A 55,621-nucleotide genomic window follows, 5' to 3' on the forward strand; every position below is an offset into this window, starting at 1 on the left:
CAGGCGCGCGGCTGCGGATAAAACGCCTTCCAGTGCTCGCGCGTGCCGACCATCTCGGCGGCCGTAAAGCCCAGCAACTGTTCGCAGGCGCTGTTCCAGTGCGTCACCACGTGGTTCGTATCGATGGCGAAGGTGGCCACGGGATGGCCGTCGAAAAATGCCGATAGCGCGATGGTGTCGCCCTGGCGGCGTTCCGGCGTGGCGGGCAGCGCTTGCCCTGCGTCTGTTTCCATGGCCTCTGTCCTGTTCATGCCAGCATGATCCGCGACATTTCATCGAAGGTGTGTTCCGTTTGCGCCAGCAGCGCCAGCCAGGCTTGCTCGTCGAGGGCAATGCTGCGCCAGCCCGCAGGCGACAGGGGCGGCACCAGCGCATCGTCGACGCCGGCCAGATCGAGCGCCAGGGCGACGGCATTGGCCATGTGCACGGCCAGCGGCAAGCCGCCCGCTTCCAGCCGCTCGATGGCGTGGTGGTCGGCCACCGCCTGCTGTATCGCCTCGGGAAACTTCCAGTAAGCGGCCAGGGCGCTGCCCACTTGCGCATGGTCAATACCGATGACGGCCAGTTCAGCCTCGGCCATCTGGCAGTCATGCGCCTGGCGGTGGCTGCGCACGAGCGCGTGCTCGGCCGGGAAGCGCGTCACCAGCACCAGGGTGCCCAAGTCGTGCAGCAGGCCGGCCGTGAACGCCGTCTCGGGGTTGACGCGCAAGTGCGGCGCCAGCAGGCGCGCGGCGACTGCCGTGGCCAGCGAATGGCGCCAGAACGCCTGGAAATCGAAGCCGCCGCTCACGGGCGCGAAGCTGCCCGTCAGGGCGCAGGCCGTGACGACGGTGCGGATGCTGTGAAAGCCCAGCACGGAAACGGCTTGCGGAATGCTGGTGACCTTCGATTGCATGCCGTAGAACGAGGAATTGGCGATGCGCAGGGTCTTCGCCGCCAAAGCCTGGTCCAGCTCGATCTTTTGCGCCAGCACATGCACGTCCGTGTCATCCTGGTCCATACTCGACAGCAACTCCAGCACGACCACCGGCAGCGACGGCAGTTCCTGTATCTGGCGGATGATGTGTTCAAAACTGAGCCGTGTCATGCCGCGCCCCCTTGCCGGTAGCGCTGCAGCAGCCCCAGCAGTTGCGCCCCCGCGGAATCGGGCGGCGTGGCGCGGAACAGCACGGCCAGCCGCTCCAGGCGGTGCGCCCGCTCCTGCTCGGCCTGCGCCTGCGCGGCGGGGTCAGGCGCCTCGTCCATGACGACATGGCAGCGCTCCACATTGCGCCGGCGCAAGGCCGTCAGGTTCGCCGCCGTCAGGGTGGCGCCCTGGGCCAGCAGCACGGCGCCGCTGGCGTCGTTCAAGGCCTGCGCCAGCACCATGCCTTCCTGCGCCTGCTCCATGGAAATCTCGCGTCCGCTTTCACTCACGCTTTCATTCATGTATCCGCTCCATGACGACTCAGGGTGACCAGGCTGCCGCGCGAACGCGAATGCAGGCCCATGGGATGGATGGCCACGGCATACGGCTGGCCATCGATGGCGGCCAGGCGCGGCGCGCCCTGCCCGTCGAACAGTTGCGGCAAGACGATCGCCGCCTCGTTGCCCAGCAAGGCCGCGCCCCGCTCGAACAGGTTGGCCGCCGCCGCGTTGATGAAGGCGATCATGCCGTCCTCGTCGAGCCCGATCACGGGCAAAGGCAGAAATTGCAGCAATTCGCGCGCGATGCCCAGGCTGACCTCGTCGCGGCTGATCTGGTGCTGCTGCTGGCGCACCAGCGCCTGCATGGCGGCATTGGCGGCCGCCAGGGCCTGGTTGGCGTCGCGCAGCTGCGCATTCAGGCGCACATTGTCGTCGTCGATGCCCTTCAGGCGGAACGCTTCGGCAATATGCTCGCGCAATTGATGGTCTTCCCAGGGCTTGGTGAGGAACTTGAAGATGGCGCCCTCGTTGACGGCGTCCGTGACGGCCTGCAGTTCGGTATAGCCCGACAGCATGATGCGTATGGTTTGCGGACACAGCAGCTTGGCCTTGCGCAGGAAGTCGGCGCCCAGCATGCCCGGCATGCGCTGGTCCGACACGATCACGTCGACCGCATGGCTGGCCAGCACGTCCAGTCCTTCCTGGCCGCTGCCAGCCGTGAGGATATGGTAGGCATCGCGCCGCAGCAGGCGCTTGAGGGAAGCGAGGATATTCGGCTCGTCATCGACCAGCAGCAAGGTGCGCCGCTGCGCCGCAGGCTGCTGCACGGCGTCCGCCGCCGGCACCGCAGTCCCGGGCATACCATGCTCGTCGTGCAAATCCATCGGACCATCCTCTCATCGCCACGGCGATATCGGAGCTTGCCTGGAGGGGAAATCCGCCACGCAAGTGCGTCTTGCGAGTCTTGCGCGGCAGCCAGCTTGCGTTGAAATTATACGACTAAATATTCCGTTATGACACTTGTCCGGCACTTATCCGCGCCGGGGCGGACAAGGCGTGTCGCGGTAAAACACAAAGCCGCCCAGGCCGATGGCCCTGGTGTCGGCTTTCACGCCATAGACCAGCGTATTCTTGTCCGCCTCGATGCGCAGCAGATTCTGGTGCTGCACGATTTGCGCGTGGGACAGCTCCAGCGAGGGCGTCGGCGCCAATGCCAGGCGCAATTCGGACGTGGCCGCGTCATACGTCCAGCGGCCCGGGTTATAGAAGGCGAAGCCGCCGTCGAAACGCAGGCTGCCATCCTTGAACTGGGTCAGGCAAATGCCGGGAAATTCGCTGGGCGGGTTGTACCAGGTGGCGGCCACGGCCGTATCGGCCGGGATCTTGCCCGGCATCTGCATGCCGGCCTTGCCACCGTTGCCGCCCGTGCCGGCGCAGCCGGCCAGCGCCAGCGCGCCAGCCACAGCGACCGCGCGTTTGATGCATGTCATGTGCATTCCCGTCCCCTTGCTTTATAGAAACACAATCTTAGTCCGGGAAACGTGGCCGTTCAAGCGGCCAGCGCACATAAGGCGAATTTAATTGCCTGCGGCCGCCTTGGCAGCCGCCTCGCGCAATTTGTCCTTCTTGCTCTTGCGCGCGCCCTTCACGCCGCCGTTCACCGTATCCGTGACGGGGTTGACGGGCGTGGGCAATTCCGTCGGTTCGAACCCGGCCACCACTTCGCGCACGATGCGCAAGTCGTTGCGGTTTTCGATCAGGCGGAAATGCGCCTCCGTGTCGGCCGTGACGAAACTGATGGCCGTGCCGCTCTCGCCGGCGCGGCCCGTGCGGCCGATGCGGTGCGTGTAGTCGACGGCCGAGCGGGGCAAGTCGTAGTTGACGACGGCGGGCAAGCCGGCGATGTCGATGCCGCGCGCAGCCACGTCGGTGGCCACCAGCACCTGCAAACGGCAAGCCTTGAAGTCGGCCAGCAGCTGGCTGCGCGTGCCCTGGCTGAATTCGCCATGAAAGGCGCCCACGTGCAGGCCCGCGCGCTGCAGCTTGTCGGCCACGTGTTCGGCCGCGTACTTGGTGGCAACGAACACCAGCACGCGCTCCCACTGCTGCTGCAGGATCAGATAGCGCAGCAGCTGCGTGCGGCGCGGCACGTCGACCGTGATGGCGCGCTGCACGATGTCGGGCTTGTCCTGCGGTTCGGACGCCACCTCGATGCGCACGGGATCCGTGAGCAGGCTGTCGGCCAGCGCCTGCACGCTGTCGGGGAAGGTGGCGGAAAAGAACAGGTTTTGCCGTTGTTTGGGCAGCAGCGCCAGGATGGCGTTGATTTCTTCGCTAAAACCCATGTCGAGCAAACGGTCCGCTTCATCGAGGACAAACAGCGACACGCCGCCCAGCTTCACGGCATTTTGCCGCACCAGGTCCAGCAAACGGCCCGGCGTGGCGACGACGATATCGGCGCCGCCGCGCAAGTCCATCATCTGCGGATTGATCGACACGCCGCCGAACAGCACGGAAATTTTCAGTTTGACGGGCAGCGGTTTGGCCAGCGCGTGCACCGTCTGCCCCACCTGCGCCGCCAGCTCGCGCGTGGGCACGAGGATCAGCGCGCGCACCTGGCGCGGGCCGGAAGCGGGCGCCATCAGCGCCTGCAGCAGCGGCAGCGCGTAGGCGGCCGTCTTGCCGGAGCCCGTCTGCGCCGCGCCCAGCACGTCGCTGCCGCGCAGGATGGCGGGAATGGCGGCCGCCTGGATGGCCGTCGGCGCGGCATAGCCGGCCTTGTCGACGGCGCGGACCAGGGCGGGAATCAGACCCAGGGAGGAAAATGGCATAGCGGGCCTTCTTTATTCGTCAAAGTGGGACCGGCCGCGAAAGGCGGCCGGTCGGAATAGCGACAGTATAAAGCAGGCGCTTACTGCCTGGGCATTTGCAGCGTCGGATGGCCCGTTTCATCATAGCCCGGCATGCCGCGCCGGATCGCATGCGAAAAGTCCGCATCGTCGTTGGCGGCCCGCGCGCGCGCCGTGACGTGGCCGCCATCGCGCAGCTGCTGGAAGCTCAGGCCGGGCACCAGGCCCTTGACATCGAACAGATAGCGGTCCAGGTAGCCCGAGGCCAGCAGCCGGTAGTCGAGCGGCAGGCCCGGCACGATGCGGCGCACCATTTCGAAGACGATGGTGGTGCAATTGGCCGTCAGGGTATTGTAGAACTGCGGCTGGGCCTTCAGCGCCTGCGCCTCGTCCAGGTAGGCGAGGAACAGCGAGCGCATGGCCGCTTTCGGCATCATCACGCGGTACAGATGCATGTCCTCGCCGCGCGCATTCGTGCGCACGCGCAGGATGTCGCGCTCGTCGGCGGCGATCAGGCTCATCTCGAAATGCTTGAAGAAGCCGCCGATGGCGGAAAAGCTCTCGCCCTTCTCCTTGCGGATTTCGATGGAAAACGTCAAAAAGCGCCCGTCTGCGAAGCCGAACGAAATGAGGGTGTGCGCGATGTAGGGCCCCGTCCAGTACGACAGCGCCGTGTCCACCGTGCGCAGTTCGTCGAGGTCGTAGCTGCGCTGCTCCCACTTGACCGTGTAATCGTCATCGCTGCGCCAGTCGAAATTGCGCACATTGTCCAAGGTGACGAGATTGCCCTTCACGGTGCCCGTGACATTGCGCGCCACGTCGTCGGCCCACACGCGCTGCTGTTTCGGCGCGATCAGGCTCCACCACACGAGCAGCAGGATGAAACCGGCCACATACGGCAGCAGCACGCGCGCATCGCCGCGCGTCCACCACAGCGCGATGCTGGCCACGCCCAGCGCGCCCCACAGCAGCGCGCCGATGGCTTGCGCCGCCGTGCCGCCGGACAGCTGATACCACAGCGCCAGCGCGCCCCACACGGCAGTCAACAGGAGAATCAGGGAAACGGCCATTTTGCCGAGGGTGGCCAGCACGGAGCGGGCACGCAGTGATAAGAAAGTCATGCACCGATTATAAGGGCAAGCGCAGGAAGAGGTGCGTCCGGGCAAGTAGTGCTGCAACAGGCCCGGCCGCAAAATCATTGCTTGCCTGCCAATTTATTTCATGAGAGCATGTTGTGAAAATAAAATGTATAGACAAGGCGGACTGTCACGGCAGCGATGCTTTGGCCATTCCAGGAGATAGCTTGCAGCCCCCTTCCCTCTACGCCATCGCCGGCAGCCTCAACTCCCTCTTCATCGTCGTCAGCCTGCTTGGTTTATGGTCGCAACTGCAAAAGATCTGGCGGCGCAAGCGCGATGCCGGCATCGGCGCGGGCCAGACGACGGACATTTTGTCGATCAACCAGTTCACCGTCAGCTTCCTCGCGTATTGCGCGTTCTTCGTCTACGGCTATTCGATCACGCCGTTCAACCACTACATCGTCTGGCCCCGCCTGATCGCGTCCCTGATCGCGCTGGCCATCCTGTTTGAAATCGACCGCGACCGCCGCAGCCTGGCCTCGCGCAATGCGCTGCTGGCCTGCGCGCTGCTGCTGGGCGCAGGCGTGGCGGGGCTGGCCTTCGGCCCCACGTTCACCGATGAAAAGCGCGTGATCTCGCAAAGCCTGATCGTCGCCGTCACCGTGCTGCTGGCACAGGGCTATGCGCACCAGATCCGTCTTATCTGGCGCTCGGGCAGGACGGGCGCCGTGTCGTTAAAGATGAGCCAGTTCATCCTGGCGATGGATGTCAGCACCATCTTCTTCGCCTGCGTCATGGGTCTGAAAACAGGCTGGCCATTGCTGCTGCTCGCCAGCGTCAGCGCCACCACCAAGCTCATTATCATGTGGCTGTTCCGCTGGGAGAAAACCAGCGCCGCCGCACGCATGAAGCGGCTGGCGCCGGCCTGAGGCTAGAATGGGGGCATCGCCACCTGTCGAAAGCACCGCCATGCATGCCGCCATCCCCATCCTGCGCATCTTTTCCGAAGAAAAGGCGCGCGAGTTCTACCTCGGTTTCCTCGGCTTTACCCTGGACTGGGAACATCGCTTCGAGCCTGCGGCGCCGCTGTACCTGCAGGTGACGCGGGGCGAGCTCGTGCTGCACCTGTCCGAGCACTACGGCGACGCCACACCGGGGTCGGCGCTGTTGATCCCCGTCAATGACGTGGCCGCCCTGCACGCGGAACTGCAAGCCAGGGATTATCCGTATGCGCGGCCCGGCATCCGCGACGAGGACTGGGGCCGCATCCTGGAAGTGGCGGACCCGTTCGGCAACCGGCTGCGCTTCTGGCAGCGCAGCGAATAAGGCTCACTGGCCGCTCAGCGCCCGCATTTCCGCATACAGGTTCGCCTTGCCCTCGAAGCCGATGCCGACCAGGTCCGGCATGGTGATGTGGCCGTTTTCCACCCTGACGCCATCGGGAAAGCCGCCGAACGGCTGAAATAAATCCGGATACGATTCATTGCCGCCCAGGCCCAGGCCCGCCGCGATATTCAGGGACATCTGGTGGCCGCCGTGCGGGATGCAGCGGCTGCGCGACCAGCCGTGCTGGCGCAGCATGTCCAGGGTACGCAGGTATTCCACCAGGCCGTAGCTGAGGGCGCAGTCGAACTGCAGCCAGTCGCGGTCGGCGCGCATGCCGCCGTAGCGGATCAGGTTGCGCGCATCCTGCATGGAAAACAGGTTCTCGCCCGTCGCCATGGGCTTGTCGTAATAGCTGCGCAGGGTCGATTGCAGCTCGAAGTCGAGCGGATCGCCCGCCTCCTCGTACCAGAACAGGTCATATTCACGCAGCGCCTTGGCGTAGGCGATCGAGGTGTCGAGGTCGAAGCGGCCATTCGCGTCCACGCACAGCTTCTGCCCATCCTGCAGCACTTCCATGATGGCGTCGATGCGGCGCAAGTCCTCGTCCAGCGAGGCGCCGCCGATCTTCTTCTTGACCACCGTGTAGCCGCGGTCGACATAGCTGCGCATCTCGTCCTGCAGGGCGGACAGGCTCTGGCCCGGGTAGTAATAGCCGCCGGCCGCGTACACGAAGACTTTTTTGTCGGGCACGCCCGTGCCGTGCCGTTCGGCCAGCAGCTGGAACAAAGGCTTGTTGTCGATCTTCGCCACGGCATCCCAGATGGCCATGTCGATGGTGCCGATGGCCACCGAGCGCTCGCCATGGCCGCCCGGCTTTTCATTGGTGTACATGCAATCCCACACCTTGTGCGGATCGAGGTTGCCGCCGTCGTCCGTCACGAGGCTGGCGGGGTCGGCATCGAGGATGCGGGGGATGAAGCGCTCGCGCATCAGCATGCCCTGGCCGTAGCGGCCATTCGAATTGAAACCGTAGCCGACGACGGGCTTGCCGTCGCGCATCACGTCCGTGACGACGGCCACCAGGCTCAAGGTCATCTTCGTGAAATCGATGTAGGCGTTGCGGATGGGGGAAGAGATGGGGATGGTCTTTTCGCGGATTTCGACGATTTTCATGCGGCTCTCCTGTGGGTGAAACGATGACGCCAGCTTACCCGCGATACGCAGTCGTATAATTGACTGTAATTTAAACCATTCTTCACTTGAAGTTAATAATGAAAAGCGACGCCACCACGGAAATGGCCTTCTTTGTGCTGCTGGCCAAGCTGGGCAGCCTGTCGGCCACGGCGCGCGAGCTGGGCATCACGCCGCCCGCCGTCAGCAAGCGCTTGATGCTGATGGAGCAGCGCCTGGGCGTGCGCCTGCTGAACCGCAGCACGCGGCGCATCAGCCTGACGGGCGACGGCGAAAGTTACTTGCAGCAGGCGCGGCAAATCCTCGACGACATCCGCGCCATGGAAGAGTCGCTGGCCAGCGGCAGCGCCGAACCGAAGGGATTGTTGCGCGTCAACGCCACGCTGGGATTCGGGCGCACGGTGATCGCGCCCCTGCTGTCGCAATTCGCCCTGCGCCACCCGCAGCTGGAAGTGCAGCTGCAGCTGACGGACAGCCCCATCAACCTGGTCGAGCAGGCGTACGACCTGGGCATCCGCTTCGGCGACCTGCCCGACACGCGCCTGTCGGCGCGGCGCATCATGTCGAACCGGCGCTTCCTGTGCGCCTCGCCCGCCTATCTGCAGGCGCACGGCACGCCGCAAACGCCCGACGAGCTGGCGCAGCACCGCTGCATCGTGCACCGGCAAAATGACGACGCCTACGGCATCTGGCGCATGAGTAAGGGCCGCGCCACGCATACGGTGAAGGTGCGCGGCACGGTAGCCAGCAACGATGGCGACGTGGTGCTGGGCTGGGCGCTGGACGGCCACGGCATCCTGCTGCGCTCGGAATGGGACCTGGCCCGCTACCTAGACAGCGGCCGCCTGCGCGTGGTGCTGGAAGATTACGCGCTGGCGCCGGCCGACCTGTACGCCTACTATCCGAGCCGCCACCAGCTGCCCGCCAAAGTGCGCGCTTTTATCAATTTTCTCGGCCAGCAGCTGCAGCCGAAAGCGGCCACGGCGGCGGAATCGGGTTACACTACAATATTGCGATATGGCAATATTATGAAGGAGTAAGTTTTGCTAGTCATACTCGGATTTCTCGTCGTGCTGTTTTCCGTCTTCGGCGGCTTCGCCATGCAGGGGGGGCATCTGGGCGCCCTGTTCCAGCCACTGGAACTGCTGATGATCGGCGGCGCCGCGCTGGGCACCTTCTTTGTCGGCAATGACGCCAAGGCCATCCGTGCCACGTTCGCCGCCATTCCCACCCTGTTCCACGGTTCGCAATACACGAAGGCGCGCTACATGGAGCTGATGGGGCTGATGTATGAAATCCTCAGCAAGATCCGCAAGGAAGGCTTGATGTCGGTCGAGGACGATATCGACGACCCGTACCGCAGTCCCATCTTCGTGAAATACCCGTACACGCTCGGTGACGAGCACATCCTGGAATTCATCACCGATTATCTGCGCCTGATGGTGTCGGGCAATATGGATGCCTACCAGATCGAAAACCTGATGGATAACGAGATCGAGACGCACCATGAGGATGCGGAAATGCCGATCCAGACGATTTCGCAGCTGGCCGACGCCATGCCCGCCTTCGGCATCGTGGCCGCCGTGATGGGCGTGGTGCACACGATGGCGTCCGTCGGCTTGCCGCCGGCCGAGCTGGGCGTGCTGATCGCGCAGGCGCTGGTGGGCACCTTCATCGGCATTTTGCTGGCGTATGGCTTCATCGCGCCGCTGGCCAGCTTGCTGCGCCGCAAGCACCATGAAACGGCAAAGATGTACCAGTGCGTGAAAGTGACCTTATTGGCCAGCCTGAACGGCTACGCGCCGGCGCTGGCCGTGGAATTCGGCCGCAAGGTCATTTCCGCCACGGAACGCCCGTCGTTCAGCGAACTGGAAAACCACGTGCGCCAGGTGCGCACGAAGAACTGATACGGCCAGTTGCCCTTGCCCGGCGCCTCAGGCTTCCGGCGCCGTCCAGACCAGGTTCCACAGGTGGCCATCGATATCCTCGAAGCCCTGGTCATACATGAAGCCATGGTCCTCGGGCGGATGCGGGATGCGGCCGCCCGCGGCCCTGGCGATCAGGCTGTCGACCTCTTCCCGGCTTTCGCAGCTGAGGCAAATGACCACTTCGTTGGCTTCCTTCGCATTTGCCACCGGCTTGCCGATCAGGGACTGGAAGAAGGCTTCGGTCGTCAGCATGGCCTGGATGCTGCCGTCGACGATGTTCATGAACGCCGCGTTCTCACCGCTGAAGCGGGTATCGAAGCTAAAGCCGAGAGCGGAAAAGAAGGCCCTGGATGTCTCCAGGTCCTTCACGGGCAGGTTGAGGATGATCTGTTTATTCATGGCGCTTCCTTGCTTCCTGGGTGAAGGTGGAATGGGCAACCGGTGCGCCCGCCCCCTGCAGCGGGGACGGCATACCAAATTGACACGCTGACGAAAAAATCGTTCCTCTAGAATATCAACAAATTGTGCAAACGTCGCCAAAAGCGCGCTGGATGGCGTGACGCCGTGGCATGGCTGAAGAGCTGGTGCCTGTTTGTGCACGCCGCACAAATAATTTCTAGCAACGCCATCTTTCAGATACAGTTGTCATTCTGATCAATATGACAAGGATGACGGTATGCACAGCAATACACAGCGGGATCCCGATGCCGCGGCAGCGATGCCGGGCGCGCCGAGTTTGCAACTGAACTCCTTGTCCTGGGCAGCGGCGGGCAGTTTGACCAAGTGGGTCGGCAAGAATGCCGCCAGCGGAATCGTCGGGGCGGCCGCTGGCATGCTGTTCCAGGAATTCCTGGGAGCGGTCGGCATGGGCGGCCCGGACCTGGCTGGCAAGCTGGACGTAATCAGTGACAAGCTGACGGAAGTCCAACGCTCGCTGGACCGGGTCACGTCCATGACCTCGGAAATTCTGTTGAAACTGGACGAGTTGCACAATTTCATGGAAAAAAGCCTGAAGGTGGAAACCTTGCTGGCGGCCATGGGACGCATCGATGTCGCCTATGGCTACGCCGACGCCAGCCTGCTGAAGGCCGATGCCACCGGCGGCGCCATCTCTTTGCGGCTACTGACGGAAAACATGCCGCACTTTCCAGGCATGACGCCGGAATATCTGACGAAAGCGGCCCATGAGTTCGCGTCGTACGTAGCCGATATGCCGGATTGCATCGATACCATCCGCCGGGTCTTGGCGAAAGCGGCATTTGGGCAGGATTCATTGCTCGATCATTGGGCCAAGGAGCTGGCGCAGCAGGTGCGCAACAAGAAGATCAGCCGCGAAGCGGCGTATCTGGTGCTCGAGGGATATTTCCTCCAGGCCGTCTCTGTCCAGTTGAAGGGCCTGTGCGTGCATTGCCTGGCACTCAGTACCGACCCATTCGCTGCCAAGCGCATCGAGCAATATCTGCAGCAAAACTTCGGATTGTTGATGCGCGAGCAAACTGAGGCTTATACCGCCGCGGTTGAGGATTTGATTTTCCTGTCGCTCGATCCCATCATGCGCGCCGGCATGAGGGACATGGGCATGAGCGCACGCGAGTTTCCTGTGCATGTGGACGAGATACTGCTGCGTACCGACTTGCTGTGCGCCGCATTGAATCTGGTGGGCAGAAAGTCGACAGGGCCGCTGGCGGCGTCTCCGCAAGCGGCGATCCAGGGCATTTATGCCCGTTCCCTGTTCCGTCCTTCTGATTTGCGCGATGGCAAAGTCCCGCCCATGGAGGTGCATGGCTACGCACCGGCCCAGGCCGGGCAGCAGCGTCAGGCGCCGTTCGGTTGCCTGGATCTGATCGCCTCCGATGACAGGGCCGTGCTGAGCGATGTAGCGGCGACGCGCGTGACGGTCGCGCGCTACAGATGGCACTTCCCGGCGACCGCGCCCGCAGTTGACGTATCGATCGATAGCAGGTTCCGTAGCGCCACGCCAGCGCTGTACCCGGTGTTTGGTGCCGACGAGCCGGTGCTGGCTGTGGGCATCTTTAACGGCAGCCCGCTGTGTCGCGGCGTGCCTGCCAGTGTCCCGCAAAGCCGCAAGTACACGCCATTCCCTACAGGCAATCCGCATGTCACGTATTTCAACGAAGCGCACACGCCCGGCAGACACCCGCTGACCAATGGCGAGGGCGAGGTTACTGAGACGTATTTTCAGGTCCAGAATGCCTACAAGGCAGACGCACAGGAGCACAGCCTGGTAATGCAGCATCTGTTCAGCTACACAGGCCAGGAAATCGACGTCAGGATGCATGCGCAAGTGCTCACCCGATTGCAGGTCGGCCCCCGGGCGGATATGCATCTGGGCGCGGACAGGCATCATTACTCGGTCTTTCACCGCTTGCTGGTGCGGTTTCCCGACGGCACAGACAGGGCCATTTACAATTCGGAAATTGATTTTGATCACGCTGTCGATATACAGCGGGTCCATCATTCCTTCAATAACTTCGTCGATGTGGCGCGCTCGGGCTTGTTCGCCATGGACTTCAAGCTGATTCCTGGCCACTATCACCTGATACTCGATAACGAAACTTACTTTCCACGCGCGGCCAACAAATACAACGGCTGGAATTTAGCCAACCTGGTTTTCAAGCTTGGCGGCGTGGCGCTGGAAATGCGCTACCCGAGCAGTTAGTTGCCACGGGACAACGAACTGCAATGGGAGGCCATGGCGATGGCTGGCGTGGACGGCCGGAACAGCTCGGCGCACGGAGTCATTGCCGCCACCGAAGGCACGCGTTTGCTCCGGCGCGCCAAGTCCCTCCCCCGCCATTTACGGGCCCGGCGCCGTGTCATCGGGGCAGCTGACCTCGTCCTCTGGCGTATACAAAGTCATCGGCACGCGCTGGCCGTCGACTTCCAGCTCGCGCACCTTCGGCGGCACCAGCTGGAACTCGCCTGCCTGCAGCTTCTCGCGCAGGGGCTTGCAGCGCAGGGCGTCTGTGGGGATTTGCCCGCGCGCGGTCCAGCTGCCGTCGTCCTTCTCCGCCAGCAAGACGGATGAGGCGCGCGGGTCATTGCTGATCAGCAACACGTCCTGCTTGCCGTCGCCATCGAAATCGAGCAGGTAGGCGTCGCACTGCGGCCCTGCCCGCTTCAAACAGGCGGGCAGGCGCCAGGCCGGGCTCACCTGCGTCCAGTCCTGCCGCAGGAAACTGTCCGGCAGCTTCGCCGTGGCCGGGCGCAGGGTCAGGTTGATCGACACGTCGCTCAGCGCGCCCGTCTCGTCGAGGCGGTTCTGGCGCTTGAGCATGGCCTCGGCGCGGGCCCGCACGACAGCCGCGTCGGCGCCCGTCGTGCGTTTGCTCAATTCCTGCAAGGCCGCCTGGCCATAGCGGGCGCCCTGGAAGCGCAGGTATTCGAAATCAAACTTGTCCACGCCCACTTTACCGCTGTCCAGGCGCGCCATCTGGCTGGCCACGGAAATGCGCGCCGGGTCGGCCAGCGGCGAGAACAGGGCGAACAGCACCAGCAGGGTGACAAAGGCGGTGGCCACGTTGACGTTGGCGATCAGGTGCAGCCAGTCGCCATACTTGCTGGCCGCCCAGGCATAGCCGGCGGCGTAGCAGGTGGCGATCAGCAGGCAGGCGGCGGCGATCAGGCGGTCGGCCGTCCAGCCATGCGACATCACGCGCAGGGTCAGCGCATAGATGGCGATGCCCACCACCCACGGCAGCAGCAGACAGGCCAGGCGCGTGCCCAGGCGGATGCCGCGCGCCACGCCATGGCCCACTTCGCCATTCTGGAAAGCAGCATTGATCAGCACCACCAGCACGCCGGCCATGCCCAGCAGCACGGACGCCGCATGGCGCGTGGCCCACAGGCGCTCGAAGCCGATGAAGGGCAAGGTCAGCAGGAAACCGGAGACGAGCACGGCGGCGATCGGCATCAGCCACGACAGCAGCACCAGCAGCAGGGTGCGGATGCCGCGCACGATGGACGGGCGCACGTCCGTGATGTGGATGGCAAAGGAAAACGCGAAGCAGATGACGGGAATCACGAACCAGGCCTGGCCCAGCAGTTTTTTCAGGAAACTCAGTTTAATGAGCAGGAACAATTGCCCGCCCAGCCACAGCACCAGCCACAGGCCCAGCACGAACAGCAGGGAGAACAGCAGCTGGATGCCCAGCTTCCAGGCGATTTCAAAATAAGTCGGGTAGCGGGCGATACGCTTGCCATCCTGGGCGCTGGCCAGCACCAGCGCATGGGCGATATAGAATCCCACCACGCAAAAGCCGAACAGCTGGGCGGAAATGACGCGCAGCGGCGCGCCCGGCTTGTAGTTGCCCCAGATGACGTGTTCCGCGCCGCGCGCCACGTCGTGCCAGGCCAGCACGGCCAGCACGACGGCCGCGCCCGCCATCCACAGCCCGATGCGCTTCGCCGACATATGGCCCAGGCTGGATACCAGCAGGATGGGCAACAGCAGGCTGATCAGCATCAACGGCCCCAGCAGATAGGCTTCCGTGGCGGGCCACACCTTGTCCTGGGCCGTGCTGTACAGCCAGTACAGCAGCAAGCCTTGCAGCAGGCCCGTCACCAGGCGCGTCACCGCGATGCGCGGCGCCACCACCGGATCGAGCAAAGCCATGTTTTTTCCTGCGGCATCCTGCTGCATAATCATTCCCTTAGAGTCGTTCATTGCAGTCATTGTTGCACTGCGAGCACGGCCATTATTGCATTTCGTTATCGTCATCTCAACAGCGATTCGCGCGCAAGCCCTTCCCGTGCGCCCTCGCTGCGGCGCACGGGCAGGCTTTGCGCGAGGCCCCAGGCCAGTTCCGGCACGAGGAACAGCCACAGCAAAGGCTGGCCCGTGACCAGCAAGGCCCACGCCATCCAGGTGGAAAACAGGTAGCGGGCCGCCGCGTCGTAGCGGCCGAAGCGCGGCTGCGGGTCGAGCATGCGCAGCACCGACCAGACCATCACCACGCTGCCAAACAAGCTGCTGATCAGCAAATGCAAGGGTTCGAAGAGCGGCAGCGGCACGCCGCCCAGCGACACATTGAGGGCGCTCAAGTGCTCGCGCAGCAGCAAGAACGTCCACGGCGTGGTAAACGGGGCAATCATGAGCACATCATAAATGGCGCTGGCGCGCACCACGCGGCGGAAGGCGGAAACGGACAACATGGCAACTCCTGTCTATGGAAAACGCCCATGATCAAGGCTGGAGTACACTCCATGGTCAAGCATTTTATGAAAGAAAAGAACCATGCAGATCGGCGAGATGGCGCAGGCGACGGGCTTGAGCCGCGATACCCTGCGCTTCTATGAAAAGCGGGGCTTGCTGCGCGCGCGGCGCGGCGCGAACGGCTACCGCGACTACCCGCCCGAGGCGACCGACTGGCTGCGCTACCTGCGCACGGCGCAGCAGCTGGGCTTTACCCTGGCGGAAATCGAGGCCGACATGCCGCTGCTGGCGGCCGCCGGCGATCCCGCCACGGCGGACCTGCTGCGCGCGGCGCTGGCGCGCAAGCTGGGCGAGATCGATGCGCGCATAGCCGGCTTGACGCAGTTGCGCGGCGAACTGGTGCTGCGTATGGGGCCGCAAGCGGCCGCGTGTCCATTGCGCGGAGATGCCGATGCGAATCACTAAACTGCTGCCGTGGCTCTTCCTGCTGGGCGCGGGCGGCGCGCAGGGCGCCGAGCTGGCCTGCGGCGACTTCCTGTCCCGGCTGGGCCAGAAACCCGCCTACATCGTCTACCAGGGTTGCCAGCAAAACAAGGAGCGCCAGGACCAGCCGTTCGAGGCGCGCTACCAGGTGGATGGCAAGCATGCGCGGCAGGCTGAAGCCTACCTGCGGCGTACGTATGGCTTGCCCAGGCTCAAGCGCTATTGCTGCGTCTGGGACAGCACGCCCCACTCCTGGCGCGACCGCCGCACGGGCTACAGCTATATATTCGGCATGGCCACGGGCGAAACGCTGGTCAGGACGCGCGATGCCTGGCCGCAGATCGAGCGCTTTGTCGTGCTGGTCGACGGCTACGCGCAAGATCCTTGATGCGGCGCCTCAATCGAGTTCCTGGCGTGCCACCAGAATGCCGTCCGCATCGGCGTAGATCCAGTCGCCCGGATGCACGGCCACGCCGCTGATCTGCACGCGCACGTCGCGCTGTCCGGCGCCCGTCTTGTTGCTCTTGCGCGGATGCGTGGCCAGGGCGCGCACGCCGATCTGGCAGACATTGATTTCCTCGCTGTCGCGGATGCAGCCATCGACGATGATGCCGGCCCAGCCGTTGCTTTCGGCCAGCACGCCCAGCTGGCCGCCCACCAGCGCGCGGCGCAGGCTGCCGCCGCCATCGATCACCAGCACGCGGCCCTGGCCCGGCGTTTCCAGGGTGCTGCGCACGAGCGCGTTGTCCTCGAACACGTGCAAGGTGGCGGCGGGGCCGCTGAAGCGCACGCGCTGGCCAAAGGCGCGGTACACGGGCGGCAGCACGGCCAGGGTGCCCTCGTCCAGCATGGCTGCATGGTCGTCGCACAGATCGGTGGTGGCAAAGGTCATGGGAACTCCTTTAGTGGCAGATGGCAACGATTCTATGCCTTTTGCAGCGCGGCGGCGCGTGTTTTGCCGCCCACGCCCACGGCCGTGGCAATCGCCAGGGCCTGGAATACGCCGATGAAGACGAACAGCAGGGCCGGATGGTCGCCATCCATCAGCGCGCCAAAGAACAAAGGCCCCACGGCCAGGCCGCTGTCGAGGCCCGAATACACGACGCCATACACGCGGCCCGTCGCATTCTTCGGCGCCGCCGCGCGTATCATCAGGTCGCGCGACGGTCCCGCCACGCCCGAGGTCAGGCCGATGGCGCCCATCAGCACCACGGCGCCCCAGGCCGGCACGACGGCCATGGCCAGCAGCACGGCCAGCAGCGCGGCGGCGGAAAAGGCGATCGCCACGTTGCGGTCAGGATGCTGGCTGCGCGCGCCCACCACGCCGCCGGCCAGCATGCCCACGGCCGAGGCCAGCATATAGGCCGTGTAGGCGCTCGTCGCCAAGGCCAGGCTCATGCCGTACAGCTTGACGAGGGCCACGCTGGCAAAGCTCTGGATGCCGCCCAGGGCGATGGCCGTGATGAAGAAGAAGGCAAAGCACATCCACACGGCCGGCAGGCGCAGGAAGTCCAGGGTGCCTTCGCCGCCGCCCGCCTGGCCTGGCGCCGCCTTTTTGACCGGCTCGGGACGGATGGCGTGGCGATTCAGGAACAGGATCAGCAGCACGCCGAACGGCAGCACGGCCGCGCATTGCAGCGCGATTCGCCAGTCGTAATGGGTGGCGACATAGGTCATGAACAGCGGAGCCAGGGCCCAGCCGATGTTGCCGCTGATGCCATGCACGGAAAAGCCGTAAGCCACGCGGGCCGCCGAAACGCGCTGGTTGAGGATGGTGTAGTCGGCCGGATGGAACACGCTGTTGCCCATGCCGGCCAGCATGGCACCCAGCATCAGCGCCGCATAGCTGTGCGCGCTGGACAGGGCCAGTGCCGACACGCCCAGCAGAAAAATGCCGGAAAACAGCACGGCGCGGGCCCCGAAGCGGTCGACGACAAAGCCGGCCAGCGCCTGCCCCACGCCCGAAATGATGAAAAATACCGTCATCAGCAAGCCCAGTTCCGCATACGACAGGCCGAAGGCGGGCTTCAGCCAGACGAACAGGGCCGCCAGGATCAGGTGGTAAAAGTGCGAAATGCCATGCGCCAGCCCCACCAGGGCGATGACGCGCGCATCGCTGCGCAAGGTTGGCGGTGACTGCGGTGGCAACTGCCCTGCCGAGTTAGTTGTTATCATGTCATACCCTGTCTTATACTGGTGAAGCTCAAGTGTATGCAAAATACCATCGTCTGTTTTCCGACAGAACGACATAATTTATCGAATTAAGGCCAAGCTGATGGGTGTACCTATCCTCCACCATACCCGCATGTGTCCGCCAAGGGAGGCGCCCAGTGCGACCATCCCCGTGACCATGGTCGCGCGCGACCTGCAACCCGATGAATTTTTGTTGCCGCACAGCCACCCCTGGGGCCAGGTCACGATGGCGCTCGAAGGCGTGCTGCGCATTACCGCCAACAACAGCAGCTGGGTGCTGCCGCCCATGCGCGCCATCTGGATCGCGCCGAACGTCGAGCATGCCGTCACGATACTGGAAAAAACCCGCTTGCGCCCCCTGTGCATCCATGCCGCGCGCGCGCCGTTCGCGGGCCAGGACTGCAAGGTGCTGGAAGTGTCGAACCTGCTGCGCCAGCTGATCATGGCGCTGGAACAGCTGGACCCGGGCCAGGAACCGGCGCGCGAGGCCTTGCTGGCCGAACTGATACTCGATGAATTGAAACGTTCGGACACGCGGCCCATCCGTGTGCCCTTGCCCAGCGACAAGCGCTTAAAAACCCTGTGCGACAGCCTGATCGACAAGCCGGGCCTGAACCTGACGCTGGAACACTGGGCGCAGCAGGTCGGCGCCTCGGAGCGTACCCTGGCGCGGCTGTTCGAACGGGAATTGGGCATGAGTTTTGGCCAGTGGCGCCAGCAAGTGCGCCTGGCGCACGCGGCGCCGCTGATCGCGCGCGGCGTGCCGCTGTCGCAGGTGGCCGAAGAGCTGGGCTACGCCAGCCAGTCGGCGTTTTCCGCCATGTTCAAGAAGACCTTCGGCAGTTCGCCGTCGGCCTTCTTTGCTCAGGGCGAGCGCTCTTAAGCCATGAAGTCGAACAGGGAATTCTTGCCGGTATAGCCCGGCAAGGCCGAGTTCGTGCCCATCTGTTCCTGCGCCGAATACGCCTTCACCAGCGCCTGCGCCTGGGCCGTCAGCGCCTTGGCCAGCACGGCCTTCTTGTTGGTGAGCGTCGTGATGTCCTTGCCGACCGTTTGCACTTCCTTGCGGATGATGCTCGTCTCGCCCGTCAATTCGCTGATCTTGCTGGCGAACTGATCCGCCACGCCCTTGCCGTTATTGGTAAACATCTTGCTGACGGCGTCGGGATCGGCCGCGATGGCCGCCTTGAGCTTTTTATCGTCGAGCACCAGCTCGCCGCTCTTGCCCAGGGTCACGCCAGCGCTGCTCAGCACCGACGATGGCACGCCCGTGCTGGCCGTGCGCAGCACTTGCTCCATCTGCGAACGCACTTGCCCCAGGGCCGTGTCGGATTTCAAATCGCCCTGCTGCAGGCTCTGCAGCTTGCTGTTGAGCTCATTGTAGGCGGTGACGAAGCTGGCCACGTTGGTGGCGATCTGGCTGCTGTCCTTGGCGATGACGAGGTCGGTCGTGCCCTTTTTCTTCAATTCGATGGTGGCGCCCTCGACGGCCGTCGTCAGGGTATTCGTGGCGCTCTTGATGTCCTTGCCGTCGACGGTCAGCAGCGCGTCCTGCGCGGCGGCCGTCTGCTGCAGGCCCTTGCCGGCACCGGGCGCGTAGGACAGCAGATTGCTGACGGCCGCGTCGCCGGAGACGCTGATGCGCATACTGCTGTCGGCGCCGCTCTTGCCATTGATGGCCAGCGAATAGCCATCGGTGCCCTTGACCACGCTGGCATCGATGCCCTGCTGCTTGAGCGCGGCGGCGATGCCGTCGAGGCTATTGTTGCTGCTGTCGATGGTCAGCGCAATGATCTTGCCGCTGCCGGGCGTAAATTGCTTGCCGTCAGCCGTGCCCACTTCGATCTTGACCAGCGCCGGCGCGCCCGTGCCGATGGCCGCGCTCGACGATTTCTGCGTGCCGCTCTGCAGAGTCTGCCCTTGCGCCAGCTGCTTGACATTCAGTTCATGGCTGCCGCTGGCGGCCTTGTCGGTGGTGGTGGCGCTCAGCACATCCTTGCTGCTCGACGTGGCCGAGGTGGCCAGGCCGCTGCCGGCCATGTTCTTGGCCACGGTCTGGAATTTCGCCAGCGCCGATTGCAGCTGGCCCAGGCCCGAGAATTTGGCCTGGTCGCGCGCCAGGCTGGCGTTGAGCTTGACGACGCCCGTGTTCTGCGACTGCATCTGACGCTCCACCTTCGCATACACATCGGCCGAGATATTGCCCTGCGTCGTCTGCTGCGTGTTGTTGGTGTAAGCCCTGCTGTTGATGGTCGAATTAAACATGGTAGGCGTTCCCGTCGGGTGTAAGGTCATGGCACACGGTTCAGGTCGTGACCGTGCTGCGCTGGAAACGGACGGCAGGCGCGCGTGGCGCGGCAAGGTCCCTCTTCTGGTTAATAATTATGCAGTATTACCGGAATATCAAAACAGCGAACAGAACAGGTTTTTCCTGACTGCAAACCCATATGCACCATTTTAGCGCATTTCATTTGCAGCCGATCTTGTCTCGTTTCAGCGCATGAATTTCGAGATGGCGCTGCTGACGGCCATGTCCAGCTTCAGGAAAGTGAGTCCCACCTTGAAACCTGCACTGCTGAAAATGCAGTGCGATACGGATACGCGCGCCTCGATGATGTGCGCCGCGCCATCGTAAAACAGCTCGAACAGCACCTTGCCCTGCTTGCCTGTCGGCACCGGTTCCGCGACGACGGCCGCCATGCCGCCCGGCCCCACATCGAGGGTGCGCGCCGCCACGGGACCCGCGCCATCCATTACCAACATTGCCTTGGCACGCAATATCTTGCGTGCGCCCTGCCTTTGCTCAACTGACACTGTATTCCGCTTCTCTATCAATTCATGGTCGATGCGAACTCGCTGCGCGAATTCATCGGACAAATATTATAGTTCTAAACGGAAATTTTGTTTGACTTGTCTCAAGCTTGGCATTTAAACCATACCAACTTTTACTCCAGATCGCGCAATTTATTAAACGCTTCGTCGATGCGCTCGACGCCGATGACCTTGAGACCCTCGATGACTTGCTTGGGCAGGTTGGACTTGGGCACCACGGCCAGGGTAAAGCCCAGCTTGGCCGCTTCGCGCAGGCGCTCCTGGCCCCGTGGCGCGGGACGGATTTCGCCGGCCAGCCCCACTTCCCCGAATACCACAAGTCCCCGCGGCAGAGGTTTGTTGCGCATCGACGAGTTAATCGCCAGCAACACGGCCAGGTCGGCCGCCGGCTCCGTGATCTTGACGCCGCCGACGGCGTTGATGAAGACGTCCTGGTCGAAGGCGGCGATGCCCGCATGGCGGTGCGCCACGGCCAGCAGCATGGCCAGGCGGTTCTGCTCCAGGCCGACGGACAGCCGGCGCGCATTCGGCAAGTGGCTCGTGTCGACGAGGGCCTGGATTTCCACCAGCAGCGGGCGCGTGCCTTCCTGCGTCACCATCACGCACGAGCCGGGCACCTGGTTGTCGTGCTGCGACAGGAACAGCGCGGACGGGTTCGACACCCCTTTCAAGCCCTTTTCCGTCATGGCGAACACGCCCAGTTCATTGACAGCGCCGAAACGGTTCTTGATGGCGCGCACGAGGCGGAAGCTGGAATGGGCGTCGCCCTCGAAATACAGCACCGTGTCGACGATGTGCTCGAGCACGCGGGGACCGGCCAGCGCGCCCTCTTTCGTCACGTGGCCGACTAAAATGATGGTCACGCCCGTCTGCTTGGCCGCCCGCGTCAGCTGCGCCGCGCATTCGCGCACTTGCGCCACGGAACCGGGCGCCGAACTGAGGGCGTCCGAATACACGGTCTGGATCGAATCGATGACGACCACTTCCGGTTTTAAATCGGCCAGGGTGGCGAGAATCTTCTCAAGTTGGATCTCCGCCTGCAATTTCAGTTCCTTGGCGTCGATGACGAGGCGCTTGGCGCGCAGGGCGATCTGCGCGCCCGATTCCTCGCCGCTGACATACAGCACGCGCTTGTGGTGCGACATATTCGCCAGCGCCTGCAGCAGCAGGGTCGACTTGCCGATGCCGGGATCGCCGCCGATCAGCACGACGCCGCCCGCCACCATGCCGCCACCGAGCACGCGGTCGAATTCCTCGATGCCCGTGCCGAAGCGGGGCACGTCGATGGCGTCGATATCGTCGAGCGACAACACGGGTGCCGTCTGCGCCAGCGACATGTGCTGCGGGTTCGAATAGCGGTTGTTGCCGCCCGTCTCGGGCAGGGTTTCCACCATGGTATTCCACTGGTTGCACGAGGTACATTGCCCCATCCATTTGTTGCTGATGGCGCCGCAATCGCTGCAGGTGTAGATGGTCTTGACTTTTGCCATGGTGTACTTTGCCCGGGTAAGGTAAAAATGCTGTTTATATATACAGTATATACAAACGGCGGGCCGGCGTCACTGTTATGCTTCGACCACGGGCACGCGCGGCGCCAGTGTGCACATCAGCTCGTAGCCAATAGTGCCGGCGGCCAGGGCCACCTCGTCGATCGGCATGCCCTGGCCCCACAAGGTGACGCTGCTGCCGACCCTGGCGCCCGGCACGTGGGTCAGGTCCACCATCAGCATGTCCATCGACACCCGGCCGATCAGCCCCGTGCGCACGCCGTCGACCAGCACGGGCGTGCCTTCGGGCGCGTGGCGCGGGTAGCCGTCCGCATAGCCGCAGGCCACCACGCCCACCTTGACGTTGCCGGCCGCTTCATAGCGGCTGCCGTAGCCCACCACCTCGCCGGCGGCGATATCCTGGATGCCGATGATGCTGCTGCGCAAGGTCATTGTGGGCAGCAAGCCGAACGCCTGCGCCGAGGTGCCGCCGGGAGCGCCGCTGGGCGTGCCGCCATACAGCATGATGCCGGGACGCACCCAGTCGCTGTCGAGATGATGCATCAGCACGCCGGCCGAATTGCACAGGCTGCGCGGCAAGCTTGTACCGATGCTGGTCGCCCCGGCCTCGAAACGCAGCATCTGCTGTTCCAACGGCAAGCGCGTGGGGCCCGCCTCGTCCGCATTGGCGAAATGCGTCATCAAGGTGATCGTGCCGATATGCGGCATGGCGCGCAGGCGCGCATAGGCACCGGCCACGGCAGCCGGCGTGAAACCCAGGCGGTTCATGCCCGTATTCATTTTCAGGTGCACGTCGATGGCGTGCGGCAAGCGCGCCGCTTCCAGCATGGCGATCTGTTCCTCGCAATGCACGCTGCCGTTCAAGCCATATTGCGCCATCACGGGCAAATCGCTGGCGTCGAAAAAACCTTCCAGCAGCAGGATGGGCTTGCTCCAGCCCAGCTCGCGCAAGCGCACGGCGTAATCGACCTCGACCAGCGCCAGGCCATCGGCGTCGGCAAAGCCCCGCATGGCCCGTTCCAGGCCGTGGCCATAGGCATTCGCCTTGACGACGGCCCATACCCTGGCGCCGCGGGCACCGGCACGGGCGCGCGCCAGATTGTGTTGCATGGCATCGAGATGGATGGTGGCGAGAAGGGGCCTGGGCATATGCATCGTTCACGGCGGGTGGGAAAGCCGTATTTTACCGGATGCACAGTACGCGGACACGGCAGACGCCCAAGGTCGTATGCAGAGGACATCATTTATAAAATGCTCACATGTGATGTATTTTTCTACGGCAGAAAAATTAAGCTTCGCTTAGGCAAGACTATGCAAAGCAGCCCCGTCCAAACTTGGGGTTTGCCGTTTTTTCGTGGTATAAAGCAAGCCAGATATGATTTCAGGCATTCCAGAATGAATCGTGGTTTTTATACCATCATGGCGGCGCAGTTCTTTTCCTCGCTGGCAGATAACGCCCTCTTTTTTGTCGCCGTCGATTTATTGGTGTCCATGAAATCCCCGGCGTGGATCACGCCGCTGCTCAAACTATCGTTCGTGTTGTTTTACGTGCTGTTGGCCGCTTTTGTCGGCGCCTTCGCGGATGCTTTGCCGAAGGGCAAGGTCATGTTCATCGCCAACATGGTCAAGATCTTCGGTTGCGCCCTCGTCTTCTTCCACGTGCATCCGCTGCTGGCCTACGCCGTCGTCGGTTTTGGCGCGGCCGTATATTCGCCCGCCAAATACGGCATCCTGACGGAACTGCTGCCGCCGGAAAAGCTCGTGGCGGCGAATGGCTGGATCGAAGGCTTGACCGTCAGCTCCATCATCCTCGGCACCGTGATGGGCGGCGCGCTCGTCAGCGGCCACGTGTCCGACATGCTGCTGTCCATCGACATCCCCCTGATCGACACGGGCATCACCAGCAAGACGGAAGCGGCCTTGTGCGTCGTGGTCGGCATCTATGCACTGGCAACCCTGGCCAACCTGAAAATTCCCGACACGGGCTGCGTATATCCGCACCAGGAACGCAATCCTATCAAACTGATTACCGACTTTGCCAATTGCTATTCCATCCTGTGGAAAGACAAGCTGGGCCAGATCACCCTGGCCGTGACGACGCTGTTCTGGGGCGCCGGCGCCACCTTGCAGCTGATCGTGCTGGAATGGGCCAAGCAATCGCTGAACATGCCGTTCGACAAGGCGACCAGCCTGGTGGGCGTGGTTGCCATCGGCGTGGCCGCCGGCGCCGTGCTGTCGGCCCGCTTCATTCCGCTGCGCAAATCACTGACCGTCATTCCACTCGGCATCGCCATGGGCGTGATCGTCATGATGATGACGCAAGTGCATTCCGTGTGGATCGCCTACCCGCTGCTGATACTGATCGGCGCCCTGTCCGGCTTCTTCGTCGTGCCAATGAATGCCCTGCTGCAACATCGCGGCCACGTCCTGATGAGCGCAGGCCATTCCATCGCCGTGCAAAACTTCAACGAGAATCTGTCCATTCTGACCATGCTGGCCGTGTATTCGATCATGATCCGTCTGCACCTGCCGCTCAACATCATCATCACCCTGTTCGGCCTGTTCGTCGCCGGCACCATGTACGCCATCATGCGCAAGCACAAGCTGAACCAGGCTGAGCATGACAATCTGTCCTTGATTGGCGAGCAGAAACATTAAACCCAAACAAGGGCTGGGATCAGACCCTGAGGGTCTGATCCCGGATTTCATTTTGGGTTGAGAATTTCCGACCTACACAGGCAACGCGCCTGTCAGTCGCCGCGCGGCAGCCTGCTGCGTCCAGTCATGGGGCACGACAAAACCGCGCGTGCGCTCCACTTCCCAGCCTTCGACAGTATCCACCATGGCCACCATCACCGGTTGCGCCAGATCAAACAACTGCGCCCGCAAGGCTTCCACGTCCAGCACTTCCACGTCGCGCCCCTTGAACGGCGCCAGCCATTGCAATCGCGGCAGCACGACATAGCGCTGCGCGGGGAGTTGCGCCGGCGTGCACCAGAAGCCGTGTCCATGATCCGGGGAAATACCGTCCACGGCGGGCGTGGCGTCCGGCGCATAAAACAGCCAGCCCTTGACCAGCGCCTGCGCCGCGCGCACGGGCTGCGCCAGCAGGCTTTGCGCGGCCGGATGGCGGGACAAGGCTAGTTGCTTGTCGAGAATCTTGCGCATCTTCAAGCCCAGGGTATCGGCCAGGTTCGGGCCGATCAAATGGTTGAAGACGCCGGGATCAGGCATCCCTTCGAGCAGGTAGAACTTGGTGGCAAATTCCCAGTGCAACAATTCACTCTCGTCACGCAGCAGGAAATCGAACTCGCCCACCGTATCGTTGCGGTTCACTTGCACCTGCAAACCATGCGCGGCCAGCAAGCCGTGTTGCTCAAAATAAAAGGCCAGCAGCTTTTCAGCGTACAGGCCCAGGCGGGAATAGAATTTCGGCCCCAACGCCGCATCGAGCGGCGACGGGTCATCCTGCAGCGCCCCCAGCCACGCCGCCACGGCGGGCGTGACGGCAGGCAAGCTGGCGATGCGCCCGCCCCAGTGCACGCTGGCAGGATCGAGCAAGTCGGGCGAGTCGAGCAGCCAGGCCAGCGCACGCACGCGGGGGTGCGTCAGATGGCCCCAGCGCTGCTCGAAGCGGACCTGGAAGGTAATGACGGCAGTATCAAGCACCGTGCGTGCTTTTCGCCAGGCACAGGTCGGCCCAGGCACGCGCCTTGGCCTTGCCCGTCCCGTCCTGCAACAGTTGCTCTGGGTGGAAGGTGGCCACGACGGAGACATTGCCCAGCTGGCGCACCGTGCCCCGCACGGGCTTTTCGCCGGGATTGATGCCGGCGGCGGCCATGGAACCGAGCGTCAAAATAGTGCGCGGCTGCAACAGGGCCAGTTCGCGCTCGAAATACGGGCGGCAGGCGGCCGACTCGGCCTCGGTGGGCAAGCGCTCCTGCCCCGCCTCGTCGAGCGGACGGCATTTCAGCAAGTGGCTAATATACACATCGCTGCCCGCATCGATGGCGATGGCTTTCAGCATATTGTCGAGCAATTTGCCCTGCTCGCCCGGCAAGGCGCGCCCTTCACGCTCTTCCAGGCGGGACGGACTGCTGGCCAGCATCAGCCAATCGCCCTGGCGGTCGCCACGGCCCATGACGACGCCCTTGCGCGTCTTGCACAAGTCGCAGCGCGCACATTTGGCGACGGCGGCCGTCAAGCCATCCCAGTCGAGGGCGGCGATATCGGCATCGCTGAGCTGCTTCACGGGCGGCGGCGGGGGCGCATCGTCGAACCAGGCCGTGTCGTCGGATGCGGCGGCAGCCACGGGTGTAGCGGCCACGGCAACGGGCGCCGCAACTTCCACAGTGTCCACGGCTGCCACCTCGGCCAGCACTTCGACCACAGGCGCCGGGACAGCGACGGGTGCGGCAACTTCGGCCACGGGTTCCGCCACGGCCACTTCCAGTTCCACAGGGGCCTCGGCGGCGACATCCACGGCTTCGGGCGCGGCGCCCTGGCGCAGGCGCCACAACGGCCCCACACCCATTTCATCGAGGAAAACGGCGCTGCGGCTCATAAGGTATAACGCATCACGATGGCGTCCTCACGTTGCGAATTGGCGGCCGGATAATATCCCTTGCGCCGGCCGATCTGTGCAAATCCATAGCGCTGGTAGATGTCGAGCGCGCGCACGTTCGACGGGCGCACTTCCAGCAGCATCGATTCCATGCCCAGCTGGCGCGCGCAGGCGCAGGACTGGTTCAGCAGGAAACGGCCCAGGCCCTGGCCCTGGATGGCGCCCTCGACGGCCACGTTGAGCAAGTGCGCCTCGTCGACGACCAGCATCAATAAAAAGTAGCCGAGCAAGGTGCCATCCACGTCGCGCAGCACCCAGGCCGGGTAGCCGCTCTTGAGGGAGTCGACGAAGTTGCCATGCGTCCAGGGATGCGGATACACGCGCTGCTCCAGCGCCAGCACCTCCAACAGGTCCGCTTCGACCATCGGCTGATAGTCGAGGCGCAGCAAGTCCCAGCCGGCAGCATTGTCCTGGCCCGCTACGCTCATTGCGCGGACTCCGCAGCGGCCTTGGCCTGTTGCATCTCTTGCCGTTCCGCACTGGTAAAGGCGATCTTGTTGCGCAAATACAAAGGCTGCGCCTCGGCCGCCGTCACGCACTGGCCGGCCGCAAACGCGATGCGCGCCAGCTGCGCCACTTGCACGGCGTGCGGCATGATGGCGGCGTCGGCCGTGGCGGCGCACGGCAGCGCGGCCAATGCGTCGGCATAGGCGCTAAAACCGTTGCCGCAGCCGGCGACGTCGCCTTGCGGCGCCACGCCGGCCGGCGCGCTCAGGGCCGGCGGCAAGACGGCCTGCAAGCCATCTTGATAGTCATATTGCGCCCAGTACACTTCGCCCATGCGGGCGTCGAGCACGGTCACGATGTGTTGCGCGCCATGCTGCTGGTGGCAGGCGAGCGCCATGGCGTCGAGGGTCACGACGGGCACGACGGGCAGGCTGGCGCCATACGCCAGGCCCTGGGCGATGCCGCAAGCCGTGCGCACGCCCGTAAACGAGCCGGGGCCGGAGCCGTAGGCGATGGCGTCGACGTCGGCCAGGGTCACGCCCGCTTCGGCCAGCAATTCCTGCACCATCGGCAAGATCGACTGGGAATGGGTGCGCACGCCCGACGAGGCGCGGGACAGGACGACATCGCCGCGCAACAAGGCGCAGGAGGCGAGTTCGGACGACGTTTCAATAGCAAGCAAGGTGGGAAGTAAGATAGGCATGCCGTATTTTACCTTGCCGCGCCATGGCGCGGCACTCCCCGCTGCGCCCTGCCTGGACCAGGCGGGCCGCGATCAAGCTGATGCGGCTTGCACAGCGGCCCCGCGAGGACGGCTATAATGAACGACGCAGCCTATTATTTGACCGGCATCAAGTCTGCCGCGCCAAGCAATCGTTCAGCCATGACTAAGCAACACTACCAAGCCACATCGCTCAGCAACATCGTCTTTCCACTCTTGCCCTGGTCCGTTCCGTGAATCCACTTCTTGCTAAACTGCAACCATATCCCTTTGAAAAGCTGCGCCAGCTGTTTGCCGGCGTGACCGTCAATCCCGAGTACGCGCCCATCAGCCTGGGCATGGGCGAACCCAAGCACCCGACGCCGGCCTTCATCGAGCAGGCGCTGGTCGACAATATCCACGGCCTGGCCAGCTATCCGACCACCATCGGCTCGGAAGCCTTGCGCGGTGCGATTGCCGGCTGGCTCGAACGCCGCTACGGCATCCCCAAGCTCAATCCTGCCACGCAAATCCTGCCCGTGAACGGTTCGCGCGAAGCGCTGTTTGCGCTGGCGCAAACGGTGATCGATCCGTCGGCCGGTTCGCTCGTGATCAGCCCGAATCCGTTTTACCAGATCTATGAAGGCGCGGCCTACCTGGCAGGCGCCGAACCGTATTTCGTCAATTCCGACCCCACGCGCAATTTCGGCTGCGACTACGACAGCGTGCCCGCCTCTGTCTGGGAAAAAGTGAAACTGCTGTTCCTGTGTTCACCGGGCAACCCGACGGGCGCCGTGCTGACCCTGACGGACTGGGAACACCTGTTCGCCCTGTCCGAGCGCTATGATTTCGTCATCGCTGCCGACGAGTGCTACTCCGAGATCTACCACGGCGACACGCCGCCGCTGGGCGCGCTGCAGGCGGCGCACATGCTGGGCCTGTCCACGATCGAGCGCCCGTATGCGCGCCTGGTGGTGTTTTCCAGCCTGTCGAAGCGTTCGAACGTGCCGGGCATGCGCTCGGGCTTCGTTGCCGGCGATGCGGAAGTATTGAAAAAATTCCTGCTCTACCGAACCTACCACGGCGGCGCCATGAGCCCCGCCGTGCAGGCGGCCTCCGTCGCGGCCTGGAACGACGAAACCCATGTCGAGGAAAATCGCGCCAAGTACCGCGCCAAGTTCGACGCCATCACGCCGCTGCTGCAGGCGGTGATGGACGTGCAATTGCCGGACGCCGGCTTCTACCTGTGGGCCGACGTCAGCCGCACGGGACTGTCCGACACCGAATTCGCGCAACGCCTGTACGCCGAATATAATGTCACGGTATTGCCTGGCAGCTACCTGGCGCGCGACGCGCACGGCATCAATCCGGGCCGCAACCGCATCCGCATGGCCCTGGTGGCCGAAACGGCCGAAGGGCTGGAAGCGGCGTTGCGCATAGTAAAATTCTGCCAGCAGCTTTCCGCATCCGCATCAACCAACTAAATGAATAAGACATCATCATGAGCCAACAACTGCAAACCATCATCGACCAGGCCTGGGAAAACCGCGCCGAGATCAATCCGCGCAACGGCACGGCAGAACTGCGCGACGCCGTCTCCCACGTCATCAATGGCCTGGACAACGGCAGCATCCGCGTGGCGGAAAAAACCTCGGGCGACTGGGTCGTCAACCAGTGGGTCAAGAAAGCCGTGCTGCTGTCGTTCCGCCTGGAAGACAACGTCGTCCTGCCATCCGACGGCACGATGCAGTTCTACGACAAGGTGCCGACCAAGTTCGCCAACTACACGGCCGAAGACTTCGCCAAGGGCGGTTTCCGCGTGGTGCCGCCAGCCGTTGCCCGCCGCGGCAGCTTCATCGCCAAGAACGTCGTGCTGATGCCGTCCTACGTCAACATCGGCGCCTACGTCGATGAAGGCGCCATGGTCGACACCTGGGCCACCGTCGGCTCCTGCGCGCAAATCGGCAAGAACGTCCACCTGTCCGGCGGCGTCGGCATCGGCGGCGTGCTGGAGCCTATGCAAGCGAACCCGACCATCATCGAAGACAACTGCTTCATCGGCGCCCGTTCGGAAATCGTCGAAGGCGTGATCGTCGAAGAAAACTCCGTCATCTCGATGGGCGTGTACATCGGCCAGTCGACCAAGATCTACGACCGCGCCACGGGCGAAGTGACCTACGGCCGCGTGCCGGCCGGCTCCGTCGTGGTCTCGGGCAACCTGCCTTCGGAAGACGGCAAGTACTCGCTGTACTGCGCCGTGATCGTCAAGCGCGTGGATGCGAAAACCCGCGCGAAAACGGGCATCAACGAGTTGCTGCGCGGTATCTAACTCTTTTTTCAGCTACAACTAAAAGAGTGCTGAAGTCGCGAGACCTCAGCACTTTGCAGGACAAAATCTACTGAATATTTCTAGCTAGCACAAAAATTTCAGCGTGCCCGAACCAAAAAACAGAAGTTGCCGCCATCTTTTCTGAACACTGGCTTACCGCTACGCCAGTGCTTGAAAGACTTGCAGTAGACCCAGCGAAAACCGGGTGGTGCAGGTTTTTGAATGTTTGCCATTTATGGCTTTCATGTCACAGGACTCTTGACACTGGAGTCTGACACCCCAATAATGAGGCTCTATGTTGTCGGGACCTTCCCAGCCTCCCTTTGGACAGTCCACTAGTCCGGGGAGATAAGGAGTTGGAGCAGTTGACGCTGCTTCAACTCTTTTTACAAATGACAATAATTATTTAGTCAAAGGTCGCTGTCATCATCAGCAAGCAATAAATCTATATGACTTTTTAGACGCTCCTTATCAGCCTGATAAAAAGGTATAGGTATTTCTAGCCATGCGCGCCTCCCCCCAGCCAAACGTACTGGAATACGATCAATATTTACATCCATTCCGGGGACCGGAAGATTAGCCTCTGATATTGAGATCTTATCTTGTGGCAAGAAATTTTTTGATTCCGCCCCTCTATCCAGAACCTCACGCTCTTCATCGGAGACCTCCCCGTCTTCGATTTCATCAAGTATCTCTGCCGAAGCAATCCGATCACTCTGGCGACTCAGCCAACCATAGTAATCTGAAAACTCTATGGATTTTTTAAATACATTTACACAAGATTCCGCACTTGCTGGGATGAATCCCCTCTGAATTAAATCGTACTTAATATTTGCATCTGATGGCAATCTGTCACGATACTGCTCTAACAAACTGGCAAATAAAGAGGGTTTTTTCAGAAAGTGAACCAACAAATCCTGTTTGTGACGCTCATCTGGCGTAAACAGGTAATCCTCAACTTCTTTTGTTACTCTTAAAAATCCATCTTTCGGCCGCTCGACCATTCCCCAGTAACCCAGAGAAGCAACAGCCTGCAACGCAGCACCATTTTTACCGCTATAGCCAATATGCTTCATGGCAACCTCAAGCGGCGCAGGATGGCGCCCCTCTGCCTTGTACATTTTCTCGACCCTACCAATTGCTTCATCAAGAAGCAGCGACGGCGAGCGAGGACTTACCTTACGCTTGATTGATTCCGCCATCAAAATTCTCCGTTTGTCGTTCGATTGGGCAAGTATATGCTCGGATAAGTTCTTTTGCAACAGAATCCTTAAAGATTCTAAAAAAAATCATGAAAATTAGTTCAAACAAGAGATCATTAAAATAATCTCATTAAAATCAATAACTTACATATTTTTTAGAACCTCAAAAGAAACGTTTCTACCAGTACCTAACTAAGTCATAAGGTCGAAAACAAGTCAATCCCGCGAATTTTGAGAAGGAAGCATTTAGTGAGACTGATCAGGAAATCATGCTGCAGCACACCAAATTTGTCTTTGGGTGAGTCGAGTCTAGAGCTTCTGAAATTAGAACAACCATAATTTCGCTTCCAATTGCGCTTCTATATTGTCCTGAAGTCCTATACTAGATGGCATGAATACTCCTCCCGTCTTGATCGTCGGCGCCGGTCCTACCGGCCTCATGCTTGCCTTGCGCCTGGCGCGCCATGGCGTCGATTGCCGCATCATCGACAAGAATAGCGGTCCGGGCCAGGCGTCGCGGGCCATGGCCGTGCATGCGCGCACCCTGGAGTTTTACCAGCAGCTGGGCTTTGCCGACGAGCTGGTCAGCCTGGGCATCAAGATCAATGCCATGCACATCCACGAGGGCGGCGAGGAACTCGTGAAACTGGCGCTGGGCGAGATCGGCGAGGGACTGAGCCCCTACCCTTTCGTGCTGAGCCTGCCGCAGGACGAGCATGAACGCTTTCTTATCAGCAAGCTGGCGGCGGCCAGCGTGCACGTGGAATGGAACGTCACGCTGGATCTGTGGACGCAAGACGATAGCGAAGTGCAAGCCATCCTGCTCCACAATGGCGAACGTCAATATTGCACGTTTGACTACATCTGCGGCTGCGACGGCGCCCGCAGCAAGGTACGCGAGATCGCCGGTCTTGAGTTTTCCGGCGGCACCTACGACCACCTGTACTACGTGGCCGATGCGCAAGTGGCGGGCAACAACACGGATCTGCACGCCCACCTGGGCGCGAACTCTTTTGCGCTGATGTTGCCCGTGCGCACCAGCGGCATGCAGCGCCTGATCGGCATCCTGCCCGACCGCCCCGACGGCGCGCCCGCGCCCGTCTTCGACGACGTGCGGGAACAGGTGCAAGCCTTGCTGGGCATCGAAGTCGAGCACGTGAACTGGTTTTCCACCTATAAAGTGCATCACCGCGTGGCGGCGCAGTTCCGCGCGCGGCGCTGTTTCATCCTCGGCGACGCGGCCCATTTGCACAGCCCCGTGGGCGGCCAGGGCATGAACACGGGTCTGGGCGACGCCGTCAACCTGGCCTGGAAACTGGCGCAAAAGCTGCACGGACAAAGCAACGACGCCCTGCTCGACACCTATGAAAGCGAGCGCATCGTGTTTGCCCGCAAGCTCGTCGCCACCACCGACCGCGCCTTCCAGGCCATCGTCGCGCAAGGCATGGCCGGGCAATTCCTGCGCCGGTGGCTGGTGCCGCACGCGCTGCCCTTCTTGTCCGGCTTCGAGCGGGCGCGCCGCCTGCTGTTCAAGACGGTGTCGCAAATCGAGATCAGCTATGAAGACAGCGCCCTCTCCGCCGGCCATGCGCAATACCTGCGCGGCGGCGACCGCCTGCCGTGGTTTTCGGACGGCACGCAAGACAACTTCACGGCCCTGCGCAGCATGGACTGGCAATTGCACATCTATGGCGAGCCGGCGCCCGAACTGCTCGACGAGGCGCGCGTGCTGAAACTGCCCGTGCATTGCTACACCTACAACGTGGCCGCCAAGCTGGCCGGCCTGGGCCGCGATGCGGCCTACCTGGTGCGCCCCGACGGCCACATCGCGCTGGCCCTGCACCTGCAGGAAAGCGGCGCCCTGCGCGCCCTGGCCTTGCGCCTGGGCCTGCATTTCGGTCCGGCCGAATCGAGCAAGGCGGCGCCACGGCCTGTGTAACATCACAGAGTTGACGGTTTGTGCCACATCAAGCCAACCAACTTGATTTCTTTGCTTTGTTTGCTTTGTTTGACTTCCTGTCCTATGCTGAAACATGCGTTTCAAGGATAGGGCCATGTCGAATACATCGAACACGTCGAACACTCGCTCCCCTGACGGCAAGGGCGACACCGGCACGATTGATGAGGCCGCCGCCGACACCGGGCATGCGCCAGCCATGCCCTCGCTGGCCAGCAAGGTGGCGGACACACTCGCATCCAGTGCCACCGGCTTGCGTTTTAACATTGCACAAGATACGTTCCAGGAAGCATATGCATCGCTGCTGGACGCCGTGCCGCGCGACGACCGGCCCGCGCTGCTGGCGCAAATGCGGCGCGACCTCGATATCGTGGCCGAGCGCGAGCTGAGCCTGGCAAGCGGCAGCGACACGCAGGCGGGCCACGTCAGCACCCGGCAATTCATGCGCGGACTGGAACAGCAGGAAAGCCAGCAGCGCGAAAAAGACCTGGCCTCGCACAGCTTGCTGTCTGGCCCAGAACTGCGCGTCCGGCTGGCAGTCACGCCGCAGGCGCTCAGTGCGGCACTCAAAGCCAGGCGCCTGTTCGCCTTGCGCGGCGCCTCCGGCGAATATGTTTACCCGGCGTTTTTCGCCGATCCCCGCCACGACCGCCACACCCTGGAAAAAGTCAGCAAGATTCTCGGCGACTTGCCCGGCGCCGCCAAATGGGACTTTTTTACCGTCCCGCGCCTGTCGCTGGGCGGCAAGTCGCCACTGCAAGCCTTGGCCAAAGGAAAACTCGACGCCGTGATGGCGGCCGCCCGCGCCTACGCCGACGAATAGCGGCGCGACCGTGGCAACCTTGCGCCTGCCCCGCTTGCCGCAACTGCCAGCAAGCTTGCAGACGGTGCGTTGCGATCCCGCCACCTTGTACCGGATTTCCGGCCACGCCACGGATGAGCCCTATTTTGGCAGGGCAAACACCTACCGCTTCGACGATCCCCACCCGCAAGCGGCAGCCCGCTTCGGCACCTGCTATCTGGGCGCGTCGCTGGCCGTGGCGCTGGCCGAAACCCTGCTGCACGACCGCAAGCCCATCCGCAACCACTTCATCGTCGGCCTGGCCGTGATACAGGCGCGCATTGTCATACGGCTCACTGGAGAAACGCTCGTCCTGGCCGACTTGACGGGTGCCGCCCTCCGGAAGCTGGGTGGCCACGCGGGACTCAGCGGCACATCGTCGTATCAAACGACCAAAGCCTGGTCGGCCGCCATCCATGCGCATCCGGACGAGGTCGATGGCATGCTCTACATGTCGCGCCACAAGAATGATGAAACGGCCGTGGTGCTGTTCCACCGCGCCGCGCCCAAGCTGGCGATGGCATCCGCCACGCCGCTATCCATGCACCGCGACTTCGGCCAGGTGGCCACGCAACTGGGCATCCGCAGCGCCTGGCCCTGAACCTGCCCGCAACATGCAGCCGTGTTGCACTGCCGCATCGACTGCGCATCAACTGTATAATGTCGGCTACCATCGCATTTTGTCCTGGCGCAAGCGCCGCGATCAAGCGAACCGCATTCATTCCCCTTAGCCCTACCCATGACGACCATTACACTCTACGGTATCCCCAATTGCGATACCGTCAAAAAGGCCCGCACCTGGCTGGCCGCGCAGCAACTCGATTTCACCTTCCACGACTTCAAGAAGCAGGGCCTGGAACGCGCCACCGTCGAGGCGTGGCTGCAGCAATTGCCGTGGGATGTGCTGGTCAACAAGAAAGGCACGACCTGGCGCGCCCTGTCCGACGAGCGCAAGGCGTCCACCGTCGATGCGGCCAGTGCCCTGGACCTGATGCTGGAAAACCCGTCCATCATCAAGCGCCCCGTGCTGGACAAGGATGGCCAGTTCAGCGTGGCGTTTTCGGATGCCCAGTACAAAACCATTTTCTCAGTTTAAACCCGACACCTGCAAGGCTGGGGTCGTACGGGGACGCCGAGTCCCAAAGGTACGATCCCGCTCCACACCATGACCACCTCCAAAACCCTCGCCCTGACCGAAAAACTGATCGCCCTGTCCTCGGTCACGCCCGATGACAAGGGCTGCCAGCAGCACCTGATCGATATCCTTACGCCGCTGGGCTTCGTCTGCGAGACGATCCAGTCGAACGACGTCACCAACCTGTGGGCACGCCGTGGCACGACGTCCCCCGTGTTCGTCTTTGCCGGCCATACGGACGTCGTGCCCACCGGCCCCGTCGAGCAATGGCGCTCGGAACCGTTCATTCCCACGCACCGCGACGGCAAGCTGTACGGCCGTGGCGCGGCCGACATGAAGACCTCGATTGCCGCCATGGTTGTTGCTTGCGAGGAATTTATTGCGGCCACGCCCGACCACTCGGGTTCGATTGCCTTTCTGATCACCAGCGACGAGGAAGGCCCGGCCACCGACGGCACCGTCATCGTGTGCGAGCAACTGAAGGCACGCGGCGAGCAGATCGACTATTGCCTCGTGGGTGAGCCGACCTCGAGCGCCCAACTGGGCGACATGATCAAGAACGGCCGCCGCGGTTCGCTGTCGGGCCGGCTGACGATCAAGGGCGTGCAGGGTCACATTGCCTATCCGCATCTGGCGAAAAACCCGATTCACGAAGCGGCGCAGGCGCTGGCCGACTTGGTCGAGGAAAAATGGGACGCGGGCAACGAGTATTACCTGCCGACGTCGTGGCAAATGTCCAACATCAACGCGGGCACGGGCGCCAACAACGTGATTCCGGGCGACATGGTGATCGACTTCAACTTCCGCTTTTCCACGGCCAGCACGGCGGAAAACCTGCAGGAAAGAGTCCATGCCATCCTCGACAAGCATGACTTGCAATACGATTTGCAGTGGACCCTGAGCGGCCTGCCCTTCCTCACGCCGCGCGGCACGCTCTCCGATGCGCTGTCTGCCGCCATCCTGGAAGAAACGGGCCTCACGACGGAGCTGTCGACCACGGGCGGCACCTCGGATGGCCGGTTTATCGCGCAAATCTGCCCCCAAGTGATAGAATTCGGGCCGCCCAATGCCAGTATTCACAAGATCGACGAGCACATCGAACTGCGCCACATCGATCCCCTGAAGAATATTTACCGGCGCACGCTGGAGCATTTGTTGCCCGTCTGAACCAGAATACCGAGGCCCGTCACGGCGGGCCAGAACACCGTCTTTTCGAGAATGCCATGACCCCGAACCCGTTTTCCACGCCACGCGACCTGCTGCGCTACGCCGTTACCCGTTTTAATACCGCCAAGCTGTTTTTCGGCCACGGCAGCGCCGAAGCGTTCGACGAAGCGGCCTATCTGATCCTGCACACGTTGAAGTTGCCGCTTGACAAGCTCGAACCGTTCCTCGACGCCAAATTGCTGCCGTCGGAAGTGGCCAGCGTCATGGCGGTCATCGACCGCCGCAGTATCGACCGCGTGCCGGCCGCCTACATCACCAAGGAAGGCTGGCTGGGCACGTATAACTTCTACGTCGACGAGCGCGTGATCGTGCCCCGCTCCTTCATCGCCGAGCTGATCCCTGAATACTTCTCGCCATGGGTGGCGGAACCGGAAGCCGTGGAAAACATCCTGGAACTGTGCACCGGCTCGGGCTGCCTGTCGATCATGATGGCCGACGCGTTCCCGAACGCCAGCGTCGACGCCGTGGACATTTCCGCCGACGCCCTGGCCGTGGCCAAGCGCAACGTCGACACGTACAAATTGCAAGACCGCGTGAACCTGATCGAATCGGACCTGTACACGAACGTGCCGGCCAAGAAATATGATTTGATCATCAGCAACCCGCCGTACGTGAATTCCGCGTCGATGGGCGCCCTGCCCCAGGAATACCTGGCCGAGCCGCAGATCGCCCTCGACGGCGGCAGCGACGGCATGGACCTGGTGCGCAAGATCATCGCCGGCGCGGCCGAGCGCCTGACGGATGACGGCATCCTGATGATTGAAATCGGCAACGAACGCGAATACGCGGAAGCGGCCTTCGGCGAACTGGGCCTGACCTGGCTGACGACGAGCGCCGGCGACGACATGGTATTCCTGCTGACGGCCGAGCAGCTCAAGCTGGTTTAATTGACAAACGCACGACCTCACTCAACCCAACAGCAAATGCCGGGGTCGTACCCTCAGGGTACGACCCCAGGTTTCCGCCTCTGGGTTAAAACACAAAGAAAAAAATGATACGTTTCCTACAAGTAAGCCTGATGCGCGGCATCAAACCGTTGCTCGAACAAGTCGATGTCACCCTCAATCCGGGCGACAAGATCGGCCTGATCGGCGCCAATGGCGCGGGCAAATCGAGCCTGTTCGCCATGATGCGCGGCGAACTGCACCCTGACCAGGGCGAGATCGATTTCCCGGCCAAGTGGCGCGTGGCTTACGTGGCGCAGGAAACGCCGCCGCTGGACCGTGCCGCGCTCGACTACGCGATCGACGGCGACGTGACCCTGCGCAAGCTGGAAGCGGAACTGGCGCGCCTGGAATCGGAACCGGCCACGTCGGAAAACGGCATCGCCATCGGCGAGATCTACAGCGCACTGGCCGATGCGGACGCCTACACCGTGCAGTCGCGCGGCGAGCAATTGCTGCTGGGCCTGGGCTTTACCCTGGACCAGATGCAGCAGCCTGTCGCCAGCTTTTCCGGCGGCTGGCGCATGCGTCTGAACCTGGCGCAAGCGCTGATGTGCCCGTCCGACCTGCTGCTGCTCGATGAACCGACCAACCATTTGGACCTGGACGCCATCATCTGGCTGGAAGACTGGCTGAAGCGCTACGCCGGCACCTTGCTGATCATTTCCCATGACCGCGACTTCCTCGATGAAGTGGTCAACGTGGTCGTGCATATCGACGAGCGCAAGCTGAAGCGCTACTCGGGCAACTATTCGAGCTTCGAGCGCCAGCGCGCGGCGCAGATGATTCTGGCCGCCGGCGCGCTGGAAAAGCAGCAGCGCAAGCGTGCCCATCTGGAATCGTTCGTGAACCGCTTCAAGGCGCAAGCGTCCAAAGCCCGCCAGGCGCAAAGCCGCATGAAGGCGCTGGCAAAGATGGAAGAACTGGCGCCGCTGCGCGCCGCCGCCGAATTCTCGTTCGAATTCCGCGAGCCTTTGAGCGCCCCGAACCCGCTGCTGGTGATGGAAGACGTCGACGCGGGCTACAAGATCGAAAACGAAGCGACGGGCGAGATCACGCATAAAACCATCGTCAACGGCATCAAGTTTTCGCTGCAGATTGGCCAGCGTATCGGCCTGCTGGGCCAGAACGGCGCCGGCAAATCGACCCTGATCAAGACCATCGCGGGCGAACTGATGCCTTTGACGGGCGACGCCACCATGGGCAAGGGCCTCAACATCGGCTACTTCGCCCAGCACCAGGTGGAAATGCTGCGCCACGACGAATCGCCGCTGTGGCATCTGGCCAAGATCGCGCCGACCGTGCGCGAGCAGGAACTGCGCAACTTCCTCGGCGGCTTCAACTTCCCCGGCAACATGGTCACCGCGTCCATCGCCCCGTTCTCGGGCGGCGAAAAAGCCCGCCTGGCGCTGGCCCTGATCGTCTGGCAGCGTCCGAATTTGCTGCTGCTCGATGAACCGACCAACCATCTGGACCTGGAAACGCGCGAAGCGCTGACGGAAGCGCTGGCGCAGTTCGAAGGCACCCTGGTCGTCGTTTCCCATGATCGCCATTTGCTGCGCGCCACCACGGACGAATTCATCATCGTGGCCGACGGCAAGCTGCAGCCGTTCGACGGCGACCTGGACGACTACAAGGATTGGCTGTTCAAGACCAAGCTGGGCAAGGGTACCGATGTGCTGCCGGCCGCTGGCAAGGCCAACAAGACCGATTTCCCCGTAACGTCATCCGTCCCTGCGCCGGCCGCCGCCCCTGCCGCGCCCGTGCGCGACAAGCGCAAGGAAGCGGAAGAGCGCCAGAAAACGGCCGCCCTGCGCAAGCCGATCGAAAACAAGATCAAGCGCCAGGAAGAGCAGATCGCCAAGCGCAACGCGCAAAAAGCGGAAACCGACGCCAAGCTGGGCGAGCCAACCATCTACGACGCGGCCAACAAGGCCAAGCTGAAACAGTTGCTGGCCGACCAGACCTTCTTCACCAAGGACCTGGCGCAGCTGGAAGCGGAATGGCTCGATTTGCAGGATCAGCTGGAGAAACTCGGCTGATGAAGACACCTGCCCAAACCTGCTGCGCGTCGGGATTTGCGGCCTGCGATGCTCACTGTACCTTCGTACAGTTGCGCTTCTCGGCCACAACTTCCTTCCGCTCGCGACGGTTTTGTCAGGCGTCGGAAATGCAGTGAAAACAATAAAACGGCTCATTCGAGCCGTTTTGTTTATGCCACCTGCATGGGACCGGGGCTGCGGATCGCCATCAGGCGGTCGATGTCGACGAGGATCAACCTGCGTCCCGCCACCGTGCCCAGGCCCAGCAGGTAATCGGCTTCCGTGTCGCCCAAACCGGGCACGGCGGCGATGTCGGCCGGCGCCAGGCTGACGATGTCGGTGACGCCGTCGACCACCATGCCCATCACGCCATTGCTCAGTTGCAAGATGATCACGTCGGTGGCGGGGTCGGGCGCGCCGTGGGTGCTGCCGAACGCGGCGCGCATGTCGACGATGGGAATGATCACGCCGCGCGAGACGGCCACGCTTTGCAGCACTTCCCCTTCCGAGGAAAAGCGGTCAAGTTCCTTCAGCGGGCGCAATTCCCGCACGCAGCGATAATCGAGGCCGTATTCCAGGCCGCCCAGCCGGAAGCTCAAGTACTGCGTCAGGTATTGGGCCGATGCGGCGCCAGGCGTGGTCGTGGGCTGCATGGTGTTCCTTTCATCCGGTAAGCGCTGCCAGATGCGCAGTGGCGCAACGTTGGCCCCATGCTAACCAGCATCGCCGCCGCCAGCGTTGAGAAACATCAACTTTCCAGGAAGACAGCACCGTGTGCGGCCACGGCCTTGCGCCGGCGCAGCCATCTTCCCTTACAATAGCCCCATCGTTTCCCCACAGGCAGGCCATGCAACACCTCGTCAATCCCGCTGAAGTTGAATTTTCCGCCATCCGCGCCCAAGGGCCGGGCGGGCAGCATGTCAACAAGGTGTCCAGCGCCATCCATCTGCGCTTCCCCATTGCCGCCTCGTCGCTGCCGGAAGCGTACAAGGAGCGCCTGCTGGCCCTGCGCGACAGCCGCATCAGCAAGGATGGCGTGCTGGTGCTCAAGGCGCAGCAGTCGCGCAGCCAGGAACAGAACAAGGAAGAAGCCTTGCGGCGCCTGCAGGAAATCATCGACAGCGTGACCTTCCTGCCCGCCGTGCGCCGCGCCACCAAGCCCACGCGCAGCTCGCAGCGGCGCCGCCTCGACAGCAAGAGCACGCACAGCGTCTTGAAACAGTCGCGCGGAAAAGTGACGGATTAACTACGGCGGCGGCTGGTACGTCCAGTCCAGGCTGCCTGTGCTGTCTGCAAACACGGCTTGCGTCACCGGCGTGGCGCTGCGCAACAGCGCCTTGATCTCTTTCGGCGGCCGGTCGTAGACCTTGGCCTGCCCGGGCGGCACGACCAGGGCGCGCACCGTCGTTTCGCCATCGACCAGGCCCAGGGTGCAGCGCGACTGGCCGGCCGTCGCCTGCCGCTCCTGGCGCAGCTGCGCCACCAGCGCCAGCATCTGCGCGTGCAGGATTTCCGACTGTTTGACTTCCAGCCGCAGCCGCGCCACTTCCTTCAGGACGGGGGCGATGCGCGCGGCCAGCTTGTCGTACTGCAACTGTTGCGCCGGCTGCAGCTGCAATTCGCCGCGCCGCAGCTGGCCCGCCAGGGCCAGGTAATTGCGCACCTCGGGCAATTGCGCGATGGCATCGATTTCCTGCTGGCGCTTGTGCTGCAACTGCTGGTATTGCGCCGCCTTCGCCAGGCTTTCCGCGATTCTCTGCTCCAGGACGCTCAAATCGGGCACCAGCGGGAACAGCAGCATCTCCACCTGCCTGCGCGGACCGGCGCTGCCGATGCGGATGATGCGCGCCGCCACGGCGCAGCCTTCAGCCAGTTCAATGACGACCTCGTCGGCGATGATTTCGCAATTGCTGGCGCTGTCGATCACCACGCGCGTGCCGGCGATGACGCAGCTTTCGGCGCGCTTCACGTGCACTTCGCCGCTGAGCGCCTGCAGCACGGAACCGGAAGCGACGCCCTCGACGCGCACGTCGCCGTGTTCATTGAAGGCCGTGCCGCCCACCAGGTTGCGCTGCAACAAGATCAGCCCGCCGTGCGAGTGCAAATGCCCATACACGTCGCCATGGATGGTGATGTCGCTGCCGTCAAGCTGGCGCTGCTCCTGCACGTCGCCATATTCCTCGTAGGCGGCGCGCAACTTGAGGTTGCCCGTGGTGCGGCTGCTGACGCCTTCGCGGCTGACGATCTTGTTCTCGATGGAAATCTTGCCGCCCTCATCGACATTCACGTAACCAGCCTGGGTGGCCACGACGAAGTCGCCATCGCTGAAATGCTCGACGGCCGTGCCGGCGCCGGCCACTGTGGCCAGGTCGAGCTCCAGCGGCGCGGGCGGCGGCAGCAGCTTGCCGGCCAGGTCGTAGCCGGGCAAGCCGGGCGCGCCTGGCAGCAGACGCAGCAGGCGCGCGTGTTTCTTGACTTGAGGAAAGCGGTTCTTGAAGCTGAGCAAATCCAGCCGGCCATCGGAGCGTTCGCGCGGCGCATCGTCGCGGTGGATGCCTTGCGACACTTCGGCCAGCCGGGCATCGCGCCCCGGCTGCGGCGGCAGCGCCCGCGCCACCGTGATGCGCTCGGCCTTGCCGCTGCCGAGAATGGCGCGCACGGCCGCACTATCGATGCCGTAGTGCACGCCCTTGCACCACAGGTCGGCCACCAGCTCGTCGAATTCGCGGCGCGCCGGCACCTGGCCATCCGCATCGGCAGGCAAGGCTTCAAAATAAAACTCGGCGCTGTCGCCGCGGATCTTGACCTGTTTATACAGCGCGCGCCGCTGGGGCGGGAATGGCGCCACGCGCACGGCGATGCGCAGCAAGGCATCGCCCTTGGGCACGGCGCGGGGCGCAGGGGCATGGAACAGGGTCAGCAGGAACAAACCGTAATCGAGGCCGGCCAGCAGCTGCCCGGACTGAAATAGTTGCTCGACGGAATTGCGCAGCTGCGCCGGCGCCAGCGACAGGTCCAAAAACACGCCCTCGTCGCGCTGGACGATGCCGCGCGGCAGGCCGGCAGCAGGGACCGCATCAGGAACGGGCACGTCGTCGTCGCTCACCACTCGCCTCCCCCGGCAACACATTCAGAGAATTGTCTCAGTGCACTAGAACAATATCACGGGGCGTGGCGGTGTGCCGGATTAGCATAATCCTGGCGCAACAAACAGGGGAATGAAAAATGGAGATGGATGTTTCAGGTAAAGTCACGACATCTGGCAAGACCGTAGCGAGCGGAAGTGAATTGTGGCCGAGAAGCGGAACTGTACTTTAGTACAGTGAGCATCGCAGGCCACAAGTCGCGACGCGCAGTAGGTATTGCCGGATGTCATCAACGGCGCGGGGGATTCGAGTAAATATCCTGGCCCACTTCGTTGATCTGGCGGCGCAGGTCGCGCCGTTCGTCGGGCGTCATGCGGCCCGTGCGGCGCGACGCATCGGCGCCTTCGCTGGCGCGGCGCTGCTCTTCGGCGCGCGTGTCGAAACTGCGTGCGTCACGCTGTTCGCGCAGTCGCGTATCATTGCTGTTGCTGCGCTGTACCTGCTCATACCGCTGGGCCTGCATTTGCTGCTGGTCGTCACGGCGTGGCGGCGGCTGGTTTTGCGCTGACGCCAGGCTGGCGGCGAACACGGAGCAAACGGCAAAGGCGGACAGCACAGCCGTACGTGCGGCGATAGCTGCGCTGGGAGCGGCGTGAATTTTTTTAGTAAAGATATTCATTGAGTTCCTCTTCCACAATGCCGTATAAACTTAAAGCTGATTTCCACTGTGGCCCCAGTGTATGATGCTTTACACGGTGCAGTAAGAGTAATTGGGTAAAGTTTGTAACACTTTGTAATGGGTCGCCACAGCCCCTTGCCGACGCCGCGCGAGGCGTTACTATAGCAACTAATATACGATAACACGACACCCTAAATGACCACAACCTCCACTACCGGCAGCAACACGACAACGCAATCGATCCATGGCCACCAGGCAAAAATCATGGTGGTCGATGACGATGTGCGCCTGCGCGACCTGCTGCGCCGCTACCTGACTGAACAGGGTTTCAATGTCTTCACGGCAGAGAGCGCAACGGCCATGAACAAGCTGTGGCTGCGCGAACGCTACGACCTGCTGGTGCTCGACCTGATGCTGCCCGGCGAAGACGGCCTGTCCATCTGCCGCCGCCTGCGCGGCGCGGGCGACCAGACGCCGATCATCATGCTGACGGCCAAGGGCGAGGACGTGGATCGCATCGTGGGGCTGGAAATGGGTGCCGACGATTACCTGCCGAAGCCGTTCAACCCGCGCGAACTCGTGGCCCGCATCGGCGCCGTGCTGCGCCGCAAGGGTCCCGATGAAATCCCGGGTGCGCCGTCGGAAACGCCGCAAACCTTCGAATTCGGCGACTTCGTGCTGGATCTGGGCACGCGCACCCTGAAAAAGAACGGCGAAACGGTGCCGCTGACGACCGGTGAATTTTCCGTGCTGAAAGTGTTTGCCCGCCATGCGCGCCAGCCCCTGTCGCGCGAAAAACTGATGGAACTGGCGCGCGGCCGCGAATACGAAGTGTTCGACCGCAGCCTGGACGTGCAGATTTCGCGCCTGCGCAAACTGATCGAACCAGATCCGTCGAGCCCGCTGTTCATCCAGACCGTGTGGGGCCTCGGCTACGTCTTCATCCCGGACGGACAGCCGCGCTGATCGCTGGCGAGGCATGATGAAGCTTGTTCCCGATATCAGCCTGGCGCGGCTGAAAAGCGGCCTGTTCTGGCGCACCTTTTTGCTGCTGGGTACTTTGACCACCGTCAGCATGATCACCTGGATCGGCATGATTTCCGTCATCCAGCGCGAGCCGCAGGCGCAGCAGATTTCCGCCCAGATCATTTCCGTCGTCACCATCACGCATGCGGCACTGACGCACTCGGCGCCCGAGCTGCGGCGCGAGCTGCTGTTCGACCTCGTCAGCAACGAAGGCATCCGCATCTTCTCGCTGGAAGAGGACGACCGCATCGAGCCGCCGCCCGACAATTACCTGATGCCCGACATCGAGGCGCTGGTGAAGGCCAAGCTGGGCAAGGACACGCGCTTTTCCGCGCGCGTCAACGGCGTGGCCGGCTTCTGGGTCAGCTTCAAGATCGACGATGACGAATACTGGCTGATGCTGGACCGCGAGCGCCTGCGCGGCCTGACGGGCTTCCAGTGGCTGGGCTGGGCCAGCCTGGTGTCGCTGCTGTCCTTGCTGGGCGCGGCCATCATTTCCAGCCTGATCAATCTGCCGCTGTCGCGCTTGACGGCGGCCGCGCGCGACATCGCCAAGGGCAAGCAGCCGGCGCCGCTGCCGGAAAAGGGTCCGATCGAGATCATCGAGGCGAACCGCAGCTTCAACCAGATGGTCGATGACTTAAAGCAAGTGGAATCGGACCGCGCCGTGATTTTGGCGGGCATTTCGCACGACTTGCGCACGCCGCTGGCGCGCATGCAGCTGGAAGTGGAAATGGCGAATCTGTCGGACGAGGCGCGCGAAGGCATCCAGTCCGATATCGGGCAGATGGACGCCATCATCGGCCAGTTCCTCGACTACGCCAAGCCGACGGAAGCGTCGAGCTTCACGGACGTTGACCTGAGCGGTTTGCTCAACGACATGGCGCGCGAAGCGATGCGCCTGCCGGACGTGAAGATCAATGCCAGCATCGCCGAAGGCGCGCACGCGATGGGCAACCCCACCGACTTGCGCCGCGTGCTGAACAATCTGATCGAAAATGCGCGCCGCTATGGCAAGACGCCGGGCAGCGACGTGACGGAAATCGATATCGCCTGCCACGTGCGCACCAGCCACGGGGCGAAAAAGGTGATCATCGAGGTGCAGGACCACGGCACGGGCGTGCCGGCGGAAAAGATCGAGCAGCTGATGAAGCCGTTCACCCGCCTCGACACGGCGCGCGGGCAGGCCAACGGCGCCGGCCTGGGCCTGGCCATCGTCGACCGCGTGCTGCTGCGCCACGGGGCCGAATTGCAGGTGCGCAACCGCGAAGGCGGCGGCCTGGCGTTTCAGATCAGCTTGCCGGCGGCATAATTGATGCAGGTTGGATTAGCACGGCATCGCCGTGCGTAATCCAACGCCGATGCCGCCCGGCAGCCATCATGCCGGCGCCTGCTCCGGCGCCAGCAATTTATTCATCAGCAATTCCGTCGCCCCATAGCCGTACAGGGAATCGCTTTCCATGCCCGGCGTATCGAAGGGGATCGATTCCTCGCGGTTCAGCTTGGCAGGGTCGGCGTCCGCATAGCTGGCGCGCCAGGCCCGCTGCAAGGATTCATTGCGGCGGATAAAGGCCGGCATGGGCCAGGCGTCGCGCTCCCAGTGGCGGCTGTCGCCCAGCAGGGGCCAGCGCTCGTTGAGCAAGGCCATGTCGCCCGTGCGCAGGCGGCGCACGGCCTGTTCCGGCCGCAAGCCTTCCACCTCTTCCAGCGTGGGCAGGCTGTCGCGCTTCGGCCCGAACATATACGCCAGCATGATGCGCCCGGCAGGCGCCCTGCGCGCCACCACGCCGACGGCATAGCCGCCGCCCGGCAGGGGCACGGCAAACCAGCTGCCTTCTCGGTATGGTAATGATCTCATCGTTGCAAACTCCCCCAAAATCGTGTTCGGGGCACAGTCTACGCGAAACGATGCGAATGTGGCGCATGGTACGTTACAGCAACAAACCAATAGTTACAATATTTTCTCGTCATAGTGATACTGGGCAACAATCGGCCCCGCCTTGAACAGCGCTTCCTTCATGGCCGTGTCCAGGCGCGCGTCGCGGCGGCGCATCCATTCGAGCAGCATGGCCGCTTCCTTGCGGCTGGTGTCGCCCGCGTGGGCCAGCACGCGGCGCAGTTCCGGGTCGGTGCACGCCTCGAAACGCTGGCTGTTCAAGTCCAGCGCCTGCAGCGCGGCGATGGTGGCGCCGATGGCGCGGTGCATGTCGAGCGCCGTGGCCGGCAAGCCGGATTCTTCCAGTGGGACGGTGGTCATGCGCATTCCTTTTCGCGTGGTGGTGACATCGGCTGCATTCTCCACCGCGCGGACGAAAAGCTCAAGCGTCCACGACACGTTTCCACCCGTTCGGCCATAATCATGGCTCAGCAACAGCGCAAACCTCAGCGGCAGGAGCCCCATGTTCAATTTCGACTTTTACAATCCGACGCAAATCCTCTTCGGCCAGGGCCAGATCGCCGCCATCGCCGGCCTGATCCCGCCGCAGGCGCGGGTCCTGATGACCTACGGCGGCGGCAGCATCCGGCAGAACGGCGTCTACGACGAAGTCAAGGCGGCGCTGGCCGGCCACACGGTGCTGGAATTTGCCGGCATCGAACCGAATCCCAGCTATGAAACCCTGATGCAGGCTGTGGCCATGGTGAAAAGCGAGCGCATCGATTTCCTGCTGGCCGTCGGCGGCGGTTCCGTGGTCGATGGCACCAAGTTCATCGCCGCCGCCGCCCTGCATGAGGGCGAGGCGTGGGACATCCTGGCCAAAGGCGGCAAGATCGTCGAAGCGGCCCTGCCCTTCGGCACCGTGCTGACCTTGCCGGCCACGGGGTCCGAAATGAATGGCTCGGCCGTGATCACGCGCAAGGCCACGCAGGAAAAGCGCTCGTTCATGAGCCGCAAGGTGTATCCTAAATTTTCCGTGCTGGATCCGTCGAAGACGTTCACCTTGCCGCTGCGCCAGGTGGGCAATGGCGTCGTCGATGCGTTTGCGCATGTGATGGAGCAGTATCTGACCTACCCCGTCAATGCTTCCGTGCAGGACCGCTTCGCCGAAGGTATTTTATTGACGCTGATCGAGGAAGGCCCGAAGGCGCTGTCGCAGCCGGACGACTACGACGTGCGCGCCAACGTGATGTGGAGCGCCACCCTGGCCTTGAACGGCCTGATCGGCGTGGGCGTGCCGCAGGACTGGTCCACGCACGCCATCGGCCACGAATTGACGGCCCTGTATGAGCTTGACCACGCGCAAACCCTGGCCATCATCCTGCCCAGCATGTTGCGCGTGCGCAAGCAGGCCAAGCGCGCCAAGCTGCTGCAATATGCGGCCCGCGTGTGGGGCCTCGATGGCGGCGATGAAGACGGCCGCATCGAGGCGGCCATCGCGCGCACGGAATTCTTCTTCCGCCACATGGGCGTCAAGACGCGCCTGGCCGACTATGGCCTGAACCATGCCAGCGTGGACGCCGTCGTGTCCGCCCTGGAAGCGCACGGCATGACGGCGCTGGGCGAACAGCGCGAGGTGACGCCCGCCGTCAGCCGCAAGGTGCTCGAACTGAGTTTATAGATTCGCACCACACTGTTGTAAAACGGTCAGCCGGTGGGACAGCCGGCCGTGCTTCATGCTAAGCTGTCATTTCGCTAGGGGTCCTGGAGCAGTCATCCGGGTGAGAGATACCCTTCGTACCTGATCTGGATAATGCCAGCGAAGGAAAGCGCAAAGTACCTCCCTCCTTTGATAGCTCCTGCGTTGGCGCCAGCCGAACAAGCAGCCTGCCGTGCTCTTTCCCGAGACGGCTTGAACCACGAGCAATCTATGTCCACACCGAATTTATCTGCGCATTTTTCCCGTCCTGTTTTGACCCTGGCCATCATGCACGCGTTTGCCGCGCCTGCCTTCGCCGCAAATGACACCACCGAAGCCGCCGAGCCGCAAGCCCAAAATATGGCTGAAGTCGTCGTCACGGCCAGCAAGGCGCCTGCCGCCAAGCGCGCCTCCGTCGGCGGTTTCAGCGACGCGCCGCTGCTGCAGACGCCCGCGTCCGTCACCGTGATTTCGCAAAAAGACATGCAGGATTTACAGATCCGCAATCTCAGCGACGCCGCCAGGCTCGACGCCAGCATCAACGACGCCTACAACGCCGTCGGCTATGCGGAACAGTTTTCCATCCGCGGCTTCAAGCTCGACAACAATTCCAGCTACCGCAAGGATGGCGTGGCCATTCCTGGCGACACGCAAATTCCGCTGGAAAACAAGGAACGCATCGAAGTGCTGAAGGGCCTGGCCGGCTTGCAGGCGGGCGTGGCCGCGCCGGGCGGCGTGATCGACTTCATCGTCAAGCGCCCGACCAACACGCCATTGCGCACCGTCACCGTGGAAGCGCGCGAGCGGGGCACCCTGTACGGCGCCGTCGACCTGGGCGGCCGCCTGGAAGACACGCGCTTCGGCTACCGGGTCAACGTGGCGGCCGAGCGCCTGCGCTCCTACATCAAGGGCGCCGACGGCAACCGCAAGTTCATTTCCGGAGCCTTCGACTGGCAGATTTCGCCGCAGGCGCTGCTGCAGCTCGATGCCGACTACCAGGACAAGGCGCAGGCCACGGCGCCCGGCTTCCAGCTGCTGAACAATAAAACCTTGCCAACCGGCATCAGTGCCGACGCCATGCTCAACCTGCAGCCGTGGACGCGCCCCGTGGAAACCGTCACCAGCAATATCGGCCTGCGCTTCCAGTACGCGTTCAATGACGACTGGCACGCCACCCTGTCGGCCAACCAGCACTCGTTCAAGCGCGACGATTACACGGCCTTCCCGTACGGCTGCAGCGGACAGGACCTGTACCCCGGCTTCTGCGGCAATGGCGACTACGACGTGTATGACTACCGCAGCCTGGGCGAGACGAAAAAACCGCTGAGCGCGCAAGCCATGATCCAGGGCAAGTTCGCCACCGGTTCCCTGCGCCATGACTTCACGGCCGGCGTCTCGACCTTCCGCCGCAAGGACCGCGCCGGCCTGTACGTGTACGACTGGGTGGGCGTGAGCAACATCTACCAGCCGCAGATCGTCGGCACGTCGCCCGGCGTCACGGGCCCCGTGCGCCTGGTGCGCAAGGATACGGAAAATTCCGTCTTCGTGCAGGAAATCGTCAGCCTGGCGCCGAACTGGAAACTGCATGGCGGCTTGCGCCATATCAATGTCGACGGCTACCAGTACGTGCTCAAGGCCGACACGGAAATCCGCGCCAGGCACGACTTCCTGCTGCCGAATGTATCGCTCGTCTACACCCCGCTCGACAATGTGTCCGTGTATGCGGCCTATTCGCAGGGCATGGAACATGGCGGCACGGCCGACCGCAAGGCGATGAATGCCAATGAAGAGCTGTCGCCGAGCCGCTCGAAGCAGATTGAACTGGGCGCCAAGATGGATGTGACGCCGGACTTCATGCTGGCGGCCAGCCTGTTCCAGATCCGCAAGGGCCTGGAATTCCAGAGCACGGCCGGCTACTTCGTGCGCGAAGGCCAGGCCCAGCACCGCGGCCTGGAATTGTCGGCCCAGGGCAAGGCATCGTCCAGCCTGAGCCTGGGCGCTTCCGTGACGGCCCTGAACAGCCAGCAGTCGGGCACGGGCAGTGCCGACCTCGACGGCAAGCGCGTGCCGAACGTGCCCGCCTTCAAGGCGGCCGTGCATGCGGACTACGCCGTGCAACAAGTGGCGGGCCTGAGCGTGAATGGCAGCTGGGAATATGCGGGCAAGAAAGCGTTTGAGTACAACAACACGACCTTCGTGCCGTCGTACCACGTGTTCAACCTGGGCGCCGCTTACGCCACGCGCATCGCCGGCACGCGCGCCGTGCTGCGCGCCGCCGTCAACAACGTGGCCGACAAGTTCTACTGGCGCGACGTGACGCCGGAATCGGACGGTTACCTGTATCCGGGCGCCAGCCGCACGTTCAAAGTCTCGGCGCAGTTCGATTTTTAATTGAGGGAAATGGCAGACGCCGCAGCGAGCGCCTGTTGCAGCAAAGGCGCCGCCTGTTCCAGGCGCGCCTCCAGGCTGTCGCGCAGCACGTGGTAGGCGATGCCGCGCGCGTCCAGTTCGTCGAGCAGGTAGCGGTAGATCAGCTGGCGCACGGCTTCGGACTCGCGCTGCAAGCCGTCCGCCACCCACGGGCTGTCGGGCGCCGTCACCAGGGTCAGGTCGTACCGCGTGGCATCGGCCAGCGCCGCCAGCCGGGCATCCGCACCGGCAAAGTAATGGCGGCTGTAGACCACCGTCATCAAGGGCGTCGTGTCGCAAAACAGATAGTCGCGGGCTTGCGTGGCAGCGGCCGCTTCGCGCTCGACTTGCGTTCGCGCAATCCCAAACTGGTCGGCCGCGACGGGCACCCTGCCTTGCGTTTCCACAAACTCCCGCAAGTATTCGGGCACCCAGACGGTGCCGTGGCGCTGGGCCATGGCGGCCGCCAGGGTCGACTTGCCCGACGATTCCGCGCCCAGGATGGCCACGCGCACGCAGTGTCCCATCACTTGAGGACCATCGCGCCGGGCGCGGCCGGGGCCGACTTCTTCCAAGCCAGCAAGCCGATGACGGCCATCACGACGAAGAAGGCATACAGCACGGCCGTCAGGGTCAGGCCCTTGTGCACATACAGCCACACGTACAGCACGTCGACGATGATCCAGGCGATCCAGTTTTCCAGTTTCTTGCGCGACAGCAGGAATTGCCCCACGAGGCTGCCTGCCGTGAGGAAACCGTCCGCATGGGGCACGTCCGTATCCGTCGTCGTCAGCAGCCAGGCGATGAGCAGGAAACCGGCCAGCCAGCCCGCGGCGCAGGCCATCCAGCCGCGCCCGTCGAGGCGCGTGACGGGCAGGGTCTTGCCGCCGCTGGCCGGATGCAGCCATTGGTACCAGCCCCAGAACGAGACGCTGATAAACAGCAGTTGCAAGGCCATGTCGCCATACAGGCGCGACTCGAAAAACACGAATCCGTAGGCGGCCGAGGAAATGATGGCGAACAGCCACGCCCAGTGATTCTGGCGGATGTTCAGCGCAACGGTTGTCAGTGCCAGGACAAAGGAAATCAGTTCAAGCGGCGTGGTGGCAAAACCCAGCAGGAGAAGCGTATCGTTCATGGGAATCGTGATGAGGCTGGTGGTGCAGTATGCAATACCGGCCATGAATAAGCAAGATTGCCCTTGCCATCCGCCCCCTCCCCGCCTCAGGCGAAGCCCGCCCTGGCGGCGCGCGCCAGCGAATGCCGCACGATCAGCTTGTGAAACGGGCGGATCAGCAGGATATACGCGCGCCCCACCCGGTTATGGCAATGCACGACGCTGGAGACGGTCACGTTGCCATGGCGCCCTGCGTCCCTGTTGCGCAGCACGGACAGGCGGAAATCGAGGTGGCTGTCATCCTCGCCCAGGATGATTTCGTCGTCGCTGACGGCATAGATGCGGAAGATGCCGATGCGCTTGCCGGGCCGCGCTTCCATCTGTTTTGCCGTCCGGATGCCGAAACGCGCCACGATGGCGTCGCGCACCACCATCAGCTTGCGCGCCCAGCCCGGCTGCTTGCCCAGCAGCTGGTGCGCCAGGCTCTGCATGTCCATCTGGCGCGCCTGCGCGGTGGGCAAGTCGACGGCATACGCGTCGGCCAGGTTGCTGCCGGGATACAGCGGGGCGATGCTGGCGCCTGGCGGCAGGTCCACGGTACGGACGGCAATGTTCATCTCATGCATGTGCTCTCCATGTTTTCAGTGATAACATGCCCATCATACACGACAATGTGAACAGCGATAACATCGAATGGCAACAGCAATGACCACTTACCATCACGGCAACCTGCGCGATACCCTGGTCGCCGCCACCATCGCGCAACTGGCGCAGCAGCACGACGCGGCCCTGTCGCTGCGCGAACTGGCGCGCACGGTGGGCGTGTCGGTCGCCGCCGTGTACCGCCACTTCCCCAGCAAGGAAGCCCTGCTGGCCGAGGTGGCGGCGGCCGGCTTCGCCAGCCTGATACAGAAATGGGAAACGCAGCTGCCGCCGCCGGGCAGCCTGCCCGCCGAACAGCGCTTTCAATTGCTGGGCCAGCAATACATCGAATTCGCCCTGGCTGCGCCCGCCCACTACCGGCTGATGTTCGAACACCAGGACGTGCGCCAGTTCCCCGCCCTGCAGGAAGCGGCGCAAGCGTGCTTTCAATATGTGCTGCAGACGGCGGGCGCGGCCGTGCGCGAAGCTGGCCTTGACCCGCGCTGGGACAAGGCCGCCGCCAGCGCCGGCTGGTCGCTGGGCCACGGCTACGTGATGCTGCTGCTGAGCGGCCGCCTGGCCATGGCGGATGGCGGCGACGCGCTGTCGCCGGCCATGGTGCCGCGCTTTTTTCAGTTGCCGGTGGAAGCACTGCGGCAGGCGCCGCCTTCAGGAGCTTTGGACTCATAGCTTTGGACTCATGCACAACATCTCGATAGACACACTCTCCGTGATCGCCAGGCAATGCCTTGCCGTCACGTGCCTGCAACGCTTTTGCCGGCGCTTTGATATTGATCACCCCGCCCTGTCCGCGTTTGCCGCTCACGTGTGGAAAGTGGCGCAGCTCGCGCCTGGGGATTTTGCTGCCTGGGAACGGGGCTTTGCGTCCCTGGTTGTCACGGGCATGGGCGATCCCTGGCCGGAAGACGTGCGCGCGGCACTGCCCGGGCACCTGCTGGGCGCGCTGGAAGCACTGGTGCAGCATGTGCTGGAAACGAGCGCCTGCACCTGGCATGGCGATGACCTTCCAGCCAGCCGGCGCCAGCTGGAAGCCTTGCTGGCCATCTGCGTCCGGCATGACGTGGCCGTGCCGCAGCTTGCGCACTATGCGCAGCCGGATGCGGGGCTGCGCGGCGGCTGGGGGCCGGCGCTCACGGACGAGGAAGTGAAAGCCTGGCAAGCCCTGATATAGCGCTTACGCCAGAAGGCCTTGGCGCACCTGATCGAGCAGGCGCTCCTCTTCATCCGTATCGGCATCGATTTGCGTGACCACGGTCCAGAACGGCGCACACGTCTTGATCTGCTCGAAAGCATGGCGCGTTTCCAGCCGCACCATGGTTTTCCTGAGGCTGTGCAGATAGCCTTCCTCGATGGCGCAGAGCAACTCGTCATCGGCAGCGTCGATCAGCTCGCTTAAAGCATCTTCGATCCTTGCGTAGCCCTCCTCCCACAATTGCCCGATTTCCGGCACATCGGCTTCCATGCACTCGTTCGACCAGTCCGGAGGATAGTAATCGCGCGCCCTGTTACCGGGATCGGTGTCAAAGCTCAGCGAAATGGACGGGAACGATACGGCATTGAAGGCAAAGGCTGAAAATGCCTGATCCTTGAAAGCGGACGCGCCCAGCAGCGCCAGCGAGGCATTGGCCAGCCTGAACCAGGTTGCTTCAACGTCGTATGCAGTTTCAAACGCGTGCCAATCCGGCGGCAAATCGGGAGTCTGGGGCATGGGAACCTGTCGAAAAAGAATAGCGGTGGATAGTGGAGGAATTATACGTGGCACAGCCTATGCGGCAGGCCGTGGCGCGTGAACAGTGCGGGCAGTGCCGGGGCGGCAAAGCGGCAGGACGCAGCGCCTAGCCGGCGGCCAGGAAATATGGCTCTTTTGAAAGCGACGCGGCGCCTGGCTGCAGGTGCAGGGTGGCTGGCGGAGGACGGACACCCATGGCGGCGTCGAGCAGGCTCTTTCGTTGACCATCCCAGGGCGGCAGATCGGCCGGTGGCAATGGCAGGATTTTATCGAGGTTGGGGAAGCGGCGATTGGGGTTGAAGCCGAGGGCATTACTAAGCATACGATATCGCTCGCCACGAGCCTTGTCCACATATGGCGCCAGCATATCGGCAAGATCAAAAGGTGAACCGAATTCAATTGCCAATGCATTTGCACAATCCTCACAACCAAACTTAACACCCTCATGCAACACCTTTAATGCACGATTTTTTGTTTCAGCGTTACGCGAGCCATTTATTTTCCCATTGGCAGCCCGTGGAGATACATACAAATAATGCAAATCAAATGCTGCGGGACCATATCCTTGCCCAAATGCACATTCCAGCATTTTTGTCGCTACCGGAATATTGGACCAATAGCCCGCCCCTTCACTGGCGGGTCCAACATTTAATTTATCCGCCAAAAATTTCATCGCCTGAGGATTTCCCATGACAGCAGCCTTTTGCCAGAAGGCATAGGCGCGAGTGATGTCACCGTTGACACCCATGCCATTCGCATAAAACGTTCCCATCCGGTCATATGCCGCCGGTATCCCGAGCCGCATCGCCTTTTCCACCAGTTGCACCGCTTCTTCCTCACCATATAAAGGATCGCGCCCTTCCACATACAGGCTGGCCAGATTGAGCATCGCCTTCCAGTGCAATCGCTCCGCTGCCTGACGCGTCAGATCGATGATTTTTCTGTAGCCGCGGTCTTCCACGAAAATTTCAGGATCTTCCAAGGCGCGCGCTTCGAGGAACCAATCCTCGGCTTGCGCATCGATGGGCGGCACCTTGCTTGCCTCGGTTTCGCAAATAAAGTCAGGAGCATGCGGATTGAAGAGCGGCAGGCTTTGGTTACGCGGCCAAACTTTTTCGTCTGGCATTTTGCAGGCAAGCAGGCAGCACAAGAAAATAAGTGACGCGAAGCGTCCTCTCATGGCAGCCATGCTGGATTGATTGCTATCCATTGCCTTATCCAAGATCAGGAAGGGAGGCATCCATCAAATGCCACGTCACGTCGCCATCTGGCAAGTCCAGCAGCCAATCGCGAAGCGGTCGCGGGAACGGCGCGCCCTGGGTCAGCCAAGTCTGGCGCCAGTACTGGTTGACGATGGCCTGCAGCGGATGGTTGGCCGCTACCCAAGGTTGCCAGACGCCGCTGACCGGACAGGCTTGCCCGCAAGCGCAGCTCAACAAAGGCTCGGGCCGCGCCACCTCGCGCAGCAAACCGTGCGCCGCGCGCGGTTCCACGGCGCCTTGGTTGTGCCGTATCGTCAGGCACTGCTCCCATGTCACGGGGCCGTAACGGCTCTTCCCAGCGGCATCAAGCATGCTGAAATGGCGGAACTCTTCGCCTTTGTGAAATAGCCGGGCCGCTTCCTTCACTCCTTGCCCTTGGGCGGGTTGCCAGTATGCGGAAAATGGCGCAGTCGGTGCGTCGCTGTGCAAGCCGGTGGGGTGCAGCGCATAGTCGGCGGCCAGGAAATATGGTTTTTGCAACAGCGCGGCGGCGCTTGGCTGCGGAGTGGCTGGCGGCGGACGGACGCCCATGGCGGCGTCGAGCAGGCTCTTTCGTTGACCATCCCAGGGCGGCAGATCGGCCGGTGGCAATGGCAAGATTTTATCGAGGTTGGGGAAGCGGCGATTGGGGTTGAAGCCGAGGGCACGACTAAGT

General features: G+C 62.8%; 58 protein-coding genes and 1 riboswitch (2 of these 59 cut by a window edge). Of the genes, 25 read left to right on the top strand and 33 right to left on the bottom strand.

Features of this window, described 5'->3' with window-relative positions:
• From AC07X6_RS03710 to AC07X6_RS03740, 7 genes are all read right to left on the bottom strand, one after another.
• Nucleotides 1-233, bottom strand: the 5' end (the start) of a protein-coding gene (locus AC07X6_RS03710) for an ATP-binding protein (RefSeq protein WP_230540538.1). 1,231 nt of this gene lie to the left of the window's left edge; only the first 233 of its 1,464 coding nucleotides appear in the window; the start codon lies at nt 231-233; the stop codon falls past the left edge of the window.
• 14 nt (nt 234-247) lie between these two features.
• Nucleotides 248-1,087, bottom strand: a complete 840-nt coding sequence (locus AC07X6_RS03715; RefSeq protein WP_230540536.1) for an HDOD domain-containing protein — start codon at nt 1,085-1,087, stop codon at nt 248-250.
• Nucleotides 1,084-1,428, bottom strand: a complete 345-nt coding sequence (locus tag AC07X6_RS03720) for a hypothetical protein (protein ID WP_474292022.1) — start codon at nt 1,426-1,428, stop codon at nt 1,084-1,086. Before AC07X6_RS03720 ends, AC07X6_RS03715 begins: the two co-directional genes overlap by 4 nt.
• A complete protein-coding gene (locus AC07X6_RS03725) occupies nt 1,425-2,267 on the bottom strand; it encodes a response regulator (protein WP_230540533.1) in 843 nt (280 codons plus the stop codon). Before AC07X6_RS03725 ends, AC07X6_RS03720 begins: the two co-directional genes overlap by 4 nt.
• 171 nt (nt 2,268-2,438) lie before the next feature.
• A complete protein-coding gene (locus AC07X6_RS03730) occupies nt 2,439-2,897 on the bottom strand; it encodes a hypothetical protein (protein WP_494790131.1) in 459 nt (152 codons plus the stop codon).
• Between the two features lie 87 nt (nt 2,898-2,984).
• The gene (locus tag AC07X6_RS03735; RefSeq protein WP_494790132.1) at nt 2,985-4,238 is read right to left on the bottom strand and encodes a DEAD/DEAH box helicase; all 1,254 of its coding nucleotides are present in this window, start codon (nt 4,236-4,238) and stop codon (nt 2,985-2,987) included.
• Between the two features lie 80 nt (nt 4,239-4,318).
• Entirely contained in the window at nt 4,319-5,377 is a 1,059-nt protein-coding gene (locus AC07X6_RS03740; RefSeq protein WP_494790133.1) for an Lnb N-terminal periplasmic domain-containing protein, read from the bottom strand.
• Nucleotides 5,378-5,559: 182 nt separating this feature from the next.
• On the opposite strand from AC07X6_RS03740, the gene AC07X6_RS03745 reads away from it, so the two are divergent.
• The gene (locus AC07X6_RS03745) at nt 5,560-6,264 is read left to right on the top strand and encodes a hypothetical protein (RefSeq protein ID WP_494790134.1); all 705 of its coding nucleotides are present in this window, start codon (nt 5,560-5,562) and stop codon (nt 6,262-6,264) included.
• Between the two features lie 7 nt (nt 6,265-6,271).
• Nucleotides 6,272-6,661 (top strand): glyoxalase superfamily protein, encoded by a 390-nt coding sequence (locus AC07X6_RS03750; protein WP_494790135.1) that lies wholly within the window; start codon nt 6,272-6,274, stop codon nt 6,659-6,661.
• A gap of 3 nt (nt 6,662-6,664) precedes the next feature.
• Here the strand turns inward: AC07X6_RS03750 and AC07X6_RS03755 are convergent, their stop codons facing one another.
• Complete coding sequence (locus AC07X6_RS03755; RefSeq protein ID WP_494790136.1) at nt 6,665-7,834, bottom strand: mandelate racemase/muconate lactonizing enzyme family protein; 1,170 nt, start codon at nt 7,832-7,834, stop codon at nt 6,665-6,667.
• Nucleotides 7,835-7,932: 98 nt separating this feature from the next.
• Between AC07X6_RS03755 and AC07X6_RS03760 the strand changes: the two genes are divergently transcribed.
• On the top strand, nt 7,933-8,892 hold the full coding sequence (locus AC07X6_RS03760; RefSeq protein WP_494790137.1) for a LysR family transcriptional regulator: 960 nt from the start codon (nt 7,933-7,935) through the stop codon (nt 8,890-8,892).
• Between the two features lie 3 nt (nt 8,893-8,895).
• The gene (gene motA / locus AC07X6_RS03765; RefSeq protein WP_230540519.1) at nt 8,896-9,759 is read left to right on the top strand and encodes a flagellar motor stator protein MotA; all 864 of its coding nucleotides are present in this window, start codon (nt 8,896-8,898) and stop codon (nt 9,757-9,759) included.
• A 27-nt stretch (nt 9,760-9,786) separates the two neighbouring features.
• On the opposite strand, the gene AC07X6_RS03770 is transcribed toward motA, so the two are convergent.
• Entirely contained in the window at nt 9,787-10,179 is a 393-nt protein-coding gene (locus AC07X6_RS03770) for a VOC family protein (protein WP_494790138.1), read from the bottom strand.
• A 277-nt stretch (nt 10,180-10,456) separates the two neighbouring features.
• On the opposite strand from AC07X6_RS03770, the gene AC07X6_RS03775 reads away from it, so the two are divergent.
• Nucleotides 10,457-12,460, top strand: coding sequence for a hypothetical protein (locus tag AC07X6_RS03775; RefSeq protein WP_494790139.1), 2,004 nt, complete (start codon nt 10,457-10,459; stop codon nt 12,458-12,460).
• A gap of 138 nt (nt 12,461-12,598) precedes the next feature.
• On the opposite strand, the gene AC07X6_RS03780 is transcribed toward AC07X6_RS03775, so the two are convergent.
• Both AC07X6_RS03780 and AC07X6_RS03785 read right to left on the bottom strand, forming a co-directional pair.
• Nucleotides 12,599-14,416 (bottom strand): DUF4153 domain-containing protein, encoded by a 1,818-nt coding sequence (locus tag AC07X6_RS03780; RefSeq protein ID WP_494790239.1) that lies wholly within the window; start codon nt 14,414-14,416, stop codon nt 12,599-12,601.
• Nucleotides 14,417-14,517: 101 nt separating this feature from the next.
• Nucleotides 14,518-14,955 (bottom strand): hypothetical protein, encoded by a 438-nt coding sequence (locus AC07X6_RS03785; protein ID WP_494790140.1) that lies wholly within the window; start codon nt 14,953-14,955, stop codon nt 14,518-14,520.
• Between the two features lie 82 nt (nt 14,956-15,037).
• Here AC07X6_RS03785 and AC07X6_RS03790 point away from each other — a divergent pair, with 82 nt between their 5' ends.
• The gene (locus AC07X6_RS03790) at nt 15,038-15,421 is read left to right on the top strand and encodes a MerR family transcriptional regulator (protein ID WP_494790141.1); all 384 of its coding nucleotides are present in this window, start codon (nt 15,038-15,040) and stop codon (nt 15,419-15,421) included.
• Nucleotides 15,408-15,827 carry a DUF4952 domain-containing protein gene (locus tag AC07X6_RS03795; protein ID WP_494790142.1) on the top strand — a complete coding sequence of 140 codons (420 nt, stop codon included), beginning with the start codon at nt 15,408-15,410 and terminating at the stop codon, nt 15,825-15,827. Before AC07X6_RS03790 ends, AC07X6_RS03795 begins: the two co-directional genes overlap by 14 nt.
• A 9-nt stretch (nt 15,828-15,836) precedes the next feature.
• On the opposite strand, the gene rraA is transcribed toward AC07X6_RS03795, so the two are convergent.
• Both rraA and AC07X6_RS03805 read right to left on the bottom strand, forming a co-directional pair.
• Entirely contained in the window at nt 15,837-16,331 is a 495-nt protein-coding gene (gene rraA, locus AC07X6_RS03800) for a ribonuclease E activity regulator RraA (protein ID WP_494790143.1), read from the bottom strand.
• A gap of 32 nt (nt 16,332-16,363) precedes the next feature.
• Nucleotides 16,364-17,614 (bottom strand): MFS transporter, encoded by a 1,251-nt coding sequence (locus AC07X6_RS03805; protein WP_494790144.1) that lies wholly within the window; start codon nt 17,612-17,614, stop codon nt 16,364-16,366.
• 100 nt (nt 17,615-17,714) lie between these two features.
• Here AC07X6_RS03805 and AC07X6_RS03810 point away from each other — a divergent pair, with 100 nt between their 5' ends.
• Nucleotides 17,715-18,515 carry a helix-turn-helix transcriptional regulator gene (locus tag AC07X6_RS03810; RefSeq protein ID WP_494790145.1) on the top strand — a complete coding sequence of 267 codons (801 nt, stop codon included), beginning with the start codon at nt 17,715-17,717 and terminating at the stop codon, nt 18,513-18,515.
• Here the strand turns inward: AC07X6_RS03810 and fliD are convergent.
• The 4 genes from fliD to alr form a co-directional block, all read right to left on the bottom strand.
• A complete protein-coding gene (gene fliD, locus AC07X6_RS03815) occupies nt 18,512-19,897 on the bottom strand; it encodes a flagellar filament capping protein FliD (RefSeq protein WP_494790146.1) in 1,386 nt (461 codons plus the stop codon). The two genes, AC07X6_RS03810 and fliD, sit on opposite strands and share 4 nt — an antisense overlap.
• 228 nt (nt 19,898-20,125) lie before the next feature.
• The gene (locus AC07X6_RS03820) at nt 20,126-20,446 is read right to left on the bottom strand and encodes a PilZ domain-containing protein (protein ID WP_494790147.1); all 321 of its coding nucleotides are present in this window, start codon (nt 20,444-20,446) and stop codon (nt 20,126-20,128) included.
• A 131-nt stretch (nt 20,447-20,577) separates the two neighbouring features.
• Nucleotides 20,578-21,954, bottom strand: a complete 1,377-nt coding sequence (gene radA / locus AC07X6_RS03825; RefSeq protein ID WP_230540493.1) for a DNA repair protein RadA — start codon at nt 21,952-21,954, stop codon at nt 20,578-20,580.
• 75 nt (nt 21,955-22,029) lie between these two features.
• Nucleotides 22,030-23,121, bottom strand: a complete 1,092-nt coding sequence (gene alr, locus AC07X6_RS03830; RefSeq protein ID WP_494790148.1) for an alanine racemase — start codon at nt 23,119-23,121, stop codon at nt 22,030-22,032.
• 246 nt (nt 23,122-23,367) lie between these two features.
• Here alr and lplT point away from each other — a divergent pair, with 246 nt between their 5' ends.
• Nucleotides 23,368-24,630: a lysophospholipid transporter LplT gene (gene lplT, locus AC07X6_RS03835; protein ID WP_230540483.1), complete on the top strand. Its 1,263-nt coding sequence runs from the start codon at nt 23,368-23,370 to the stop codon at nt 24,628-24,630.
• Nucleotides 24,631-24,702: 72 nt separating this feature from the next.
• On the opposite strand, the gene AC07X6_RS03840 is transcribed toward lplT, so the two are convergent.
• The 4 genes from AC07X6_RS03840 to tsaB are packed head-to-tail and all read right to left on the bottom strand — an operon-like array spanning nt 24,703 to nt 27,746.
• Entirely contained in the window at nt 24,703-25,641 is a 939-nt protein-coding gene (locus tag AC07X6_RS03840) for a DUF1853 family protein (protein WP_494790149.1), read from the bottom strand.
• Nucleotides 25,634-26,536, bottom strand: coding sequence for a uracil-DNA glycosylase (locus tag AC07X6_RS03845; protein ID WP_494790150.1), 903 nt, complete (start codon nt 26,534-26,536; stop codon nt 25,634-25,636). The genes AC07X6_RS03840 and AC07X6_RS03845 overlap by 8 nt, the downstream gene beginning before the upstream one ends.
• Nucleotides 26,533-27,024, bottom strand: coding sequence for a ribosomal protein S18-alanine N-acetyltransferase (gene rimI / locus AC07X6_RS03850; protein WP_230540478.1), 492 nt, complete (start codon nt 27,022-27,024; stop codon nt 26,533-26,535). Before rimI ends, AC07X6_RS03845 begins: the two co-directional genes overlap by 4 nt.
• Complete coding sequence (gene tsaB, locus AC07X6_RS03855; protein ID WP_474292040.1) at nt 27,021-27,746, bottom strand: tRNA (adenosine(37)-N6)-threonylcarbamoyltransferase complex dimerization subunit type 1 TsaB; 726 nt, start codon at nt 27,744-27,746, stop codon at nt 27,021-27,023. The genes rimI and tsaB overlap by 4 nt, the downstream gene beginning before the upstream one ends.
• Before the next feature lie 251 nt (nt 27,747-27,997).
• Between tsaB and dapC the strand changes: the two genes are divergently transcribed.
• Both dapC and dapD read left to right on the top strand, forming a co-directional pair.
• Nucleotides 27,998-29,227: a succinyldiaminopimelate transaminase gene (dapC, locus tag AC07X6_RS03860; protein WP_230540469.1), complete on the top strand. Its 1,230-nt coding sequence runs from the start codon at nt 27,998-28,000 to the stop codon at nt 29,225-29,227.
• A 17-nt stretch (nt 29,228-29,244) separates the two neighbouring features.
• Nucleotides 29,245-30,072, top strand: a complete 828-nt coding sequence (gene dapD / locus AC07X6_RS03865; protein WP_070223998.1) for a 2,3,4,5-tetrahydropyridine-2,6-dicarboxylate N-succinyltransferase — start codon at nt 29,245-29,247, stop codon at nt 30,070-30,072.
• A gap of 410 nt (nt 30,073-30,482) precedes the next feature.
• On the opposite strand, the gene AC07X6_RS03870 is transcribed toward dapD, so the two are convergent.
• Complete coding sequence (locus tag AC07X6_RS03870) at nt 30,483-31,274, bottom strand: hypothetical protein (protein WP_494790151.1); 792 nt, start codon at nt 31,272-31,274, stop codon at nt 30,483-30,485.
• A gap of 391 nt (nt 31,275-31,665) precedes the next feature.
• Here AC07X6_RS03870 and AC07X6_RS03875 point away from each other — a divergent pair, with 391 nt between their 5' ends.
• The 7 genes from AC07X6_RS03875 (at nt 31,666) to AC07X6_RS03905 (ending at nt 39,420) form a co-directional block, all read left to right on the top strand.
• On the top strand, nt 31,666-33,213 hold the full coding sequence (locus AC07X6_RS03875) for an FAD-dependent monooxygenase (protein ID WP_494790152.1): 1,548 nt from the start codon (nt 31,666-31,668) through the stop codon (nt 33,211-33,213).
• Between the two features lie 115 nt (nt 33,214-33,328).
• On the top strand, nt 33,329-34,054 hold the full coding sequence (locus AC07X6_RS03880) for a hypothetical protein (protein ID WP_494790153.1): 726 nt from the start codon (nt 33,329-33,331) through the stop codon (nt 34,052-34,054).
• A 10-nt stretch (nt 34,055-34,064) separates the two neighbouring features.
• A complete protein-coding gene (locus tag AC07X6_RS03885) occupies nt 34,065-34,673 on the top strand; it encodes an RES family NAD+ phosphorylase (protein ID WP_332859170.1) in 609 nt (202 codons plus the stop codon).
• A 138-nt stretch (nt 34,674-34,811) separates the two neighbouring features.
• Nucleotides 34,812-35,168: an ArsC family reductase gene (locus tag AC07X6_RS03890; RefSeq protein ID WP_494790154.1), complete on the top strand. Its 357-nt coding sequence runs from the start codon at nt 34,812-34,814 to the stop codon at nt 35,166-35,168.
• 69 nt (nt 35,169-35,237) lie between these two features.
• The gene (gene dapE / locus AC07X6_RS03895) at nt 35,238-36,374 is read left to right on the top strand and encodes a succinyl-diaminopimelate desuccinylase (RefSeq protein WP_494790155.1); all 1,137 of its coding nucleotides are present in this window, start codon (nt 35,238-35,240) and stop codon (nt 36,372-36,374) included.
• A gap of 56 nt (nt 36,375-36,430) precedes the next feature.
• A complete protein-coding gene (gene prmB, locus AC07X6_RS03900; protein WP_230540459.1) occupies nt 36,431-37,321 on the top strand; it encodes a 50S ribosomal protein L3 N(5)-glutamine methyltransferase in 891 nt (296 codons plus the stop codon).
• Between the two features lie 104 nt (nt 37,322-37,425).
• On the top strand, nt 37,426-39,420 hold the full coding sequence (locus tag AC07X6_RS03905; protein ID WP_230540458.1) for an ATP-binding cassette domain-containing protein: 1,995 nt from the start codon (nt 37,426-37,428) through the stop codon (nt 39,418-39,420).
• A gap of 170 nt (nt 39,421-39,590) precedes the next feature.
• Here AC07X6_RS03905 and AC07X6_RS03910 read toward each other — a convergent pair whose 3' ends face one another.
• The gene (locus AC07X6_RS03910) at nt 39,591-40,073 is read right to left on the bottom strand and encodes a chemotaxis protein CheW (RefSeq protein ID WP_494790156.1); all 483 of its coding nucleotides are present in this window, start codon (nt 40,071-40,073) and stop codon (nt 39,591-39,593) included.
• A 194-nt stretch (nt 40,074-40,267) separates the two neighbouring features.
• Between AC07X6_RS03910 and arfB the strand changes: the two genes are divergently transcribed.
• Nucleotides 40,268-40,666: an alternative ribosome rescue aminoacyl-tRNA hydrolase ArfB gene (gene arfB / locus AC07X6_RS03915; RefSeq protein WP_494790157.1), complete on the top strand. Its 399-nt coding sequence runs from the start codon at nt 40,268-40,270 to the stop codon at nt 40,664-40,666.
• Here arfB and AC07X6_RS03920 read toward each other — a convergent pair whose 3' ends face one another.
• Both AC07X6_RS03920 and AC07X6_RS03925 read right to left on the bottom strand, forming a co-directional pair.
• On the bottom strand, nt 40,667-42,526 hold the full coding sequence (locus AC07X6_RS03920) for a flagellar assembly protein A (protein ID WP_494790158.1): 1,860 nt from the start codon (nt 42,524-42,526) through the stop codon (nt 40,667-40,669).
• A gap of 269 nt (nt 42,527-42,795) precedes the next feature.
• Nucleotides 42,796-43,185, bottom strand: coding sequence for a hypothetical protein (locus AC07X6_RS03925; protein ID WP_230540448.1), 390 nt, complete (start codon nt 43,183-43,185; stop codon nt 42,796-42,798).
• 264 nt (nt 43,186-43,449) lie between these two features.
• Between AC07X6_RS03925 and ompR the strand changes: the two genes are divergently transcribed.
• Entirely contained in the window at nt 43,450-44,151 is a 702-nt protein-coding gene (gene ompR, locus AC07X6_RS03930; RefSeq protein ID WP_223278807.1) for an osmolarity response regulator transcription factor OmpR, read from the top strand.
• Nucleotides 44,152-44,164: 13 nt separating this feature from the next.
• Nucleotides 44,165-45,523 (top strand): sensor histidine kinase family protein, encoded by a 1,359-nt coding sequence (locus AC07X6_RS03935; protein ID WP_494790159.1) that lies wholly within the window; start codon nt 44,165-44,167, stop codon nt 45,521-45,523.
• Nucleotides 45,524-45,589: 66 nt separating this feature from the next.
• Here AC07X6_RS03935 and AC07X6_RS03940 read toward each other — a convergent pair whose 3' ends face one another.
• Nucleotides 45,590-46,069 carry an Imm26 family immunity protein gene (locus AC07X6_RS03940; protein WP_230540445.1) on the bottom strand — a complete coding sequence of 160 codons (480 nt, stop codon included), beginning with the start codon at nt 46,067-46,069 and terminating at the stop codon, nt 45,590-45,592.
• A gap of 93 nt (nt 46,070-46,162) precedes the next feature.
• Nucleotides 46,163-46,468, bottom strand: a complete 306-nt coding sequence (locus tag AC07X6_RS03945; protein ID WP_034750230.1) for a ferritin family protein — start codon at nt 46,466-46,468, stop codon at nt 46,163-46,165.
• Nucleotides 46,469-46,610: 142 nt separating this feature from the next.
• On the opposite strand from AC07X6_RS03945, the gene AC07X6_RS03950 reads away from it, so the two are divergent.
• Entirely contained in the window at nt 46,611-47,768 is a 1,158-nt protein-coding gene (locus AC07X6_RS03950) for an iron-containing alcohol dehydrogenase (RefSeq protein ID WP_230540443.1), read from the top strand.
• 66 nt (nt 47,769-47,834) lie between these two features.
• Nucleotides 47,835-47,932: riboswitch (TPP riboswitch) on the top strand.
• A gap of 85 nt (nt 47,933-48,017) precedes the next feature.
• A complete protein-coding gene (locus tag AC07X6_RS03955; RefSeq protein ID WP_494790160.1) occupies nt 48,018-50,177 on the top strand; it encodes a TonB-dependent siderophore receptor in 2,160 nt (719 codons plus the stop codon).
• Here AC07X6_RS03955 and AC07X6_RS03960 read toward each other — a convergent pair.
• From AC07X6_RS03960 to AC07X6_RS03970, 3 genes are all read right to left on the bottom strand, one after another.
• Entirely contained in the window at nt 50,174-50,722 is a 549-nt protein-coding gene (locus AC07X6_RS03960; protein ID WP_494790237.1) for an AAA family ATPase, read from the bottom strand. The two genes, AC07X6_RS03955 and AC07X6_RS03960, sit on opposite strands and share 4 nt — an antisense overlap.
• Entirely contained in the window at nt 50,722-51,333 is a 612-nt protein-coding gene (gene pnuC / locus AC07X6_RS03965) for a nicotinamide riboside transporter PnuC (protein WP_494790161.1), read from the bottom strand. The genes AC07X6_RS03960 and pnuC overlap by 1 nt, the downstream gene beginning before the upstream one ends.
• An 86-nt stretch (nt 51,334-51,419) precedes the next feature.
• Nucleotides 51,420-51,938: a DUF2867 domain-containing protein gene (locus AC07X6_RS03970; protein ID WP_494790162.1), complete on the bottom strand. Its 519-nt coding sequence runs from the start codon at nt 51,936-51,938 to the stop codon at nt 51,420-51,422.
• A 79-nt stretch (nt 51,939-52,017) separates the two neighbouring features.
• On the opposite strand from AC07X6_RS03970, the gene AC07X6_RS03975 reads away from it, so the two are divergent.
• Both AC07X6_RS03975 and AC07X6_RS03980 read left to right on the top strand, forming a co-directional pair.
• Nucleotides 52,018-52,644: a TetR/AcrR family transcriptional regulator gene (locus AC07X6_RS03975; protein ID WP_494790163.1), complete on the top strand. Its 627-nt coding sequence runs from the start codon at nt 52,018-52,020 to the stop codon at nt 52,642-52,644.
• Nucleotides 52,645-52,654: 10 nt separating this feature from the next.
• Nucleotides 52,655-53,146, top strand: coding sequence for a hypothetical protein (locus tag AC07X6_RS03980; protein WP_494790164.1), 492 nt, complete (start codon nt 52,655-52,657; stop codon nt 53,144-53,146).
• Nucleotides 53,147-53,149: 3 nt separating this feature from the next.
• On the opposite strand, the gene AC07X6_RS03985 is transcribed toward AC07X6_RS03980, so the two are convergent.
• From AC07X6_RS03985 to AC07X6_RS03995, 3 genes are all read right to left on the bottom strand, one after another.
• Complete coding sequence (locus AC07X6_RS03985) at nt 53,150-53,683, bottom strand: hypothetical protein (RefSeq protein WP_494790165.1); 534 nt, start codon at nt 53,681-53,683, stop codon at nt 53,150-53,152.
• 127 nt (nt 53,684-53,810) lie between these two features.
• Nucleotides 53,811-54,914, bottom strand: a complete 1,104-nt coding sequence (locus AC07X6_RS03990) for a tetratricopeptide repeat protein (RefSeq protein WP_494790166.1) — start codon at nt 54,912-54,914, stop codon at nt 53,811-53,813.
• Nucleotides 54,915-54,918: 4 nt separating this feature from the next.
• Nucleotides 54,919-55,621, bottom strand: the 3' portion of a protein-coding gene (locus AC07X6_RS03995) for a tetratricopeptide repeat protein (protein ID WP_494790167.1). The gene runs 890 nt beyond the window's last position; the window shows 703 of its 1,593 coding nt (coding positions 891-1,593); its start codon lies off the right edge, out of view — the gene reads right to left on this strand; its stop codon occupies nt 54,919-54,921.

The sequence above is a fragment of the Janthinobacterium sp. GW460-12-1-14-LB5 genome (assembly GCF_059423585.1).

Bases quoted from the DNA above. Each gene is read 5' to 3' on its own strand.
- fliD (WP_494790146.1), bottom strand. From the start codon at position 19,897: ATGTTTAATTCGACCATCAACAGCAGGGCTTACACCAACAACACGCAG.
- AC07X6_RS03725 (WP_230540533.1), bottom strand. From the start codon at position 2,267: ATGCCCGGGACTGCGGTGCCGGCGGCGGACGCCGTGCAGCAGCCTGCG.
- AC07X6_RS03740 (WP_494790133.1), bottom strand. From the start codon at position 5,377: ATGACTTTCTTATCACTGCGTGCCCGCTCCGTGCTGGCCACCCTCGGC.
- dapE (WP_494790155.1), top strand. From the start codon at position 35,238: ATGACCACCTCCAAAACCCTCGCCCTGACCGAAAAACTGATCGCCCTG.
- ompR (WP_223278807.1), top strand. From the start codon at position 43,450: ATGGTGGTCGATGACGATGTGCGCCTGCGCGACCTGCTGCGCCGCTAC.
- AC07X6_RS03940 (WP_230540445.1), bottom strand. From the start codon at position 46,069: ATGAGATCATTACCATACCGAGAAGGCAGCTGGTTTGCCGTGCCCCTG.
- AC07X6_RS03735 (WP_494790132.1), bottom strand. From the start codon at position 4,238: ATGCCATTTTCCTCCCTGGGTCTGATTCCCGCCCTGGTCCGCGCCGTC.
- AC07X6_RS03785 (WP_494790140.1), bottom strand. From the start codon at position 14,955: ATGTTGTCCGTTTCCGCCTTCCGCCGCGTGGTGCGCGCCAGCGCCATT.
- AC07X6_RS03790 (WP_494790141.1), top strand. From the start codon at position 15,038: ATGCAGATCGGCGAGATGGCGCAGGCGACGGGCTTGAGCCGCGATACC.
- AC07X6_RS03780 (WP_494790239.1), bottom strand. From the start codon at position 14,416: ATGGCTTTGCTCGATCCGGTGGTGGCGCCGCGCATCGCGGTGACGCGC.
- AC07X6_RS03810 (WP_494790145.1), top strand. From the start codon at position 17,715: ATGGGTGTACCTATCCTCCACCATACCCGCATGTGTCCGCCAAGGGAG.
- AC07X6_RS03730 (WP_494790131.1), bottom strand. From the start codon at position 2,897: ATGACATGCATCAAACGCGCGGTCGCTGTGGCTGGCGCGCTGGCGCTG.
- pnuC (WP_494790161.1), bottom strand. From the start codon at position 51,333: ATGAACGATACGCTTCTCCTGCTGGGTTTTGCCACCACGCCGCTTGAA.
- AC07X6_RS03755 (WP_494790136.1), bottom strand. From the start codon at position 7,834: ATGAAAATCGTCGAAATCCGCGAAAAGACCATCCCCATCTCTTCCCCC.
- rraA (WP_494790143.1), bottom strand. From the start codon at position 16,331: ATGACCTTTGCCACCACCGATCTGTGCGACGACCATGCAGCCATGCTG.
- AC07X6_RS03795 (WP_494790142.1), top strand. From the start codon at position 15,408: ATGCGAATCACTAAACTGCTGCCGTGGCTCTTCCTGCTGGGCGCGGGC.
- AC07X6_RS03990 (WP_494790166.1), bottom strand. From the start codon at position 54,914: ATGGATAGCAATCAATCCAGCATGGCTGCCATGAGAGGACGCTTCGCG.
- AC07X6_RS03875 (WP_494790152.1), top strand. From the start codon at position 31,666: ATGAATACTCCTCCCGTCTTGATCGTCGGCGCCGGTCCTACCGGCCTC.
- dapD (WP_070223998.1), top strand. From the start codon at position 29,245: ATGAGCCAACAACTGCAAACCATCATCGACCAGGCCTGGGAAAACCGC.
- AC07X6_RS03775 (WP_494790139.1), top strand. From the start codon at position 10,457: ATGCACAGCAATACACAGCGGGATCCCGATGCCGCGGCAGCGATGCCG.
- tsaB (WP_474292040.1), bottom strand. From the start codon at position 27,746: ATGCCTATCTTACTTCCCACCTTGCTTGCTATTGAAACGTCGTCCGAA.
- AC07X6_RS03890 (WP_494790154.1), top strand. From the start codon at position 34,812: ATGACGACCATTACACTCTACGGTATCCCCAATTGCGATACCGTCAAA.
- prmB (WP_230540459.1), top strand. From the start codon at position 36,431: ATGACCCCGAACCCGTTTTCCACGCCACGCGACCTGCTGCGCTACGCC.
- AC07X6_RS03770 (WP_494790138.1), bottom strand. From the start codon at position 10,179: ATGAATAAACAGATCATCCTCAACCTGCCCGTGAAGGACCTGGAGACA.
- AC07X6_RS03955 (WP_494790160.1), top strand. From the start codon at position 48,018: ATGTCCACACCGAATTTATCTGCGCATTTTTCCCGTCCTGTTTTGACC.
- AC07X6_RS03870 (WP_494790151.1), bottom strand. From the start codon at position 31,274: ATGGCGGAATCAATCAAGCGTAAGGTAAGTCCTCGCTCGCCGTCGCTG.
- radA (WP_230540493.1), bottom strand. From the start codon at position 21,954: ATGGCAAAAGTCAAGACCATCTACACCTGCAGCGATTGCGGCGCCATC.
- AC07X6_RS03805 (WP_494790144.1), bottom strand. From the start codon at position 17,614: ATGATAACAACTAACTCGGCAGGGCAGTTGCCACCGCAGTCACCGCCA.
- AC07X6_RS03750 (WP_494790135.1), top strand. From the start codon at position 6,272: ATGGGGGCATCGCCACCTGTCGAAAGCACCGCCATGCATGCCGCCATC.
- AC07X6_RS03935 (WP_494790159.1), top strand. From the start codon at position 44,165: ATGATGAAGCTTGTTCCCGATATCAGCCTGGCGCGGCTGAAAAGCGGC.
- AC07X6_RS03715 (WP_230540536.1), bottom strand. From the start codon at position 1,087: ATGACACGGCTCAGTTTTGAACACATCATCCGCCAGATACAGGAACTG.
- AC07X6_RS03720 (WP_474292022.1), bottom strand. From the start codon at position 1,428: ATGAATGAAAGCGTGAGTGAAAGCGGACGCGAGATTTCCATGGAGCAG.
- AC07X6_RS03985 (WP_494790165.1), bottom strand. From the start codon at position 53,683: ATGCCCCAGACTCCCGATTTGCCGCCGGATTGGCACGCGTTTGAAACT.
- lplT (WP_230540483.1), top strand. From the start codon at position 23,368: ATGAATCGTGGTTTTTATACCATCATGGCGGCGCAGTTCTTTTCCTCG.
- rimI (WP_230540478.1), bottom strand. From the start codon at position 27,024: ATGAGCGTAGCGGGCCAGGACAATGCTGCCGGCTGGGACTTGCTGCGC.
- AC07X6_RS03945 (WP_034750230.1), bottom strand. From the start codon at position 46,468: ATGACCACCGTCCCACTGGAAGAATCCGGCTTGCCGGCCACGGCGCTC.
- AC07X6_RS03960 (WP_494790237.1), bottom strand. From the start codon at position 50,722: ATGGGACACTGCGTGCGCGTGGCCATCCTGGGCGCGGAATCGTCGGGC.
- arfB (WP_494790157.1), top strand. From the start codon at position 40,268: ATGCAACACCTCGTCAATCCCGCTGAAGTTGAATTTTCCGCCATCCGC.
- AC07X6_RS03760 (WP_494790137.1), top strand. From the start codon at position 7,933: ATGAAAAGCGACGCCACCACGGAAATGGCCTTCTTTGTGCTGCTGGCC.
- AC07X6_RS03925 (WP_230540448.1), bottom strand. From the start codon at position 43,185: ATGAATATCTTTACTAAAAAAATTCACGCCGCTCCCAGCGCAGCTATC.
- AC07X6_RS03975 (WP_494790163.1), top strand. From the start codon at position 52,018: ATGACCACTTACCATCACGGCAACCTGCGCGATACCCTGGTCGCCGCC.
- AC07X6_RS03950 (WP_230540443.1), top strand. From the start codon at position 46,611: ATGTTCAATTTCGACTTTTACAATCCGACGCAAATCCTCTTCGGCCAG.
- AC07X6_RS03980 (WP_494790164.1), top strand. From the start codon at position 52,655: ATGCACAACATCTCGATAGACACACTCTCCGTGATCGCCAGGCAATGC.
- AC07X6_RS03970 (WP_494790162.1), bottom strand. From the start codon at position 51,938: ATGCATGAGATGAACATTGCCGTCCGTACCGTGGACCTGCCGCCAGGC.
- AC07X6_RS03910 (WP_494790156.1), bottom strand. From the start codon at position 40,073: ATGCAGCCCACGACCACGCCTGGCGCCGCATCGGCCCAATACCTGACG.
- AC07X6_RS03845 (WP_494790150.1), bottom strand. From the start codon at position 26,536: ATGAGCCGCAGCGCCGTTTTCCTCGATGAAATGGGTGTGGGGCCGTTG.
- alr (WP_494790148.1), bottom strand. From the start codon at position 23,121: ATGCCCAGGCCCCTTCTCGCCACCATCCATCTCGATGCCATGCAACAC.
- AC07X6_RS03905 (WP_230540458.1), top strand. From the start codon at position 37,426: ATGATACGTTTCCTACAAGTAAGCCTGATGCGCGGCATCAAACCGTTG.
- AC07X6_RS03880 (WP_494790153.1), top strand. From the start codon at position 33,329: ATGTCGAATACATCGAACACGTCGAACACTCGCTCCCCTGACGGCAAG.